At 64.6% G+C, this 56,287-nt stretch carries 54 protein-coding genes; 24 read left to right on the top strand and 30 right to left on the bottom strand.

Annotated features, from left to right (window positions below; translation table 11 throughout):
* The first annotated feature begins 48 nt into the window (after positions 1-48).
* Genes RAD10_RS05350 through RAD10_RS05335 form a run of 4 tightly spaced genes read left to right on the top strand, consistent with a single transcriptional unit; the run spans position 49 to position 3,019 of the window.
* Positions 49-435, top strand: coding sequence for a c-type cytochrome (locus RAD10_RS05350; protein ID WP_461616629.1), 387 nt, complete (start codon positions 49-51; stop codon positions 433-435).
* Complete coding sequence (locus RAD10_RS05345; RefSeq protein ID WP_018321946.1) at positions 436-831, top strand: VOC family protein; 396 nt, start codon at positions 436-438, stop codon at positions 829-831. It begins immediately after the preceding gene.
* A gap of 40 nt (positions 832-871) precedes the next feature.
* Entirely contained in the window at positions 872-1,420 is a 549-nt protein-coding gene (locus RAD10_RS05340) for a gluconate 2-dehydrogenase subunit 3 family protein (RefSeq protein WP_461616628.1), read from the top strand.
* Between the two features lie 30 nt (positions 1,421-1,450).
* Positions 1,451-3,019 carry a GMC family oxidoreductase gene (locus RAD10_RS05335; RefSeq protein WP_092255222.1) on the top strand — a complete coding sequence of 523 codons (1,569 nt, stop codon included), beginning with the start codon at positions 1,451-1,453 and terminating at the stop codon, positions 3,017-3,019.
* A gap of 226 nt (positions 3,020-3,245) precedes the next feature.
* Here the strand turns inward: RAD10_RS05335 and RAD10_RS05330 are convergent, their stop codons facing one another.
* Positions 3,246-3,563 carry a ribbon-helix-helix domain-containing protein gene (locus tag RAD10_RS05330; RefSeq protein ID WP_091958671.1) on the bottom strand — a complete coding sequence of 106 codons (318 nt, stop codon included), beginning with the start codon at positions 3,561-3,563 and terminating at the stop codon, positions 3,246-3,248.
* A gap of 256 nt (positions 3,564-3,819) precedes the next feature.
* Here RAD10_RS05330 and mutL point away from each other — a divergent pair, with 256 nt between their 5' ends.
* Positions 3,820-5,634: a DNA mismatch repair endonuclease MutL gene (mutL, locus tag RAD10_RS05325; RefSeq protein ID WP_461616627.1), complete on the top strand. Its 1,815-nt coding sequence runs from the start codon at positions 3,820-3,822 to the stop codon at positions 5,632-5,634.
* A gap of 120 nt (positions 5,635-5,754) precedes the next feature.
* Here the strand turns inward: mutL and rsmD are convergent, their stop codons facing one another.
* Both rsmD and RAD10_RS05315 read right to left on the bottom strand, forming a co-directional pair.
* The gene (gene rsmD / locus RAD10_RS05320) at positions 5,755-6,309 is read right to left on the bottom strand and encodes a 16S rRNA (guanine(966)-N(2))-methyltransferase RsmD (protein WP_461616626.1); all 555 of its coding nucleotides are present in this window, start codon (positions 6,307-6,309) and stop codon (positions 5,755-5,757) included.
* A gap of 1 nt (position 6,310) precedes the next feature.
* Positions 6,311-8,344, bottom strand: a complete 2,034-nt coding sequence (locus tag RAD10_RS05315; protein WP_461616625.1) for a pseudouridine synthase — start codon at positions 8,342-8,344, stop codon at positions 6,311-6,313.
* A gap of 120 nt (positions 8,345-8,464) precedes the next feature.
* On the opposite strand from RAD10_RS05315, the gene RAD10_RS05310 reads away from it, so the two are divergent.
* The gene (locus tag RAD10_RS05310) at positions 8,465-8,923 is read left to right on the top strand and encodes a nucleoside deaminase (protein ID WP_461616624.1); all 459 of its coding nucleotides are present in this window, start codon (positions 8,465-8,467) and stop codon (positions 8,921-8,923) included.
* Between the two features lie 155 nt (positions 8,924-9,078).
* Here RAD10_RS05310 and RAD10_RS05305 read toward each other — a convergent pair whose 3' ends face one another.
* Positions 9,079-9,981, bottom strand: coding sequence for an alpha/beta fold hydrolase (locus tag RAD10_RS05305; protein ID WP_461616623.1), 903 nt, complete (start codon positions 9,979-9,981; stop codon positions 9,079-9,081).
* Between the two features lie 189 nt (positions 9,982-10,170).
* Positions 10,171-11,454: a phosphoribosylamine--glycine ligase gene (gene purD / locus RAD10_RS05300; protein WP_461616622.1), complete on the bottom strand. Its 1,284-nt coding sequence runs from the start codon at positions 11,452-11,454 to the stop codon at positions 10,171-10,173.
* A 391-nt stretch (positions 11,455-11,845) separates the two neighbouring features.
* Here purD and RAD10_RS05295 point away from each other — a divergent pair, with 391 nt between their 5' ends.
* Positions 11,846-12,604, top strand: coding sequence for a hypothetical protein (locus tag RAD10_RS05295; protein WP_461616621.1), 759 nt, complete (start codon positions 11,846-11,848; stop codon positions 12,602-12,604).
* Positions 12,605-12,663: 59 nt separating this feature from the next.
* On the top strand, positions 12,664-13,878 hold the full coding sequence (locus RAD10_RS05290; RefSeq protein ID WP_461616620.1) for a hypothetical protein: 1,215 nt from the start codon (positions 12,664-12,666) through the stop codon (positions 13,876-13,878).
* 220 nt (positions 13,879-14,098) lie between these two features.
* Here RAD10_RS05290 and RAD10_RS05285 read toward each other — a convergent pair whose 3' ends face one another.
* The 4 genes from RAD10_RS05285 to RAD10_RS05270 form a co-directional block, all read right to left on the bottom strand.
* Entirely contained in the window at positions 14,099-14,398 is a 300-nt protein-coding gene (locus tag RAD10_RS05285) for a winged helix-turn-helix domain-containing protein (protein WP_461616619.1), read from the bottom strand.
* A 2-nt stretch (positions 14,399-14,400) separates the two neighbouring features.
* On the bottom strand, positions 14,401-14,991 hold the full coding sequence (locus tag RAD10_RS05280) for a hypothetical protein (RefSeq protein WP_461616618.1): 591 nt from the start codon (positions 14,989-14,991) through the stop codon (positions 14,401-14,403).
* A gap of 65 nt (positions 14,992-15,056) precedes the next feature.
* Positions 15,057-15,611 carry a hypothetical protein gene (locus RAD10_RS05275; RefSeq protein WP_461616617.1) on the bottom strand — a complete coding sequence of 185 codons (555 nt, stop codon included), beginning with the start codon at positions 15,609-15,611 and terminating at the stop codon, positions 15,057-15,059.
* Positions 15,608-16,699 (bottom strand): alpha/beta hydrolase, encoded by a 1,092-nt coding sequence (locus RAD10_RS05270; RefSeq protein ID WP_461616616.1) that lies wholly within the window; start codon positions 16,697-16,699, stop codon positions 15,608-15,610. The genes RAD10_RS05275 and RAD10_RS05270 overlap by 4 nt, the downstream gene beginning before the upstream one ends.
* A 138-nt stretch (positions 16,700-16,837) precedes the next feature.
* On the opposite strand from RAD10_RS05270, the gene xseA reads away from it, so the two are divergent.
* Entirely contained in the window at positions 16,838-18,460 is a 1,623-nt protein-coding gene (gene xseA / locus RAD10_RS05265; protein WP_461616615.1) for an exodeoxyribonuclease VII large subunit, read from the top strand.
* A 297-nt stretch (positions 18,461-18,757) separates the two neighbouring features.
* On the opposite strand, the gene RAD10_RS05260 is transcribed toward xseA, so the two are convergent.
* A complete protein-coding gene (locus tag RAD10_RS05260; RefSeq protein WP_461616614.1) occupies positions 18,758-18,922 on the bottom strand; it encodes a hypothetical protein in 165 nt (54 codons plus the stop codon).
* 248 nt (positions 18,923-19,170) lie between these two features.
* Positions 19,171-19,995, bottom strand: coding sequence for a dienelactone hydrolase family protein (locus RAD10_RS05255; RefSeq protein WP_461616613.1), 825 nt, complete (start codon positions 19,993-19,995; stop codon positions 19,171-19,173).
* A 190-nt stretch (positions 19,996-20,185) separates the two neighbouring features.
* Between RAD10_RS05255 and RAD10_RS05250 the strand changes: the two genes are divergently transcribed.
* Positions 20,186-20,413 carry a DUF2093 domain-containing protein gene (locus tag RAD10_RS05250; protein WP_212427698.1) on the top strand — a complete coding sequence of 76 codons (228 nt, stop codon included), beginning with the start codon at positions 20,186-20,188 and terminating at the stop codon, positions 20,411-20,413.
* 130 nt (positions 20,414-20,543) lie between these two features.
* Here RAD10_RS05250 and RAD10_RS05245 read toward each other — a convergent pair whose 3' ends face one another.
* Positions 20,544-20,858 carry a hypothetical protein gene (locus RAD10_RS05245; RefSeq protein ID WP_461616612.1) on the bottom strand — a complete coding sequence of 105 codons (315 nt, stop codon included), beginning with the start codon at positions 20,856-20,858 and terminating at the stop codon, positions 20,544-20,546.
* Between the two features lie 508 nt (positions 20,859-21,366).
* Between RAD10_RS05245 and RAD10_RS05240 the strand changes: the two genes are divergently transcribed.
* Positions 21,367-21,564 carry a hypothetical protein gene (locus tag RAD10_RS05240; protein ID WP_461616611.1) on the top strand — a complete coding sequence of 66 codons (198 nt, stop codon included), beginning with the start codon at positions 21,367-21,369 and terminating at the stop codon, positions 21,562-21,564.
* A gap of 270 nt (positions 21,565-21,834) precedes the next feature.
* Here RAD10_RS05240 and RAD10_RS05235 read toward each other — a convergent pair whose 3' ends face one another.
* The 7 genes from RAD10_RS05235 to RAD10_RS05205 all read right to left on the bottom strand — a co-directional run bounded on the left by RAD10_RS05235 (position 21,835) and on the right by RAD10_RS05205 (position 28,047).
* The gene (locus RAD10_RS05235) at positions 21,835-22,170 is read right to left on the bottom strand and encodes a GYD domain-containing protein (protein ID WP_461616610.1); all 336 of its coding nucleotides are present in this window, start codon (positions 22,168-22,170) and stop codon (positions 21,835-21,837) included.
* A gap of 313 nt (positions 22,171-22,483) precedes the next feature.
* On the bottom strand, positions 22,484-23,500 hold the full coding sequence (lpxK, locus tag RAD10_RS05230) for a tetraacyldisaccharide 4'-kinase (protein WP_461616609.1): 1,017 nt from the start codon (positions 23,498-23,500) through the stop codon (positions 22,484-22,486).
* Positions 23,493-24,839 (bottom strand): 3-deoxy-D-manno-octulosonic acid transferase, encoded by a 1,347-nt coding sequence (locus RAD10_RS05225; protein WP_461616608.1) that lies wholly within the window; start codon positions 24,837-24,839, stop codon positions 23,493-23,495. Before RAD10_RS05225 ends, lpxK begins: the two co-directional genes overlap by 8 nt.
* Entirely contained in the window at positions 24,802-25,521 is a 720-nt protein-coding gene (locus RAD10_RS05220; RefSeq protein WP_461616607.1) for a lysophospholipid acyltransferase family protein, read from the bottom strand. The genes RAD10_RS05225 and RAD10_RS05220 overlap by 38 nt, the downstream gene beginning before the upstream one ends.
* Positions 25,518-25,760: a DUF4170 domain-containing protein gene (locus RAD10_RS05215; RefSeq protein WP_091958722.1), complete on the bottom strand. Its 243-nt coding sequence runs from the start codon at positions 25,758-25,760 to the stop codon at positions 25,518-25,520. Before RAD10_RS05215 ends, RAD10_RS05220 begins: the two co-directional genes overlap by 4 nt.
* Positions 25,761-25,823: 63 nt before the next feature.
* Positions 25,824-26,642, bottom strand: coding sequence for a 3'(2'),5'-bisphosphate nucleotidase CysQ (locus RAD10_RS05210; protein WP_461616606.1), 819 nt, complete (start codon positions 26,640-26,642; stop codon positions 25,824-25,826).
* Positions 26,629-28,047 carry a TldD/PmbA family protein gene (locus RAD10_RS05205; RefSeq protein WP_461616605.1) on the bottom strand — a complete coding sequence of 473 codons (1,419 nt, stop codon included), beginning with the start codon at positions 28,045-28,047 and terminating at the stop codon, positions 26,629-26,631. The genes RAD10_RS05210 and RAD10_RS05205 overlap by 14 nt, the downstream gene beginning before the upstream one ends.
* Before the next feature lie 265 nt (positions 28,048-28,312).
* On the opposite strand from RAD10_RS05205, the gene RAD10_RS05200 reads away from it, so the two are divergent.
* Complete coding sequence (locus RAD10_RS05200; protein WP_091958731.1) at positions 28,313-28,831, top strand: DUF6101 family protein; 519 nt, start codon at positions 28,313-28,315, stop codon at positions 28,829-28,831.
* Positions 28,832-28,943: 112 nt separating this feature from the next.
* Here the strand turns inward: RAD10_RS05200 and ubiA are convergent, their stop codons facing one another.
* Positions 28,944-29,900 (bottom strand): 4-hydroxybenzoate octaprenyltransferase, encoded by a 957-nt coding sequence (ubiA, locus tag RAD10_RS05195; protein WP_461616604.1) that lies wholly within the window; start codon positions 29,898-29,900, stop codon positions 28,944-28,946.
* Positions 29,901-30,041: 141 nt separating this feature from the next.
* The gene (locus RAD10_RS05190) at positions 30,042-30,704 is read right to left on the bottom strand and encodes a hypothetical protein (RefSeq protein WP_028140105.1); all 663 of its coding nucleotides are present in this window, start codon (positions 30,702-30,704) and stop codon (positions 30,042-30,044) included.
* 209 nt (positions 30,705-30,913) lie between these two features.
* Here RAD10_RS05190 and RAD10_RS05185 point away from each other — a divergent pair, with 209 nt between their 5' ends.
* The 6 genes from RAD10_RS05185 to RAD10_RS05160 all read left to right on the top strand — a co-directional run bounded on the left by RAD10_RS05185 (position 30,914) and on the right by RAD10_RS05160 (position 37,133).
* Positions 30,914-31,678, top strand: a complete 765-nt coding sequence (locus RAD10_RS05185) for a 16S rRNA (uracil(1498)-N(3))-methyltransferase (RefSeq protein WP_461616603.1) — start codon at positions 30,914-30,916, stop codon at positions 31,676-31,678.
* A 359-nt stretch (positions 31,679-32,037) separates the two neighbouring features.
* Positions 32,038-33,189 (top strand): ATP phosphoribosyltransferase regulatory subunit, encoded by a 1,152-nt coding sequence (locus tag RAD10_RS05180; protein ID WP_461616602.1) that lies wholly within the window; start codon positions 32,038-32,040, stop codon positions 33,187-33,189.
* Between the two features lie 3 nt (positions 33,190-33,192).
* Positions 33,193-34,170 carry an ATP phosphoribosyltransferase gene (hisG, locus tag RAD10_RS05175; protein WP_461616601.1) on the top strand — a complete coding sequence of 326 codons (978 nt, stop codon included), beginning with the start codon at positions 33,193-33,195 and terminating at the stop codon, positions 34,168-34,170.
* Positions 34,171-34,270: 100 nt separating this feature from the next.
* Positions 34,271-35,317, top strand: a complete 1,047-nt coding sequence (locus RAD10_RS05170; protein WP_461616600.1) for a glycosyltransferase family 2 protein — start codon at positions 34,271-34,273, stop codon at positions 35,315-35,317.
* Complete coding sequence (locus tag RAD10_RS05165; RefSeq protein ID WP_461616599.1) at positions 35,314-36,159, top strand: ChbG/HpnK family deacetylase; 846 nt, start codon at positions 35,314-35,316, stop codon at positions 36,157-36,159. The genes RAD10_RS05170 and RAD10_RS05165 overlap by 4 nt, the downstream gene beginning before the upstream one ends.
* A gap of 125 nt (positions 36,160-36,284) precedes the next feature.
* Entirely contained in the window at positions 36,285-37,133 is an 849-nt protein-coding gene (locus tag RAD10_RS05160; protein WP_461616598.1) for a DUF2076 domain-containing protein, read from the top strand.
* Positions 37,134-37,778: 645 nt separating this feature from the next.
* On the opposite strand, the gene RAD10_RS05155 is transcribed toward RAD10_RS05160, so the two are convergent.
* The gene (locus RAD10_RS05155) at positions 37,779-38,591 is read right to left on the bottom strand and encodes a L,D-transpeptidase (RefSeq protein WP_461616597.1); all 813 of its coding nucleotides are present in this window, start codon (positions 38,589-38,591) and stop codon (positions 37,779-37,781) included.
* A 315-nt stretch (positions 38,592-38,906) separates the two neighbouring features.
* Here RAD10_RS05155 and RAD10_RS05150 point away from each other — a divergent pair, with 315 nt between their 5' ends.
* On the top strand, positions 38,907-39,692 hold the full coding sequence (locus RAD10_RS05150) for a protein phosphatase CheZ (protein ID WP_461616596.1): 786 nt from the start codon (positions 38,907-38,909) through the stop codon (positions 39,690-39,692).
* 227 nt (positions 39,693-39,919) lie between these two features.
* On the opposite strand, the gene RAD10_RS05145 is transcribed toward RAD10_RS05150, so the two are convergent.
* Positions 39,920-40,441, bottom strand: a complete 522-nt coding sequence (locus RAD10_RS05145; RefSeq protein WP_026202636.1) for a hypothetical protein — start codon at positions 40,439-40,441, stop codon at positions 39,920-39,922.
* Positions 40,442-40,757: 316 nt separating this feature from the next.
* Here RAD10_RS05145 and RAD10_RS05140 point away from each other — a divergent pair, with 316 nt between their 5' ends.
* The 3 genes from RAD10_RS05140 (at position 40,758) to RAD10_RS05130 (ending at position 44,325) form a co-directional block, all read left to right on the top strand.
* Positions 40,758-41,054, top strand: coding sequence for a co-chaperone GroES (locus RAD10_RS05140; RefSeq protein WP_018321905.1), 297 nt, complete (start codon positions 40,758-40,760; stop codon positions 41,052-41,054).
* A 227-nt stretch (positions 41,055-41,281) separates the two neighbouring features.
* The gene (groL, locus tag RAD10_RS05135; protein ID WP_091958762.1) at positions 41,282-42,913 is read left to right on the top strand and encodes a chaperonin GroEL; all 1,632 of its coding nucleotides are present in this window, start codon (positions 41,282-41,284) and stop codon (positions 42,911-42,913) included.
* Positions 42,914-43,113: 200 nt separating this feature from the next.
* Positions 43,114-44,325: a hypothetical protein gene (locus RAD10_RS05130; protein WP_461616595.1), complete on the top strand. Its 1,212-nt coding sequence runs from the start codon at positions 43,114-43,116 to the stop codon at positions 44,323-44,325.
* Positions 44,326-44,476: 151 nt separating this feature from the next.
* On the opposite strand, the gene RAD10_RS05125 is transcribed toward RAD10_RS05130, so the two are convergent.
* Positions 44,477-44,875 carry an META domain-containing protein gene (locus RAD10_RS05125; protein ID WP_038971171.1) on the bottom strand — a complete coding sequence of 133 codons (399 nt, stop codon included), beginning with the start codon at positions 44,873-44,875 and terminating at the stop codon, positions 44,477-44,479.
* 159 nt (positions 44,876-45,034) lie between these two features.
* Positions 45,035-46,699: an L-lactate permease gene (locus RAD10_RS05120; RefSeq protein ID WP_461616594.1), complete on the bottom strand. Its 1,665-nt coding sequence runs from the start codon at positions 46,697-46,699 to the stop codon at positions 45,035-45,037.
* A 315-nt stretch (positions 46,700-47,014) separates the two neighbouring features.
* Between RAD10_RS05120 and RAD10_RS05115 the strand changes: the two genes are divergently transcribed.
* On the top strand, positions 47,015-48,775 hold the full coding sequence (locus RAD10_RS05115) for an ABC transporter ATP-binding protein/permease (RefSeq protein ID WP_461616593.1): 1,761 nt from the start codon (positions 47,015-47,017) through the stop codon (positions 48,773-48,775).
* A 101-nt stretch (positions 48,776-48,876) separates the two neighbouring features.
* On the opposite strand, the gene RAD10_RS05110 is transcribed toward RAD10_RS05115, so the two are convergent.
* The 5 genes from RAD10_RS05110 to RAD10_RS05090 form a co-directional block, all read right to left on the bottom strand.
* Positions 48,877-49,893, bottom strand: coding sequence for a TorF family putative porin (locus tag RAD10_RS05110; RefSeq protein ID WP_461616592.1), 1,017 nt, complete (start codon positions 49,891-49,893; stop codon positions 48,877-48,879).
* Positions 49,894-50,282: 389 nt separating this feature from the next.
* Complete coding sequence (locus RAD10_RS05105) at positions 50,283-50,663, bottom strand: histone (protein WP_461616591.1); 381 nt, start codon at positions 50,661-50,663, stop codon at positions 50,283-50,285.
* A gap of 84 nt (positions 50,664-50,747) precedes the next feature.
* Complete coding sequence (gene glcF / locus RAD10_RS05100) at positions 50,748-52,070, bottom strand: glycolate oxidase subunit GlcF (protein WP_461616590.1); 1,323 nt, start codon at positions 52,068-52,070, stop codon at positions 50,748-50,750.
* Positions 52,067-53,305: an FAD-binding protein gene (locus RAD10_RS05095; protein WP_461616589.1), complete on the bottom strand. Its 1,239-nt coding sequence runs from the start codon at positions 53,303-53,305 to the stop codon at positions 52,067-52,069. Before RAD10_RS05095 ends, glcF begins: the two co-directional genes overlap by 4 nt.
* A 71-nt stretch (positions 53,306-53,376) precedes the next feature.
* A complete protein-coding gene (locus RAD10_RS05090) occupies positions 53,377-54,870 on the bottom strand; it encodes an FAD-linked oxidase C-terminal domain-containing protein (RefSeq protein WP_028140084.1) in 1,494 nt (497 codons plus the stop codon).
* Between the two features lie 280 nt (positions 54,871-55,150).
* Here RAD10_RS05090 and cycA point away from each other — a divergent pair, with 280 nt between their 5' ends.
* Positions 55,151-55,546 carry a cytochrome c-550 CycA gene (gene cycA / locus RAD10_RS05085; protein WP_091958783.1) on the top strand — a complete coding sequence of 132 codons (396 nt, stop codon included), beginning with the start codon at positions 55,151-55,153 and terminating at the stop codon, positions 55,544-55,546.
* The last annotated feature ends 741 nt before the right edge of the window (positions 55,547-56,287 follow it).

Raw genomic sequence — 56,287 nt, 5'->3', positions numbered from 1 at the left:
CGCCGCCTACAGTTTGCGCAGGTCGATGTGGATGGGCGGCTCTAGACGATGCGGGCGTTCGTGCTGGGATTGTGCACCGCGATGGTGCTGGTGGTGCGGGTTGCCGACGCGCAAATGCCTTTGCCGGCCGCAAAGCCGCCGGATGGCGCGACACTCTTCAAGCAACAATGCGCGGCGTGCCACACCACGAACCTGTCGGAGCCGGCGCGGCAGGGGCCGCCGCTGCTCAAGGTCGTGGGCCGTCCCGCCGGCAAGGTCGAAGGCTTTCGGTATTCGCAAGGCCTCGCCAACGCAGATTTCACCTGGGACGAAGTCCGGCTCGACGCGTGGCTGAGCAATCCGCAGGCCGTCATTCCCGGTGTCGTCATGGCCTACCGGCAAGGCAAGCCGGAGACGCGCGCCGCCATCATCGCTTACCTGAAGGAGCAGCACTGAATGGCAAAGCCGGTGCATTCCATGATCCGCGTGCTTGATGAAGCGCGCTCGCTCGACTTCTACCGGCGTGCCTTCGGCCTCGAGGTTGCCGACCATCTGAAATTCGCGGACTTTGCCCTGATTTATCTGCGTCACCCCTCCTCACCTTTCGAGGTCGAGCTGACGGTGAATTTCGATCGCAAGGAGCCGTACCAGCTCGGCGACGGCTACGGCCATCTTGCCGTGGTGGTCGAGGATCTCGAGGCCGAGCATGCCCGCTTCGAGCGCGAGAAGCTCGCACCGGGGCCGCTACGCGATTTCAAGCACGACGGCAGGACGCTGGCGCGCTTCTTCTTCGTCAGCGATCCCGATGGCTACAAGATCGAGGTGATCCAGCGGGGCGGACGGTTCGGCTGACAACAAAGGTCCAATCATAAAAATCCACGGAGGAAATGCCATGAGAGAAGTCGATCGTCGAAGCAAGCATAGCCGCCGCGTCTTTCTCAAGGGCGCAGCGACCGCCGTGCCGGTCGTAGCCGTCGCGACAAGCGTCGCCGTGAGCATCGAGGATGCGTGGGCCGATGATTCCAGCGCACTCTCGCCCGCGACGATGAAGACACTACTGAAGGTCGCGCGCGACATCTATCCGCACGACGTACTCGGCGACAGCTACTACATCACCGCGGTCAAGCCGTGGGACGGCAAGGCGGCGAAGGATCCCGCCGTCAAGTCGCTGATCAGCGACGGCATCACGCGGCTCGATCAGAATGCGCGGGATCGCCACAAGGTGCCCTATGTCGAAGTGCCATGGGAAGCCGACCGTGTGGTGCTCTTGAAGGAGATCGAGGGAAGCGACTTCTTCCAGAAGGTGCGCGGCGACCTCATCGTGTCGCTCTACAACCAGAAGGAGGTTTGGCCGCGGTTCGGCTACGAGGGCTCCTCCGCGGAGCACGGCGGCTACATCAACCGTGGCTTCGCCGACATCGACTGGCTGCCGAAGGCTTGAGACCCACCCCAACGGTTCAGGAGAACGCATATGGCAAAATTCGATCTGAACGACTCCAGCGTTGTGGTGATCGTCGGCTCCGGTGCCGGCGGCGGCACGCTGGGCAACGAGCTCGCGCAAAAGGGCGTCAAGGTGGTCATTCTCGAAGCGGGTCCCCGCATCGAGAACCACGACTTCGTCAACGACGAGTGGGAGAGCTTTTCGCAGCTCGCCTGGACCGATGCGCGCACCACGTCGGGGACGTGGCGCGTCGCCAAGGATTTTTCCGGCCTTCCCGCCTGGATCGTCAAGGCGGTCGGCGGCTCGACGACCCATTGGGCCGGCGCCTCGCTGCGCTTCGACGAGCACGAGTTCAGGGTGAAGAGCACCTACGGCAACCTTCCCGGCGCCAACCTCCTGGACTGGCCGGTCACGCTCGCCGAGATGGAGCCGTGGTACGCCAAGGCCGAGAACAAGATGGGCGTGACCCGCACCAACGGCATTCCCGGCCTTCCTGGCAACAATAATTTCAAGGTGCTGGAAGCAGGCGCCAAGAAGCTCGGCTACAAGACGGTGCACACTGGCAACATGGCGATCAACAGCCAGCCCCGCGACGGCCGCGGCGCCTGCCAGCAGATCGGCTTCTGCTTCCAGGGCTGCAAATCCGGCGCGAAATGGTCGACGCTCTACACCGAGATCCCAAAGGGCGAGGCGACCGGCAATCTCGAAGTGCGACCGAGCAGCATGGCGATCAAGATCGAGCATGACGCTGGCGGCAAGGTCACCGGCGTCGTCTACGCCGACGAGAGCGGCGCGATGCAACGGCAGAAGGCGCGCATCGTCGCGGTCGCCGGCAATTCGATCGAGAGCCCGCGGCTGCTGCTCAACAGCGCCTCGACCATGTTCCCCGACGGCCTTGGCAATTCATCGGGCCAGGTCGGCCGCAACTACATGCGGCACATGACCGGCAGCGTCTACGCCGTGTTCGAGAAATCCGTGCACATGTATCGCGGCACCACCATGGCCGGCATCATCCGCGATGAGGCCGCCAACAATCCGAAGCGCGGCTTCGTCGGCGGCTACGAGATGGAGACGCTCTCGATCGGTCTGCCGTTCATGGCGGCGTTCCTCAATCCCGGCGCCTGGGGCCGTCCATTCACCGCAGCGCTCGACGGTTATCCCAGGATGGCCGGCATGTGGCTGGTCGGCGAGGACATGCCGCAGGAGACCAACCGCATCACGCTCGACCCTCGCGTGAAGGACAAGTTCGGGCAGCCGGTCGCGAGCGTACATTTCGACGATCATCCCAACGATCTCGCGATGCGCGCGCACGCCTACAAGCAGGGCGCTGCGGTCTACGACGCCGTCGGCGCCACCGTGACCTATCCGACGCCGCCCTATCCGAGCACCCACAATCTCGGCACCAACCGGATGAGCGAGAAGCCGCGCGACGGCGTGGTCAACAAGTTCGGACAGAGCCACGACGTCAAGAACCTGTTCGTCTCGGACGGCAGCCAGTTCACCAGCGGCGCGGCCTGCAACCCGACGCTGACCATCGTCGCGCTGGCGATCCGGCAGGCGGACTACATCGCGGGTGCGATGCAGAAGAAGGAGATTTGATCTTAAGCTGCCATCGCGATCGCCGGGACGGCATTGAGGCGGGATTGCATATCCACACTCAGGGTGTCGTCCCCGCGAAAGCGGGACCCATAACCACAGGGAGTAGTTTGGCGGAGATTGGTCGTTCGGTACTCCGAACTTCCGTCATCGATAGATCACGCGGTATGGATCCCGGCGCCCGTGCCCAATTGCGCACTAGGCCGGGACGACATCGAGGGTGGAGCAGCTACTCCGCCGCATCGAGAATCGGCGTCACCGTCGCCTTGAACTCCGGCACCGTCGCCATGCTCTTCGAGCGATAGATCAAACACGAACACCGCAGCAGCGAGGCGAAATTGTTGACCTCGCCATGATGGTCGAGCACCTCGTTGTAGAGCGTCGTCAGGAACTTGCCGAGGCTCATGGCCTCCCTGGCCGCGATCTCCTCCAGCGTGTCCCAGAACGCCATTTCCAGCCGGATTGAGGTGCAATGGCCATCGATCCGCAAGGAGCGGGTCTGGGATTCGTAATCGCCCTGGGGCTGATGCGCGAAGAGATGGCACATGGCGTCCTCCCGTCCTGTTGCCGTTTTTTCACGATGCTACACCGCTGCCCGGCGCCTCACAATCCGGACCGTCGTCGGATGTCGGCAGGTCCCGGCCTGCGCATTTTTCTCGAACGCTCAATGTCTTCAATGTGATAGGCAGCCCTCTTCCCCAGGCGGCCACACGGCTGTTGCCCAACACATGCTTTTGACGCAACACGGCCTAGAATAGCGCTGTCCGCGAATCCAGATTCGTAAGCCTAAAACTCAGAACCTCATGCCCGTCCGCCAGCTTCCAGAGCAAGTCGTCAACCGCATCGCCGCCGGCGAGGTGGTCGAAAGACCGGCAAGCGTGGTCAAGGAGCTGGTCGAAAACGCCATCGATGCCGGCGCGAGCCGGATCGACGTCTTCACCGATGGCGGCGGCCGGCGGCGGATCGGCATCACCGACGACGGCGGCGGCATGACCGCGAAAGACCTCGCGCTCGCGGTCGAGCGCCACGCCACGTCGAAGCTCGACGACGAGGATTTGCTCCAGATTCGTACGCTCGGGTTCCGCGGCGAGGCGCTGCCCTCGATCGGCTCGGTGGCACGACTGTCCATCACCACCCGGCATGCCGGTGAGCCGCACGCCTGGGCGCTCACGGTCGAGGGCGGCGAGAAGTCCGAGATCATGCCGGCGGCGCTGGCACATGGCACCCGCGTCGAGGTTGGCGACCTCTTCTACGCGACGCCGGCCCGGCTGAAATTTTTGAAGACCGACCGCACCGAGGCCGAGGCGATCCGCGAGGTGGTGCGACGGCTGGCCATGGCGCGGCCCGATATCGCCTTCACGCTGGCGGGCGAGGAGCGCGCACCGGTGACCTGGGCTGCCGCCCTGCCCGGCGCCGCCGGCCGCCTGACGCGGCTTGGCGACATCCTGGGCGCTGAGTTTCGCAGCCATGCCTTCGAGGTCCATGCCGAGCGCGAGGGCGTCGTCGTCGCCGGCTATGCCGCGGCACCTGCGCTGACCAAAGCCAATGCGCTCGGGCAATATCTCTTCGTCAACGGCCGCCCGGTCCGCGACAAGCTGATCCTGGGGGCGGTGCGCGGAGCCTATGCCGATTATCTGCCACGCGACCGGCATCCCGTGCTGGCGCTGTTCGTCACGCTGGATCCGCGCGAGGTCGACGCCAACGTGCATCCGGCCAAGACCGAAGTGCGCTTCCGCAACGCCGGCCTCGTCCGCGCGCTGATCGTACACGGATTGAAAGAGGGGCTCGCGCGGGAGGGCCGACGCACGGCCGCCAACAGCGGTGAGAGCGCGTTGTCCTCGTTCCGGCCGGCCTTCACGCCGCCGCGTCCCGCAAGCTGGGACTGGCGGGCTTCGCCGTCCGCGCCCGTTGCGCCGATGCCGTCATTTGAAGGTGCCGCCGCACCCGCTTTCGCAGAGCGCACGCAGGCCGCCTTCGACGTCGGCGCGCCCAGTGCGGACGTGCGGATCGAGTCCCAGCCCGCCAGCGATCTCGTCGACCGCCCGCTCGGTGCCGCGCGTACGCAGATCCACGAGACCTATATCGTCTCGCAGACCCGCGACGGATTGATCATCGTCGACCAGCATGCCGCGCATGAACGCATCGTTTATGAGCGGCTGAAGGCCTCGCTGGCTGCGAACGGCGTGCAGCGGCAGATCCTCCTCATCCCTGAGATCGTCGAGATGGACGAGGCGACGGTCGAGCGTCTCCTGGAGCGCAGCGAGGAGCTCGCATCGTTCGGCCTCGCCATCGAATCCTTCGGCCCCGGCGCGGTCGCGGTGCGCGAGACGCCCTCGCTGCTCGGCAAGACCAATGCGGGCGGCCTCTTGCGCGATCTCTCCGAGCACATGGCCGAGTGGGACGAGGCGCTGCCGCTCGAGCGCCGCCTGATGCATGTCGCCGCCACCATGGCCTGCCACGGCTCGGTGCGCGCCGGCCGAAGGTTGCGGCCGGAAGAGATGAACGCCCTGCTCCGCGAGATGGAGGACACCCCGAACTCCGGCCAGTGCAACCACGGCCGGCCGACCTATGTCGAGCTGAAGCTCAGCGATGTGGAGAAGCTGTTCGGGCGAAGGTGACGGTGCCGTGGTGAAGGTGCCGTAGGGTGGGCAAAGCGAAGCGTGCCCACCACCTATCGCGATTGTGCAAAGTGCGTGGGCACGGCGCGTCGCGCCTTTGCCCACCCTACGGCAGCGCAGCTACGGCTTCCTCAGAAACACGAACTCCGTATCGTCATACGCCCGCCGCTCCAACTCCTCGAAACCTTCCGGCGTCACGAACTGCGCGGCCTTCGCCTCCTCGACCACGATCAGCGCGCCCGGAGTGAGCCAGCCGCCGTCGCGCAAGCTCGCCAGCGCCTTCTCGGCAAACCCCTTGCCATAGGGCGGATCGAGGAACGCCAGCGAGAACGGCTCGACGGGATGCGCGGGGCCCAGATCGGTCGCGTCGCGGCGATAGACTTTCGTCACGCCGCCGAGGCCAAGCGACTCGACGTTGTTGCGCAGCAGCGCCCGCGCCTCCGCGCCGTTGTCGACGAACAACGTGAACTTCGCCCCGCGCGACGAGGCCTCGATGCCGAGCGCGCCAGTGCCGGCGAAGAGATCGAGCACGCGCGCGTCTTCGATCGGATCGTCATAGGCGTGCACGAGGATGTTGAAGACGGACTCGCGCAGGCGGTCCGCGGTGGGGCGGATGTCGCGCGAGGACGGTGAGGCGAGATTGCGCCCCTTCAACCTGCCGCCGACGACGCGCAAGCTAGTCCTCCCGCGGCGTCAGGTCGCGCTTGCCGTGATAGCCGCGCTTGGGACGGCGCGGCGGACCATAGCCGTTGGCCTCTTCCTCGTTGCGCTCGCGCGCCTCCTCGCTGCCGGTGCGCTGCACCAGCACGCGGCGGCCCTTGCGGTCGTTGATCACCGCGCGCTTGCTGGCAGGCTTCGTCTCGCGCGGCGCATCGTCGACGCGCGAGGATTTCGAGGGCACGTCGAACTGCGCCCCCGACTTTTCGATCACCTTGTCGCCGAGCTGGTCGCGCAGCACGCGCGACTTGATCTCCTCGACCTGACCTTCGGGCACCTCGCCGAGCTGGAACGGACCGTAGGAGACCCGGATCAGCCGGTTCACCTCGAGCCCGAGATGGGCGCAGACATTGCGCACCTCGCGGTTCTTGCCTTCGCGGATCGCGAACACCAGCCAGACATTGGCGCCCTGATCGCGCTCCAGCGTCGCTTCGATCGGACCGTATTTGACGCCCTCGACCTCGATGCCGTTCTTGAGCTCGTCGAGCTGCGCCTGGGTGACGTCGCCATGAGCGCGAACCCGATAGCGGCGCAGCCAGCCGGTGTCCGGCAGTTCGAGCGTGCGCGCGAGGCCGCCGTCATTGGTGAGCAGCAAGAGGCCTTCGGTGTTGAAGTCGAGCCGGCCGATGGAGATCAGCCGCGGCAGGCCTTCGGGCAGATTGTCGAACACGGTCGGACGACCCTCGGGGTCGTCATGCGTGGTCATCAGTCCGCGCGGCTTGTGATAAAGGAACAGCCGCGTGCGCTCGCGCTCCGGCAACGGCTTGCCGTCGACCAGAACGACGTCGTTCTTGGTAATGTCGAGCGCGGGCGAGTTGATGACGCGGCCGTTGACGGTGACGCGGCCCTGCGTGACCATCTCCTCGGCATCGCGGCGCGAGGCAAGCCCCGCGCGGGCCAGCGCCTTGGCGATGCGCTCGCCGGCCTTCTTCGGCTTCGGCTCTTCCTCGCGGCGCGGCCGGCGGTCGAAATCGCGGTCGCGCTCGCGATAGGCGCCGCGGCCGCCGAAGGCCGGACGCTTCTCGAAAATCCTGCTGTCGTCCTCGTTTTCACGGCGCGGGCGATCGCCGAAACGGCCTTCGCTGCGCGGATGCTCGTGCCAATCGGAACGGCCTTCCGAGCGCTCGCGCGGACGATTGAATTTCGGCCGGTCGCCACCACGCCCGCCGCGGTCGCCATCGCCGTCGCGACGGGGGCGATCGAATTTCGGACGATCCTCGCGCGGCCGATCGAATTTGGGCCGCTCGCGGAACGGACGGTCACCGGATGCGCGATCGTCGCGTGAACGCGAGAAGCGCGGACGGTCATCGCCGCCTTCGCGCTTCTGCCAGGGCTTGTCCTCGCCGCGATCACGGCCGCCGAAATCCTTGCGCGGGCCTTTGCCAAAATCCTTGCGCGGCGGACGATCGCCACGCGGACGGTCGTCGCGCTTCTGCCACGGCTTTGAATCACCGCGCTCGCGATCAGGACCGCCCCGCGAAAACTTCCGTTCGCCGTCGAACTTGCGTTCCGGACGATCGCCACGCGGCGCGTAGGGCCGCTTGTCACCGAATTTCTTGTCGCCTGAACGGCCGGCGGGGCGGGAATCGTCGCGATCCCGGCTCCGCGGCGGACGGTCGTCGCGGCCATAGGAGGGGCGATCACCGCGCGGCTTGAACGGCCGCTTCTCGCCATCGCGCGAAGAACGATCGGAAAACGGCCGGTCGCCGCGCGGCTTGAAGCTGCGCTCGCCGCGATCCTCACCGCGGTCGTCGCGCTTGAAGCGGGGACGGTCGGAAAAATCGCGGCGCGGGGCATCGCCCTCCTCGCGGCGGCGGAACGGTTTGCCCTCGCGGGGCGGGCGGCTGTCGCGATCGCCCCTCCCCTCGCTCTTGCCCTCAAAACCGCGCTTGGCGAACTTCTTCTCGGGGCCGCGCGCCTTGCCGGAACGGCCGCCTTTGGGCGGGCCTCGCCGGCCGCGGGAATCGTTGTCTTTGTCGCTGTCGCGAGGCATGAATGATCTCACTCAAGGGGGTGGCCGTTGAGCATTGTGCGCGCTCGTTCGGAGCCGCATGCCCAGGCAAAACCGGTAAGCACTTCTGCTGAAGGCGCAGCTACTAGCAGGTTTCTTCGGATGATACGAGGCTTGAAAGCCCCCTCTTTCATGGATTTGGCGCTTCTGGCGGCCGAAAATGCCGGAAAAGCGGGCGAAGTTCCGATCGGGTGCGTGGTGGTCCGCAATTACGAGGTCATCGCCACCGCGGCGAACCGGACGCTGACCGACCATGACCCCACGGCCCATGCCGAACTTGTCGCGCTGCGCGAGGCGGCGAAAAAGATCGGCAGCGAGCGCCTCGTCGACTGCGACCTCTACGTGACGCTGGAGCCCTGCACCATGTGTGCGGGCGCGATCTCGTTTGCAAGGGTGAGGCGCCTCTATTACGGCGCCGCCGACCCCAAGGGCGGCGCGGTGGAATCAGGCGTGCGGTTCTTCACCTCGCCGACCTGCCATCACGCCCCGGACGTCTATTCCGGCGTCGGCGAGAGCGAGGCGGCGCGGCTGCTCAAGGAGTTCTTTCGGGAGCGGCGGTAGGAGCCGCATACTCCGCCGTCATTCCCCGCGAAAGCGGGGAATCCAGTATTCCAGAGACATCGAGATTCATCACGGCCGCCGCGGCGTACTGGATCGTCCGCCCCAGTGCGCAAGTGCGCACGATGACAGCTGAGTATTGGCACCCAGCGCGGCTCTCAAGCCACGAAGAACTCCCGCAGCGCCTCTGCTGTCACGTCGGGATTCTCCTCGGTGAGGAAGTGCCCGGAATCCACCGGCATGCCCGCAACGTTCGTCGCCCATTGCTGCCAGGTGTCGAGCGGCGTCGCCGCGGCCTGGGCCACGCCGGCATTGCCCCACAGCGCCAGCATCGGAATGGTGATCTTCTTGCCGGCTTCGAAATCGGCCTTGTCGAGGTCGTAGTCGAAATAGGCGCCGGCGCGGTAGTCCTCGCACATCGCATGCACGCGGGCGGGATCGCGGAACGGGGCGAGGTAATGCTCGAGCGCGCGCGGGTCGATGGCTTCCAATGTCCTCGACTTGGTCTGGCTCGCCATCTTGAAGCGCAGGAAGAACTCGCCATTGCCAGAGATCAGCGTCTCCGGCAGCGGATAGGGCTGCGCCAGGAAGGTCCAGTGATAGATCTTCAGCGCGTAGGCGCGGTTCATCCGCTCCCAGTAATTATAGGTCGGCAGGATATCGAGCACCGCGAGCTTCGACAGCCGGCCGGGATGGTCGAGCGCGAGGCGATAGGAGACGCGGCCGCCGCGGTCGTGGCCGGCCAGCGCGAAGTGCACGTGGCCGAGCCGCTCCATCACTTCCACCATCGCCTTGGCCATGGCGCGCTTGCTGTAGGGGATATGCAGCGCATCGCTCTCGGGCATGTCGGACCAGCCATAGCCCGGCAAGTCGGCGATGATCAGCGTGAAGTGCTTGGCCAGCTCAGGCGCGACCTGGTGCCACATCACATGGGTTTCGGAGAAGCCGTGCAGGAGCAGCAGCGGCGGCCCGCTGCCGCCGACGCGGGCGAAGATGCGGCCGAACGAGGTGTTGATCCATTCGGAGGCAAAACCCGGATAGAGGTCGGCGAGATCGGACATCTTGTTGCATCCTTTAAAGGGTCAGTCGGGGCCGGCCCCGACACCTAAAATTGCGAAAACAACCCCATGCACAGTACCGGTATCATCATCGGGGTCAGTAAGCCCCGCGACGGATTACACATTCTGGGGTGCACATGTGGCCATCCGGTGACGACGACCGCGCCAAGCTAGCTCTGGACGAGCCCTCGCTCAGCCCTTGGCCTTCTCCGCCTCCACCGCCTGCCAGCCAATGTCGCGGCGGCAGAAGCCCTCGGGCCAGCTGATGCGGTCGACGGCCTGATAGGCGCGGGCCTGCGCTTCCGTCACGGACTTGCCGAGCGCGCAGACATTGAGCACACGGCCGCCATTGGCGAGGATCGCACCGTCCTTCTCGACCGTGCCGGCGTGGAAGATCTCGACGGTGTCCACCTTCGCCGCGTCATCGAGCCCCTCGATCCGCGTGCCCTTCTGGTAGTCGCCGGGATAACCCTTCGCCGCCATCACCACCGTGAGCGCGGAGTCCGGATGCCAGCGCAGATCGAAATTCTTCAGCTGTCCGTCGCAGGCGGCGAGGAACGCCGGCACGATGTCCGACATCATGCGCAGCATCAGCACCTGGCACTCGGGATCGCCGAAGCGGACGTTGAACTCGAACAGTTTTGGGCCCTGCGTCGTCAGCATGATGCCGGCGTAGAGAATGCCGCGGAACGGCGTGCCGCGCTGCTTCATGCCGGCGACCGTCGGCAAAATGATCTTCGCCATGATGGCGTCGTGGATCGCGGGCGTGACCAAAGGCGTCGGCGAATAGGCGCCCATGCCGCCGGTGTTCGGGCCGACGTCGTGGTCGAACACGCGCTTGTGGTCCTGGGCGGAGGCCAGCGGAATGGCGGTCTCGCCGTCGCACAGCGCAAAGAAGCTGATCTCGCGGCCCGGCAGAAACTCCTCGATCACGACTTCAGTGCCGGCCTCACCGAAGGCGCCCTCGAACATCATGGCGATGGCGTCTTCGGCCTCGCGCACGGTCTTGGCGACGACGACACCCTTGCCGGCGGCGAGCCCGTCGGCCTTCACCACGATCGGCGCGCCCTGGCTGCCAACGTAGTCGCGCGCGTCCTTGGCATTGGTGAAGCGCTTATAGGCACCGGTCGGAATGCCGAATTCAGTGCACAGCGCCTTGGTGAAGCCCTTGGAGCTTTCGAGCTGGGCGGGGATCCTGCTCGGGCCGAATGCCTTGATGCCGGCAGCGGTGAGATCATCGACGATGCCGGCCGCCAGCGGCGTCTCCGGCCCGACCACCACGAGCTCGACCTTGTTCGTCTTGCAGAAGTCGATCACCGCGGCATGGTCGGCGATATCGAGCGCCACGCATTCCGCCTCCCGCGCGATGCCGGCATTGCCGGGCGCGCACCAGAACTTGGTCACCAGGGGGGAGGCCGCGATCTTCCACGCCAGGGCATGTTCGCGGCCACCGGAACCGAGCAGGAGAATGTGCATCGAAGGCTCGAAATGAGGGGTTTTGCTGGAGGCGGAGGTCGCACGAATCGGGGCGGGGCTCAAGGGGGGCGGCGCCCGACCTCCCCTCATTCGAAGTAGGCGACGCTTACAACGTCAACTTTTGGCAGGACAGCTGCAGTGGAACGCTTCGGTTTCTGGGAAAGGACCGCTCGCCTGATCCATCAAGCCGCTGCCAATCCGGTGACGACGGATATCGCGTTGTAGCGCCCCCTGTGAATAACCGGGACATGCACCCCAAGGGACGTATTGCTACCCTGCATTGTGCCATCGTGAGGGACACGCTGATTCGAGTGAAGCCTTCGGGCGCGCACGGCAATTGGGCCCGTCGATCGTAGCGCTCAGCGGTTAGCGTCGTTCTTCGGAGAGACACATGGATTTAGATGAGGCAATTGCCACACTGCTCGAGCTTCTGCGGAATGACCGCGCACGAAACTACGGATATGACCTGTACGCACGCACTGGAGCAGAGTTTGCAGCTCGACAGCGGCATCCTCACGAGCACTACTTGGACGGTCCGGTTCGCGAGCTGTCGCCGATATTCTACGAAGCAGCTTGGGAATTGTGCAGGCGCGGAATTGTTCGACCGGGCGTCCGACGGTCCGGCGAGCAAGCTGTCGAGGAAGGCGGTTATTCGCTCACCGTTGCTGGGCGTGCCGCTCTAACAAATCTTGACGCAGCAACCATTCTGATCGCGCAACCCGGCTCACTTGCGGCGACCTTCAACGGCTATCGAAAACTTTTCGGTGATGGATTTCACCAGCGCGCCATGGAAGCCATCAGGTGCCGAAACGCTGAAGCATGGCTGGCTTGCTGTGCAATGGTCGGCGCAGCCGCCGAGTCCGTTTTACTAGCAATTGCGATCACTAAAGAGCGGGACGAGGAAAGGGTATTGAAAGCGTACCGCGCCAATCGAGGACGCCAAGCGGTGTTAAACATGATCATTGGCCAAGCCGACGCGCAAAGGCGCAACACTCTAACAACTTTTGCAGGTATCGTTTCGCTGTGGCGAGATGATGCCGCGCACGGTCGGGCCAGCCTTATTGATACATCAAATGCGGATGAAGCCCTGCGTCAGTTCCTCCACATGTGCCAGTGGGTCGCTCGCGAGTGGGATAACCTCACCGCTTAGCTCAAAGGACGTCGGAATCGGCATAGCAGGAAGTCATCATCTCGTAATTGGATCCTAGAATGTTCGAATTGCCTCCGTTTCGAAAATGCCCGAAGTGCAAAAAAGAGAGATTCGGGACGCTTTCAGTTGACGACAACACCGTCACTAAGCGCTGCGCAGATTGCCGGTACTCTCACGACGAGATTCTTCCTCACGTTGATAAGCGTGTCGTCTACTTGGATCAGTTTGCGGTATCCGAGCTCTACAAGACAAAAGAGGGGAAGCGTCGGCTGGGCGCACCAAGCGCAACATTTTGGCAAAGATGTTACGAGCTTGCTGACCTCGCTTACAAGCGCCAGCAGGTCATATTCCCGGCCTCCAACCTGCATTCGGACGAGACGATTGTCTGGCACTCGCCAAGCGAGTTGAGGTTGGCGCATGAGATGTTCAGCGGCGAGACGTTTTTTGAGAGAACCGACGAAATTGCAACAAATCAAGAGTGGGAATTTGCTGAGGCATATATCAGGGGTTCCAGCCCTCCTACTCTGACCTTTAACGTCGATGATATTCTGTCCGGTGACCGCAACGATTGGCTCCCAGTTTACCACATCAGCGTCGATTCCGATTATTCGATTTTTGCTCCGGGCCTACGTAGGGATCGATCGGTCGCAGAGACGAGCTTAAAGAGCCTAGCCGAAGGTTGGGCAAAGAACCGACCGACGTTCGACCAAATCCTAAAGCACGAGCTATCCAGCTACGGGTCCGCCATGCGCGAGGCTCTACGTGATCAAGTTGCCAAAACACAGGCGGCAATGGCTTCGGACGATCCATCGAGTGTGTTGGAGTTGCGCTTTGGCTTGATGAATCGGTACCGTCAACTTGCCGCTATGTTCGTTCATCGAGGCGTACCACCTCAAGATGCCTTCAATGAAGTATCCAAGTTTCTTGACTGGCCGGGGAATCAGGAACAGCCAGCGCATAAAATCTTCGCTTACCTAATCGCCGCCATCGGCTGGAGAGTGTCGTCCGGGCAAAGCCCAAACATAGGTGCCGGCATCCTGAACGACTTCACGGCTATCGCCACGTATGGGCCCTTTGTGGATGCCATGTTTGTAGACAGACAGTGCGCGTCACTATTGCAGCAAGGTCGGCTTCGCTCCGAATTGTCATACAAAGCGCGCATATTCTCGATGAGCAACCAGCAAGAATTTTTGGATTATCTCAAGCAGATTGGCGACTCTGCCACCGACGAGGTCCGACAGCTTGCAAATGAGCTGTATGGTGCGGAGCGATAGGCGAGACGCAAGTCGCGGAAGGTCTCGTCGTTCATCGTTTTGTGATCTGGCTAAGGAGCCCGGCCTTCAGCATCTTCTGCAGGGCACGGCCTTGGAAACAACCATTGAAATCGGGATGCATCGGTGCGTTGCGCCGCTCAACCCCTCACCCGAGTGAGCCTGCATCTGCCAAATGCTCTCTCCCGCAAGGGGGAGAGTGCGCCATAATCGGCATCGCAGGCTACACCTGCCTCCCCGCAATAATCTCCTGCAACGTCGCCACATGCCGCGCAAACGCCCCGCGCCCCGCAGCGGTCGCCGTCACCGTGGTCTGCGGCTTCTTCCCCACGAACGCCTTCTCCACCGACACATAGCCCGCCTTGGCCAAAGTCTCGATATGCGCGCCGAGATTGCCGTCGGTGGCGCCGGTCAGCTTCTTCAGCCGCGAGAACTCCAGCCCCGCTGTCGTAGGCAGCGCGTTCAGCGCCGCCATGATCTTCAGCCGCAGCGGCTGGTGGATGATGTCGTCGAGCTCCGCCACGGCTAGCCTCGCCGCATCCAGAAGATACCCGCGATCAGCGCGCCGCCATTGACGGCTGCCATCCACGGCAATAGCGGTACACCCGGGATATAAAAATATCCGATCAGCGTCAGCGCGATGATGGTCGCGCCGAGCGGTGCAAAGGCGTAGCCGAACCGAAGGCCCGCCGTCAGGTAGACCAGTGTGATGTAGACCTGCCAGAACACCGTTTGCTGCCGCGGCGAGAACCTGCCGAAATAGCAGCAGACGAGGCCGAAGGCGGCGATCAGCAGCAACGCCAGCAGAGTGCGCCTGTCGAACAGGCGGATGCCGTTTCTCGAAAGATGCCAGGCGCCGAGAGCAACGAGGCCGAGGGCCGAGACGACGTAGAGTGCAAACCAGAAATACAGCCCGTCATTCGCCACGAACCAGCTGTTCCAATAATAGGCCCCGTAGCGCGGCCAGAACCAGATCAGGACATCGTCGGCAAACGGCAGCACGGCCCACAGCAGCAGGACGAGGCCAGAGACCAGGTAGATCTGCGACCGCCGCACAGGACGAATGGTCTTCTCACGCTCGTTCAGCGCATCGGAAGCCCGCTTGCTGTCGGTCACGGGAGCGCTCCTTCCTGGGTATTGGCTGCAGGCCGCTGGATGATGTCGTCGAGCCCGGGCATGCGCTAGATCCGCCGCATCCAGAGGCCGCCGAGGATCAGGCCGCCGCCATTGACGAAGGCCATCCAGAGCGGGAACGCCTCGCCGATGGTGAAGAAGCCGAACAGCGTCAGCGCCGTGATGCCGAGGCCGATCGCAACGAACGCGTAGCCGAACCAGAGCCCGGCGAGTGTGTAGAACAACATGAAATAGATCGGCCAGAACGTTCCCAGCTGGCGCGGACCAAAATGACCGACAACGCTGGTGACGAGATAGCCGAACGCGAAGAACAGGGCGAATACCAGGAACAGCCTGATGCCGACGCCGGCGCCAAAGGGGTGGCTCTTCGGATCGAACACGCGAACTGCAATCAGACCACCGACGCCCAGAACGTCGACAGCAACCCAGGCGTAGACGGCGTAGATCGGCCAAAGCCAGGTCACGAGATTGGCTGCGAACACCAGCACGCCCCACCACACCGCTGCGAGGCTCGCCAGCTCATAGAGCTGGGATTGCTTCACGCGCTGGACGATGTCGTCGATATCGGCCAGCGCTGCGGACGCTTCCCTGCTGTCGATCATGACTGCCCTGCCCCGCGCGTTGCCACATCATCGGCGATCACCGAGATCGCCTTCGGATGGGTGACGATGCCCATATGATTGACGCCGTCAATGACCTTGACATCGACCGACGGCTTCACCGCCTGCACGGCCTCGGCATATTTGTCCGAGATCATCATCTCGTCCTCGGCGCCGCCGAAGATCGTGACCGGACGCGTGGTTGCCGGGAGATCGAGGCGATAGCCGCGCGTCGCGAAATTGCGCGTCAGGCGATCGGAATAGGTGGAGACAAGGTACTTCGCCGAGCTCGGCGGCACCGCCAGGGCCAGCACCGGAAGCTGCGAACAGCAGTCGATGCCGAGCTTGCGCAGCGCCGTCAGACCGAAGAAGCGCGGGACATTGAAATTGGCCCAGCCGCCTGCGTTCGGCCTGTTGGTCGGTGCGTCATAGCCGAGATAGGGCGCGAGCAGCACGGTGCGCACGAACATGTCCTGCATGATCGGCGTCGCGGCGATCCGCAGCGAGAAACCGGCGCCGGCGGAATGGCCGATCAAAGTGAGCGGCAGATCCGGCGCGGTCTTGCGAACTTCGGCGACGAAATCGACGAGGTCGTCCTCGAGCTGGCCGACATAGCCGATATCGCCGCGCGTGCCGGAGCCGCCATGGCCGCGGATGTCGAGCGCCCAGGTCTCCACCCCGCGCGCGGCGATCGCGTGGGTCAGCGCATGGTTGACGGTGCCGCTGGAGCCGGACGAGCCATGGATGAAGATCGCGCCGCGGCCGGAGCCATTTCCGTTCCGATGGGATCGGGCTCCGGATTCTTGTTTTGACGCGTTTTCTTCACGCGAACCGGCTTCCACTTCGCTTGAAAACGCTTTGGCCGCGTAGTGGCGATAGCCGATCCAGGTGCCGTCGCGGGCCTGGAAGCGCTCCAGCGGCGGCAGCGTGGACCAGTCGATTCCCTTGGTCGAATCGGAGACCGAGCGCATCTCGGGCGGCCGCTCCAGCGGCGTAGCGATCATCGCAGTCAGGATCAGCGCGACGCCGCCGACCGCACACAGGGCCCATTTCAGGCCGCTCAAAACGCCGCGCAGCAACCGGATCGCCATGGTTTACTCCCTCAAAGGCATCAATCAATAGAGAACTCTATACTACAGAGTACTCTCCAGATCAATCCCCGGATTGGCGCCGCGCGGCGAAAATCCTTAACGTCGGGTCTGACCCCAAAATGCCGAATCGTTTGCTAGATGCCGCCTGCGGAACAACTGAACAACGCGTTTGAATTCACCGTCTCCGAGCTCTCCCAGTCCCTGAAGCGGACGGTGGAGGATACCTACGGCCACGTCCGGGTCCGCGGTGAGATCTCGGGGTTCCGCGGCGCCCACTCCTCCGGCCATTGCTATTTCGCGCTCAAGGACGAGAGCGCCAAGATCGAGGCGGTGATCTGGAAGGGCGTGCACGGCCGGATGCGCTTCAAGCCCCAGGAAGGGCTCGAGGTCATCGCCACCGGCAAGCTCACGACCTATCCGGGCTCCTCGAAGTACCAGATCGTGATCGAGGCGCTGGAGCCGGCCGGCATCGGCGCGCTGATGGCGCTGATGGAGGAGCGCAAGAAGAAGCTCGCCGCGGAAGGGTTGTTCGACGAAGCGCGCAAGCAGCTGCTGCCGTGGCTGCCCGAGGTGATCGGCGTCGTGACCTCGCCGACCGGCGCGGTGATCCGCGACATCCTGCACCGGCTGGAGGACCGCTTTCCCCGCCGCGTGCTGGTGTGGCCGGTCAAGGTGCAGGGCGACGGCTCGGCCGAGCAGGTCGCGGCCGCCATCCGCGGCTTCAACGCGCTGCCCGAGGGCGGCAAGATTCCGCGCCCCGATGTGCTGATCGTCGCGCGCGGCGGCGGCTCGCTGGAGGATCTCTGGTCGTTCAACGAGGAGATCGTGGTGCGGGCAGCAGCGGAGAGCATGATCCCGCTGATCTCCGCGGTGGGGCATGAGACCGACATCACGCTGATCGACTTCGTCGCCGACAAGCGCGCGCCGACGCCGACGGCGGCGGCCGAGATGGCGGTGCCGGTGCGCAGCGAATTGTTCGTCGAGGTCGCCGATCTCGGACGCCGCACCCGCGCCTATTGGCAACGCAGCCAGGAGAGCCGCCGCAGCGAGCTGCGCGCCGCCGCACGCGCGCTGCCGGCGGCGGGCGATCTGCTGGCGATCCCGCGGCAGCGGCTGGATTCGGCAGGAAGCGCCCTGCCCCGCTGTCTCAAGGCCAACACGCACGCGCATTTCCGCCGGTTCACTGCAGCAAGTTCAAAGCTGACGCTGCGGGTGCTGCACGGCCAGATCTCGCAGGCGGATCATCGCCTCACCGTGTGCGGCGAACGGCTTGGGCTGTCCGCACGCTCGCTGCTGCGGCGTCGGCGCGACCGCTTTGCCGGACTTGAAGTTCGCTTGCGTGCCTCAAAGCTCTCCAATGCGCAGGCCCAGCGCAACGCGATTCTCCGCCAGCGCGAGCGCACGCATCGCCTCAGCGAGCGCGCCGGCCGCGCGCTTGTCACGTTGCTGCAGCGGCTAGAGGCCCGCGTCGAGAACAGCGGCAAGCTGCTGTCGGCACTGTCCTACCGCAGCGTGCTCGCGCGCGGCTTCGCGCTGGTGCGGGACGAGGCGGGACATCCGCTGCATGCGGCGGACAGCATCGGACCGAATGCGCGGCTCGAGATCGAGTTCGCCGATGGACGCGTGGGCGCAACGGCGGACGCGGATCGCCCGGCGCCAACGGCCAAGCGCGCGCCAGCGCAAGCAAAGCCGGTTGCGCAGGAGACAAAACCCGCACCGAAACGCGTCGGCAAGCCGGTGGATCAGGGCAGTTTGTTCTGAAGCGCGACGGCGGCGCTCCACTCTCACTGTCATTCCCCGCGAAAGCGGGGAATCCAGTACGCCGTGGCTTCTCAGTGAATCACAGCCGTCTCGGCGTACTGGATCGCCCGGTCAAGCCGGGCGATGACAGCGAGGGTGTGGAGGCCTGTGTATCCACAAACTCGTCATTGCGAGGAGCTCTTGCGACGAAGCAATCCAGAAGCTTTCCGCGGAGGGACTCTGGATTGCTTCCGCCTTCGCCAAGGCTTCGGCGGACAAGTCGCTGCGCTCGCAATGACGATGTGGAGACAGCGTGCCCTACCTACACGACAATCCCGCGTCGATCGTGGTCCAGAAGCCGCAATGCTCCGGCGCGCGCTGTGGGGCGCCGGCTTGGGCTTCGTACAGGAAGATCGCGACGGTGAAGACGACCAGTGCGGAGGCGAAGAGGACGTTGCGCATGAGGATGCGTTTAATCGACATCGTGGTCGAACTAAGGCGCCGTCACGTGCTGAAACCGGCGCCGCGTGCGATCCGTAGATTCCGGGTCGGCCATCACAGTCCGTGCAGGGCGGTGGTCGATGCGGGGCTGTCCGCCTGAATTTGTTCCTCGGGCGGCCCCGCTTTGGAAGACCCGTAGCCCGGATGGAGTGAAAGCGTAATCCGGGTTGGTGCCACGCACTGCGCTGTCCCGGATTGCGCTGCGCTCCATCCGGGCTACGGCACTCCCATTACCGCGCCAACCACTGCGCGACGTCCTTCTGCGACTCCGCGCGCGCCTCGGCATCCGTGCCGAGATGGCCGCGCTCGGGCACGGCGGCATCGTTGCTGCCGCCAGCTGCGTGCAGCGGCGTGTTGGCGCGGTCGAAATCGTGATAGGCGTCGGGATAGACCACGATGCGTGCGAGCGCGCTGCGGCCATGCGCGCCCTCGACCATCTGGCGACAGGCCGGCGGCGAGGAGACATCGTCATTGGCGCCGATCAGCACCAGGGTCGGTACCCGCGTGCTCCAGCCGAGACCGGCGGAGATCCGGCAGTCCGGATAGAACGCGATCGCGGCGCGGAAATCCGGCCCCGGATCACGCGCCGCGCTCTGCGGCCGCACGGCCCAGAGCAGCGCGCTCGCGCCGTTGGCCCAGCCCATCAGGCTGACGCGATCGCGCGCCACCCAGGACTGCTTCATCAGCCAGGCGCGCGATGCTGCGACATCCGTGACGCGCTCACGCCGCGCCTTGACGTGCATCTCCTTGACGCGGCATTGCGGCCCGAGCTCGCGCGAGCCGTAGCTGTCCGGCAATAGCACGGCATTGCCCGCCCTGAGCAGGCGCTCGGCCCAATCGCGATAGTGCGGCAGCACGGGATCGGAATGGCTGCTGAGGCCGCCGCAGCCGTGCAGCGCGATCACGGCCGGAAACGGCCCCGCACCTTCAGGCTTGTAGAGCTGCGCATGCAGTACGCCGGACGCCAGCGGAATGTCGACCGGCTGCGGCGCCGGCGCGGCACGCGCGGCCGACATCAGCAGCATCAGGAACAGGGTGGTCAGTCGAAGGCGCATCGGACTCTGCCATAGGAGATGCCGGAACCAGCGATCCTTCGCCCAAGCACTATCACGCGGAAACGGCGGCAAAACATCACAAACCGGTGGGTTTACCGGGCGGACAAGCCACCCTATCTATGCTACATCCCGTCCAACACATCGTGCCCTCCAGTTTCCACGGAGCGGCCTTCCACGGAGACTTTCGACCGTGCTGAACAAGTTCGGCCCCTCGGGCCATGGCGAAGCGCAAGTGCAATATCTCGACGGCGACTTCCGCGTGATCTCGCCGGGCACCTTCGTGCGCTGTGCCATCACCGATACGCGGATTCCGCTCGACGAGCTGAAGTACTGGAGCGTGGATTTGCAGGAGGCCTACGCCACACCCGCCGCCGTGCTGCAACGGCATTTCCCCGGCGCGCCGAAACCGCAGTCGTGATCGTTCGGCTCTCGTAGGGTGGGCAAAGGCGCAAGGCGCCGTGCCCACCATCTCTCCAGGAGCGCGATGGACAAGGTGGGCACGCGTTGCTTTGCCCAGCCTACGAGATCGAACTCTTGGCATGGTTCGGCTATTGGGGCTCGGGAGCATCGCCGCCCACGCAAGCCTTGATGAAACTCTTCCTGGCTTCGCCGACGACCTTCTGGTCGATCGCCTGCTTCAGGCAATCGAGCCGCGCCTGCGCCATGCAGAGCTGCAGCTGGTCGCGCTTGTCCTGCCCCTTCAGGCTCGCCGTCGTGGCAAGGCACGTCACGCGCTTGGTCGCGGGAACCGGCACGGTGCTGCTTGGCGCAGCGGGAGAAGCCGCAGGCGGCGTTTGCGCGAATGCGGGCGCAACGATCAGACACACAAGGCTGGCGGCAACGGTCGCAGACGGCAGTTTCATCGAATTCTCCTGATCGTCGGGAACCGATAGGCGTTTTGCGATGAATGTCGCCTGAATGGCAGGCTGCTGCGGGGTTGGGCAAAGCGCAGCAGTGCGGCGTGGCACGAGCGGTGCAGCTTTTTTCGCGTCATGGGGATGGAGACGATGTTCGCATGCAACTGAACTGCGAGTCTCAGAGAGGAAAAGATCTTCGCCGTGTCGATACGCGTTGCATCGATGAGTGCTTGCACTCCGTAGTTAGTCATTTCGCGCTGTGGTTGGATTCTTTATTGCGATCCGGCGCCCTTAAGTTGTTTGACGAAGTCTTGTTGAAACAGAGAGCTGCTACAGTGTTCGTTAGGTAATTAGCCCTGTTCTTTTTATCGCACAGACAATCAAGTCAACCAAACGGCCATCGAGCTTTGGAATTGGCGAAGTCTGTGAACGGGCTCATAGCGAAGAGCCATCCGACGGGCTACGATCACCTCGAAAATTTGCGGTGGAATATCTGTAAATCGAGAGTCAAACGATGGGGGTGATCATGCCCACCATATTGGACTTGCTCTATCGTGAATATTGTCGCGCCCGTCTCGCTGAAATGCGCAAACAGCTTCTGATCGCAGCTGAACGCTCCGAAGCTCTCGAAGCGCTTCATCATCCTGCGGATCAGCTTGACGATGAGGGGACCGACGCGCATCGCAAGACCGGTCTCGGCCTGCCGCATTGAAGTGGCCCGCGACCGGCGATCTCTCCCGCGTAGCAGTGACCAAGCAATTGGCAACAGTTTGGGAGTGAGCAATGAATACGCCCGAATGCTATACGGTCGTGGTGGCCTGCGTCTCGTGCCTGACCATCATTGGATTGATGGCCGCTGGGGCGTGGTGAGCACGACTGATTGCTGAACTGCGATACCGGTGCGCGTGAAGAAGACGCGTCAAAACGGGAATCCAGAGCTCCGGTTCTGATTCAATCAGAACCAGAGCTTCAGGTCCGGATGTCAGCTTCCGGGCGGGGAATACGAAGAACGCAGCTTCGCCGCGTTCTGGCGGACCTGCTTGATCTCGTCCTGCGTGAACAACCTGGTCAGTTTCACATTCTGCAGGGTGCCGGCGGTGACGGTCAGGCCGGAAATGGCCGGCGCCGCACCCGGATCAGGCACATCGAAAATCACCAAAACGCCTGGGCCGTCGGCCGCAACGCTGTACATCGAAAGCAGCTTTCCGCCGGCCGCTTCGATGAGCTTTCGTGCCGCCTCCTGGCGATCGGTCGTGGGATTCTCCAAAATGGCATTGAGAGCGCGTGGTGTGTATTGTCCGGTGAGGCAAAAATGCATGGCATGTTCTCCTCTGGTTTTTTGGCAATGATTCTCCCCGCCGTTCCGAACTGATCGTTACGGCCGCTGCATCTGAAGTGATGAAGGTACAGCCCGCCGTGGGCATAAACGCCGCCGATGATTTCCGGGAGATCGGCACGTCCCGGTGACGGCTCTCATGGAAGGCTACATCAACTCCCGAACGTGCGGAAGAGAATTCATCCGCCGCGACATGTCGCCCGATCAGTTGTCGAATACCGCATGGCGATGGATGAATTGTTTTTCCATCCTTTGCTCTTTGGCTACGGCGGACGAGCTTGCCCACCCAACGAGATCATCGCCTGCTGAACCGCCGCTCGCGCGCCTTGTAGAGATGATCGTGGATCAATTGCCGGAGCGCTGTCGGATCATCGAATTCGAGCTGCACAGCGAACGGCACGATGCTAGCAGGCAGGCCCTTGCGGCCGCGGAGGCGCGCGAGATCCTTTTCCGTCGTCACCAATGTGTACTGCTCGCGCTGCGCCTCCGCTGCGAGAGCTGCGATCTCGTCGTTTGAAAACATGTGATGATCGGCGAAGGCACGCGTGCGCGCGACCTCGATGCCGCAGGCGCGCAAGCTGCGGAAGAATCGTTCGGGATCGCCAATGCCCGCGAATGCGAACACCGGCTTGCCCAACAGTCTTGCGACCGACTCTGCGTCCGGCCTCAGGCGCGCACGCAGCTCGGGCTTGTCGCGCTTGGCAAGCTCGGCCGCGACATCGTTGGCGGCGCGGCCGTCCCCGATCAGCACCAGCGCGTCGGTGCGCGCAAGCTGCGCCTTTAGCGGCGCGCGCAGCGGGCCGGCGGGAAATACCTTGCCGTTGCCGAGGCCGCGTTCGCTATCGATCACGATCAGCGAGGTGTCCTTGACCAGGCGCGGGTTCTGAAAGCCATCGTCCATCAGGACCACGGTGGCGCCTTGCGATTTGGCGAGCGCGACACCCTCGAGACGGTCACGCGCCACCGCGACCGGGACATCGCGCGCCATCATCAAGGGCTCGTCGCCGATGTCCACTGCGGTGTGGCGTGCGCGGTCGACCATGACCGGGCCCTGCAGGCGTCCGCCATAGCCGCGGCTGAGCACCACCGGGGTCTCGCCGAGCTCGCGCAAAAGCTTCGTCAGCGCCAGCACGGTCGGTGTCTTGCCGGCACCGCCGACGTGATAATTGCCGACGCAGATCACGGGGATGCCGGCATCCACGCCTTTGCGCAGCATGCGTCGTTCGGTGATCGCGCCGTAGAGCGCTCCGAGCGGCCATAACGCGTACGACTGGAGAGAACGTGGCCGGTACCAGAAGGCCGGCTCACGCATTGGCGGCTCCCATCTCGATCCGCAGTTGCAGCAGATATGGCTCGAGCGCGATCATGGTCCGATCGAGCGCGCCGCCGAGATCCTCGACCACGCCAGTGCCTGCGCGCTGCATCTTGTCGCGCAGGGTGGGATCGGCCAGCAGCTGGCCGAGCTGCTTGACCAGCGCCTCCGGCGTGTCGGCCTGGCGCGCACCGCCGCTGCCGTCGAGCGCCTCATAGACATCGGCGAAGTTGAAGACGTGCGGACCATGCACGATCGCGGCACCGAGCTTGATCGCCTCGATCGGGTTCTGGCCGCCATGGCGGATCAGCGATCCGCCCATGAACACGATCGGCGACAGCCGGTAAAACAGGCCGAGCTCGCCCATGGTGTCGGCGACATAGATGTCGGTGGTCGCGGTCGGCAGCTCCTCGCGCGAGCGCAACGCCGGCTTCAGGCCTGAGGCCGTGATCAGGCCAGCGATCGAGGAGCCGCGATCGGGATGGCGCGGCACGATCACGGTGAGGAGCTGCGGGAAGAAGCCGGAGAGGCTGCGATGCGCCGCGACCAGCATCTCGTCCTCGCCCGGGTGGGTCGAGGCCGCGACGATGATGGGGCGCCCGCGCGTCATCGCCATCAGCCGCTCGAGCTTGGCGGGATCGGCCGGCGGCGCCGGCACGTCGAGCTTGAGGTTGCCCGTGGTGACGACGTCGCGGCCGCCGAGCGTGGAGAAGCGTTCGGCATCGGTCTTCGACTGTGCGAGGCAGATGTCGAAACGCGACAGCAGCGCCGAGATGGTGCCCTGCATGCGGCGCCAGCGCGGGAAGGAGCGCGGCGACATCCGCCCGTTGATCAGCACCATCGGCACCCGGCGCGTCGCGCCCGCCAGGATCAGGTTCGGCCACAGATCGGATTCGATGAACAGCGCCAGCGACGGCTTCCAATGATCGAGGAAGCGCGCGACATAGCGCGGCGAGTCGTACGGCACGTATTGATGAATGACGTCGGGCGGAAACCGCTTTGCGACCACGGCGGCCGAGGTGACGGTGCCCGAGGTGAGCAGGATGCGCAGATTGAGATCGCGCAGGCGCTCGATCAGCCCCGCTGCGGCCAGCACCTCGCCGACACTGGCGCCGTGGATCCAGACCAGCGGACCATGCGGCCGCACGTCCCGGGACAGGCCGCGCCGCTCGCCGACGCGCGCGGGATCCTCCTTGCCCTGCTTCAGCCGCCGCTTGATCAGCGCCGGCGCAAGCGGCACCAGGCCGGAGGCCAGGCGCTGATACATCCGCAGCGTCATCGGCAACGAATTGGGCAGCGAATTAGGCATCTTCCGGTCCCGGGCGGCCGAGTTGCGCATAGGCGCGGCGGGTCGCCTCGTTCAACGTCTCTTCCAGCTCCAGCCGCAGCGCTTCCATCATGGCAGCATCGGCATCTGCGGGAACGTGGATTTCCTTGATGCCGACCAATGCGCCCCGCCCGAATGGCAAATTGATGGTGGTGCGGTCCCAGTTTTTCAGCCGGACGAAGCGGCTGGTCGCCATTGCGAAAGGCATGATCGGCCGCCCCGATTCCCGTGCCAGCATGATAATGCCGAGCCCGGCCACGCGCGAGCGCTTGGGGACATCGGCGGTCAGCGCGACATTACAACCGGTCTGGAGCGTGCGCACCATTTCCTTGAAGGCGCCGACCCCGCCCTTGCGGTGAAAGGCACCGCCGTGATCGCCGGAACCGCGGATGGTGCCGATGCCGAGCCGCTCGGCGGCGATCGCATTGAACTCGCCGTCGCGGTGGCGGGAGATCAGGACCTTGGCGCGATAGGAAGCCTTGTTCTGGTTCTTGATGAAGGGCGTGAGGAAATGCTGGCCGTGCCAGAACGCGAAGATCGCCGGGAGCTGCGGCTCAACCTGCGCATAGACGTCGGGCGGATCCAACGTGAATTTGTTGGTCCGCCAGACCAGACGCAGATATTCGGCCGCCAGGACCCCGACGGCACGCTGAACGAAGCTGCTTCGCAGCGTATTGCGAAGCAGTTTTTTCAACGCGCCGGTTCTTGATTCGGGTCGAGCAACCGGTGGAGGTGGACGATGAAATAGCGCATCTGCGCATTGTCGACCGTGCTCTGCGCCTTGGCCCGCCAGGCGGCATGGGCGGTCGCATAATTCGGATAGAGGCCGACGACCTCGACATCGTCGAGGTTCTTGAAGGTGTTGTGCTCGAGATCGACGAGCTCACCGCCGATGACGAGGTGAAGCAGTTGTTGCGGGGCGCTATCTGGCATGAGTTCTGTTCCTAACGGGCTGCCCGGCAAAAGCAGTGTTCGACGAGCACGACGAAAAGCGCTTTAGGCCAAGGGACGGTTTCGAAAATGCGCGACAATGCCCGCATGACGATCGCGTCCCGCTGCCACCAGCACCCCGTGCGCCACTTCCCGGCGGTTATAGAGGATGGGTTCTCCGGAGAGGTCGCTCATCCTACCATCGGCTTCCTGCACGATCAAATCGGCCGCCGCAAGGTCCCAATCATGGCTGTTGCCCCCCGCAAAAGCCGCATCCAGCGCGCCATGGGCGACCCGGCACAGGCGCAGCGCGAGCGAGCCGATTCGCGGATGCAGCTTGATCTCGCCGCCCGAGCTGTTGAGCCGCTCGACCATCGGTTTCGGGCCGGCGACACGGGAGAAGTCGAGCGCGGATCCGGGCGAAGCCTGCACGGCTACGCCGTTGAGCGTGGTGCCCTGGCCGCGTGCGGCGAAGAAGAACTCACCGCTAACAGGCGCGAACACCGCGGCCAGTACGGGCGCGGCATCCTCGACCAGCGCGACGCTGACGCACCAATCGTCGTGGCCATTGAGGTAGTTGCGCGTGCCGTCGATGGGATCGACGATCCAGGTCAGCCGCCGCGACAGCCGGGCCACATCGTCGGCGCTTTCCTCAGAGAGCCAGCCATAATCCGGCGTCGCACTGCGCAGGCGCGCTTCGAGCAGGTCGTTGACGGCGATGTCGGCTTCCGACACCGGCGAGGACGCGCCTTTGGTCCACTTCTTCAACTCGGTACGAAACATCGACTGCGCCAGCGCGCCCGCCTCGCGCACCGTGTCTTGCAGCAGCGCCGCATCGCGCGTCAGGATGGTTTCGCCCGGGGCATTCGCCTCAACGTCCGCCAAGCGTCAATCCCTCGATGCGCACCGTGGGCGCATTGATGCCGTAGCGGAACTCGAGATTATTCGCGGGCTGCATCGACTTGAAGATCTCGAACAGGTGCCCTGCGATCGTCACCTCGCTGACGGGATAGGTGATCTCGCCGTTCTCGATCCAGAAGCCGGAGGCGCCGCGGCTGTAATCGCCGGTGACGCCGTTCACGCCGGAGCCGATCAGATCGGTGACGTAGAAGCCCTGCTTGATGTCGGCGATCAGCTCGGCGGGCGTCGGCGTGCCGGGCTCGAGATGCAGATTGTACGGCCCGGGCGAAGGCGATGAGGAGACGCCGCGATGAGCGTGGCCGGTAGTGGCAAGGCCGAGCTCGCGCGCGGTGGCGCAGTCGAGCAGCCAGGTCGTCAGCACGCCCTCGTCGATCAGCGCGATCTTCTTCACGGCAACGCCTTCTGCGTCAAACGTCTGCGAGCGCAGGCCGCGCTTGCGCAGGGGATCGTCGATGATGCGGATGTTCTTCGCAAACAGCTGCTGGCCGAGCTTGTCCTTGAGGAAGCTGGTCTTGCGCGCGATCGAGGCGCCGTTGATGGCGCCGACGACATGGCCGACCAGCGAGCCGGCGACGCGCGGATCGAACACGACAGGCACCTTGCAGGTCTCGACCTTGCGCGGATTGGAGCGCGCCACGGTGCGCTCGCCGGCGGAACGGCCGACGATCTCCGGCGACAACAGGTCGGCGCCATGCGGCGCCGAGGTGAAGTCGTAATCGCGCTCCATGCCGGTGCCTTCGCCCGAGATGGCGGTGGCCGAGATGCCCTGGCTGGAGCGCAAATAGGAGCCGTGGAAGCCGGTCGAGGTGACCAGCACCATGCCGCCCATGCCCGCGGACGCCGAGGCGCCGCCGGATTTGGTGACGCCCTTCACGGCGAGCGCGGCAGCTTCGGCCGCGAGTGCGCGGCGCTCGAGCTCGCTGGTGGCGGGCACATCGGGGTCGAGCAGATCGAGGTCGGGGAAGTCGCGCGCGAGCAGCGCGGGATCGGCGAGCCCGACATATTTGTCGTCGGGCGCAACGCGCGCCATCGCGACCGCGCGTTCGGCAAGCTGGGTCACGGCATCGCCGCTGACGTCGTTGGTCGAGACCACCGCCTGGCGCTGGCCGACCAGCACGCGCAGGCCGACGTCGTCACCCTCGGAGCGCTCGGATTCCTCGACGCGTCCGTCGCGCACCTCGACGCCTTGCGAGACGCCGCGCACCGCGACCGCGTCGGCCGCATCCGCGCCGGCGCGCTTGGCCGCCTCCACCAGCCGCTGCGCCAGATCCGACAAAGCGGACTGGTCGAACAGGTCGCGGCTGGCCTTTGACCCCTTGGCGGAATCCTTGGACGAAAGCGTCGAGCTTGCGGATGGTGAAGAGTTCACGAACGAAATCCTGTTGGGGCGGGGGTTCGGGACCGGAACCCACAGATGTGCCCTGATCGCGCGGACTTCAAGCATTTTCAGCCCGCCAAAAGCTCAGATTCGCACCTTTGACGCAACGTCTCGTCAATCATGCGCGCCAAGGTCTTGTCAATCATGAGCAGCAGTGACGGTGGGTTAACCAGCCTTTTTAAGCGGTTTCGGAAAGCCGCGCGCTAAGGTCCTCGCATCGACCGGGAACATAATCCCGGCGGGGAGAACTAAAGCCGTGAGGCGTCAAACAGCAACATGCGGGGTCGCTCCCGCCGGGTCGAGCCGCTCTCTGCGGCTCGACCCCCTTTCCCTTCCGGTCCGCTTCGATGCGCACGATCCGCGCGCCGACGGACATGTCAGGCAGATCGAGCTTCATCGCGAACGCGTCGTGCTTCGCCGCGCCGTTCGCGGCATGCAGATGGCGATCAACGTCCGCGTCAGCGACTTCACAGGCGTCGCACTGCGCGGCAATGACGAAGCGCAGGCCATCGTCCTGGTGCATCGCGATCCCTCGCTCTCCGTTCCGCTGCTCGTCGGCGCCGACGGCGACGAGCTCGTCGAAGCCTTGGCGATCTGGAGCGAGCTGTTCGCGCTTCCGCAGCTCGACGAAGGTGCACGCAAGCCCGCAGCCCGCCGCCGCCGCGCCAATGCCATCCGCGCCCGCCGTCCGAAATTCCTGATGCGCCGCCGTGTTGCGATGGCACGCGAGCTGTCGGTTCATCGCGAAGAACGCGAGATCATCGCGAGGAATTAAACGGCATTCACAGGTGCCGTAGGGTGGGCAAAGCGAAGCGTGCCCACCTTTTTGTCAATCATTGAGAGAACGTGGGCACGGCGCAAGGGCGCCTTTGCCCACCCTACGGCAGCTACGCCGCCCGCATCACCGCGTCCACCAGCAATCCCGCAAACAGCAGCGCTCCCGCATATTTGTTCGAATAGAACAGGCGCTTGCACAGCTCGGGATCGTCGATCCGCAAGCGCACGATCTGCGATGCCAGGTGCACGGCGAAGGCGATCAGTCCGAGCCAGGCCGGCCAGCGCGCATCGCCTGAGGCCAGCGCGACTCCGATCAGCATCACCGAAAGCCCGTAGAACAGGATCAGCGCCTGGTGCGTGTGCGCGCCGAACAGGCGCGCGGTGGACTTGATGCCGATCAGCGCGTCGTCCTCGGCGTCCTGATGCGCGTAGATCGTGTCATAGCCGATCACCCACGAAATCGCGCCGGCATAGAGCACCATCGCGGTAACGTCGATGCGGCCGAAGGTGACGGCAAATCCCATCAGGGCGCCCCAGGAGAAGGCAAGCCCGAGCACGATCTGCGGCCACCAGGTGATGCGCTTCATGAAGGGGTAGATCGCGACGATCAGGAGCGAAGCGATGCCGGTCGCAATCGCGAAGCGGTTGAACTGCAGCAGCACGATAAGGCCGATCAGCGCCTGCACGACCATCCAGGCCAGCGCCTGCTTCGTGCTCACCTGCCCCGACGGCAGCGGCCGCGAGCGGGTGCGCTCGACCTTGTCATCGAGGTCGCGGTCGGTGATGTCGTTCCAGGTGCAGCCCGCCCCGCGCATCACGAAGGCGCCGATGAAGAACAGCAGGATGGTGAGCGGCAGTCCGCGGACGTCATGCGCCATGCCGCTCGCGAGCGCGGCCGACCACCAGCACGGCATCAACAGCAGCCATGAGCCGATCGGACGATCGAAGCGGGACAATCGCAAATAAGGCCGCGCCCATGGCGGCGCGAGCGTATCGACCCAGTTGCCGGTGGAATCGGCAACGCGGGCGGATGTGCTAGTGCCCAGTTTTCGAAGTTCGTATTCCATCGCGGCGTATTCCGGTACGAACTTCGAAAACTACAAGGGCACTAGCAAGAAATTATAATTCACGTGCCGCTTATCGATTTGAAGTTCCTATGAGGATCTCGCGGCAAGGACCGTAGGAACTTCAAATCGGCGGCACGTGCATCATCGAGTCAGGACGTTGCCGTTGAGCGTGTCGAAGGTGCTGCCGCCCTTCTTGCCGGCATTGGCCTCAGGCGCCGAGCCTGAACCGAGCACCTCGCTCAGCGACGGGCCGGCCGGACCGCGCGGCTGGTTCTGCATCTGCTGCGCGACGTTGCAGACCTTCGTCGCCATGGCCTCGGTATTCTTGTGACCGTCCTTCATCTGCGCGCCGATCTGCGCCGGGATTCCGCATTTGGCGGCGTGGGACTCGATGTACTTGATCATCTTGGTCTCAGCCTGGCTGAAATTGCGGATCAGCTTGCAGGCTTCGTCCGGCGGCGCATGACGGTCGCTCGCGGCCTTGATCAGCTTGCCGCGCTTCTCGGCTTCCTCGCGCAGAGGAATGAAAGCCTTCATGCAGTCCTCGCCGGGGCCGCCCTGGGTCGGCGGGGCCGCGCTGAAGGCGCCAGCGCCGCCGACGGGCGCGGCGCCGTTCACGGGAAAGGACGATTGCGGTGCCGTGCCGACCGAAGCGGTCGGCGCCGAGCCGTTCACCGGGGGAAACGCGGAACTGGTGGCGGCCTGGTTCGGCAGCGGCGCCGGGAAGGCGCTTTGCGCATAGGCGCCCGCGGTGCTCAAGGTGACCATGGCGGCAGTGATCGGAACCATCAAATGACGGATCATCAGGATAGTCTCTCCGGCAGGAGGTACGGGTTCAGCGTCTTCCCAATTGAAGCGCAACCAGCGTGTTCGCGTTTTTACGATTCCCGCCGGCGCTTAACAACCCGTTGAATAGGGCAAGAGCGCGGCGCGGGGACGCACCATTTCGGCAATATTTACCCCCGGAATAGCTGCTTTCGGTTAAGAACGGCCCCAAATCGGACCTCTGAACGATGCCCTCCCACGATTTTCGCGCTCCCCGCCTGTTCGTCGACGCTCCTCTTGCCCAGGACGCCAGGATCCCGCTCGACCGCGACCAGAGCAATTATCTCGGAAATGTGCTGCGGCTTGCCGCCGGGGCCGAGGTTTTGGCCTTCAACGGCCGGGACGGCGAGTGGCAGGCCGCCATCGAAGGTCGCAAGCGGCCGGACGGCCTCGTGATCCTGCAGCAGACCCGGCCCCAGGACGGGCTGCCTGACGTCGCCTACGTTTTCGCCCCGCTCAAGCATGCCCGGCTGGATTACATGGTCCAGAAGGCCATCGAGATGGGCGCCGCCGCGCTTCATCCGGTCCTGACCCGGTTCACCCAGGCCTCCCGGGTCAACACCGAGCGGATGCGCGCCAATGTCGTCGAGGCGGCCGAGCAATGCGGCATCCTGAGCATCGCAACGGTCGCCGAGCCGGTGCCGCTGGAGCGGTATCTCAGTCAGCGCCCTGCTGGCCGCCTGCTGATCTTCTGCGACGAGGCGGCGGAGGTGCAAAACCCCGTTCAAAGCCTGCAGAACGCCCGCGAGGCCGGACAGGGGATCGACGTGCTGATCGGCCCCGAGGGCGGCTTTGCCGAAGAAGAGCGGGCCCTGCTGCTGCGGCAGCCCAAGATCCTCCGGCTGGCGCTCGGCCCGCGGATCATGCGGGCCGATACCGCCGCCGTGGCCGCCCTGGCCCTTGTGCAGGCGGTGCTGGGCGATTGGGCGGCAGGACCGTCGCCTAGTGATTGAGGCTCGATTGCCACCGCGCAGGAGATGCGCCCCCTCTCCCGATTGCGGGGGAGGGTTGGGGTGGGGGTGCCTCCGCGTCGGGATCATCTGAGGTTTTAGCGAGAAATTCCCCTAGCGGAGAGAGCCGCCACCCGGCGCTTCGCGCCGACCTCCCCCGCAAGCGGGAGAGGTTGAGCGAGCCCGCGGCGGCTCAGGTGGCTCCCTGGCACAGGACCTCGCGCGTCAAGAACGTCCATTTGCCCGCCTGTTAAGCGATTGATCCTTTGGAGGTCGAAACCGCTTTCGGGCCATGCTAAGGGCTGCGCAATTCCTGTCCTTCCCCTTGCCTGCCCGGTTCCACCGGCACGATGGACCCAGTTATGACCGCGACTGCCACCTCAAATGCTGCCGGCTCCGCCGCCTGGGCGGATACGCTGCTGTTGTCGTTCGCGCAGGCCGGTTACGTCAGGGCCGAGCCCGCCATCCTGCAGCCGGCCGAGCCGTTCCTGGACCTCTCCGGCGAGGACATCCGCAAGAGCCTGTACCTGACCACGGACCTCTCCGGCGAGGAGCTGTGCCTGCGCCCGGACCTGACCATTCCCGTGGCGCGCGATTACCTGAGCTCCGGTCGTGCCGGCCAGCCGGCCGGGTTCAGCTATCTCGGCCCGGTGTTCCGCTACCGCAGCGGCCAGGCCAGCGAATTCCTGCAGGCCGGCATCGAATCGTTCGGCCGCCAGGACCGCGCCGCGGCCGACGCCGAGACGTTGGCGCTCGGGCTCGAAGCGACCGCGGCCTTCGGTGTCCGCGACGTCGAGATCCGCACCGGCGACGTGGCGCTGTTCAATGCGTTGCTCGACGCGCTCGACCTCTATCCGGTCTGGCGCCGCCGCCTGGTCAAGGACTTCAACCGCAAGATCAGCCTGGAAAAGGATCTGGAACGGCTGGCGGCCGCGACCACGGCGACCCGCAGCGAATATGAGGGCGTGCTCGCCGCCCTCGCCGGCTCCGACCGCAAGGCGGCGCTCGCCTTCGTCACCGATCTGATGTCGATCGCCGGCACCACCAATGTCGGGGGACGCACCACGGCCGAGATCGCCGATCGCTTCCTCGAGCAATCGACGCTGAAGGGCGGCGCGCTGCCGCGCGAGGCGATCACCGTGCTCAAGCGCTTCCTGACGATCGCAGGCAATCCCGACGATGCCATCGCCGAGCTGCGCGCGCTTACGCTTGATGCGAAGCTCGACCTCACGGCTGCGATCGACCAGTTCGAGAGCCGGGTCGGCTTCATGGCAGCGCGCGGCATCGACGTGAAGCAGACGCGCTTCTCGACCGCGTTCGGGCGCGGCCTCGACTATTACACCGGCTTCGAATTCGAGCTGCATCACCGGGGCAACGGCGCCGAGCCGCTGGTCGCCGGCGGCCGCTATGACGGGCTGATGACCCAGCTGGGATCGACTGAACCGATCCCCGCGGTCGGCTTCTCGGTCTGGGTGGATGCGCTGACGAAGATCGGCCGCAAGGTGGGAGCTTAAGTCATGAGCGCGCCATTCGTTCTGGCCGTTCCCTCCAAGGGCCGCCTTCAGGAAAACACCGAGGCCTTCTTCGCCCGTGCCGGCCTCAAGCTGTCGAAGGCCGGCGGCGCCCGAGACTATCGCGGCACGCTTGCAGGCCTCGACCATGTCGAGGTCGCCTATCTCTCGGCGAGCGAGATCGCCTCGCAACTGTCGCGCGGCTTTGCGCATCTCGGCGTCACCGGGGAAGACCTGGTGCACGAGAACATTGCGGACGCCGACAAGCGCGTGTCGCTGATCGATGGGCTCGGCTTCGGCTATGCCGACGTCGTCGTCGCGGTGCCGCAGGCCTGGATTGACGTTCGCACCATGGCCGACCTCGACGACGTCACCACCGGCTTCCGCGAGCAGCATCACATGCGGATGCGGGTCGCGACCAAGTTCGTCAACCTCACCCGCGCCTTCTTCCAGAGCCACGGCATCACCGATTACCGCATCGTTGAAAGTAGTGGCGCGACCGAAGGCGCGCCGGCGGCCGGCAGTGCCGAGCTGATCGTCGACATCACCACGACGGGCGCGACGCTCGCCGCCAACGGCTTGCGGGTGCTCGACGACGGCGTGATCCTGCGCAGCCAGGCTAATCTGGTCGCCTCGAAAGAGGCCGACTGGACGCCGCAGGCGCGGGAGACCGCGCGCGTCATCCTCGATCACATCGCAGCAAGGTCGCGGGCCAACAAGTATCGCGAGGTCCGCACCCGCTTCCGGCAATGCGACGCCGCCCTGCTCGGCGAAGCCCATAGCCGGTACGGCGTCGAGGCCCCGTTCGGCGGACCGACGTCGTCGGGCATGTTGACGCTGCACTGCCCACCGGGGCAGCTCTATGCGCTGGCAAGCTTCCTGCGGGAGCATGGCGCCGAAACCGTCTCGGTGGTTTCGCTCGACTACGTGTTCGACCGGGAGAACCCGCTGTTCGCCAAGCTGGAGGCGTTCCTGCGGCAGTGAGCCTCAGGTCCGCTCAGCTTTTCCGTTCAGCTTTGCGACAGCAAACCGCAGCTACCATATGCTGTTGAGATGACTTTGAACGCCTCTGGAACCTTGATCGATGACGTTGGGCTCTGACGTTTCCGGCATGACGACGACCGCAAGCACCGCGGCCGCGAAGGGACTGTCGATCGTCGTCCCCGTCTACAACGAGGCGGCGGGCCTTGCCGCCCTGCACCAGCGCATCTGCGATCTCGCAAAAACCTTGCGGGAGCGCTATCGCCTGGCTTGCGAGGTCGTCTATGTCGACGACGGCAGCAAGGATGCGACGCTGGCGATCGCCCGCTCGCTGCCGGCCGACGCGATCGACGTCCAGGTGGTGTCGCTGTCGCGCAATTTCGGCAAGGAAGCGGCGCTGATGGCCGGCCTCGACCATGCCCGGCTCGGCGCCGTCATGTTCATGGACGGCGACGGCCAACATCCGCCGGCCCTGATCGAACAGCTGGTGCGGCACTGGATCGATGACGGCTATGACGTCGTCTACACCGCCAAGGCGCATCGCGACAACGAGACCTTCCTGCGCCGGGTCGCCGTGCACGGCTTCTACGCGCTGATCAATTGGGGGGCACGGCAGAAGATACCCGAGGACGCCGGCGACTTCCGCCTGCTGTCGCCGCGCGCGGTCACAGCGCTCAGGCAGCTGCCCGAGCGCAACCGGTTCTTCAAGGGCCTCGCCAGCTGGATCGGCTTCCGCCAGATCCGTGTCGACTATGAGCCGTCCGCGCGGGCCCATGGCGTCACCACCTTTAACGCCGCGAGCCTGCTCGGCCTGTCGATCGAGGGCCTGACCTCGTTTTCGGTCGCACCCCTGCGCTTCGCCAGCCTGCTCGGCGTCATTCTCGCCGGGGGCGCCTTCCTGTTCGGCCTTTCGATCCTCTGGGAGGTATTCACGACCGGCAAGCAGGTGCCCGGCTATCCCTCGCTCGTGATCGGCCTGATGACGATCGGCGGCGTGCAGCTCATCATGATCGGCATCGTCGGCGAATATATCGGCAAGATCCTCTCCGAGCTGAAGGCGCGCCCGATCTACTTCGTCGCCGAGCATAGTGAAAAGCACTTCGAGGCTGACAAAGCGGACGAGGCCGCGAAGAGGACGGCGGCCGAATGAGCGCGGCCGCGGGCCTGCGGCGGATCTGGCTCTGCGCCGACGATTACGGCATCAGCCCGGGCGTCAACCGCGCCATCCGCGACCTGATCGAACGCGGCCGCCTCAACGCCACCTCGGTGATGATGGTGGGGCCTGCAATCGCGCGCAGCGAGGTCGAAGCGCTTCAGGCCTCGGCAAAGACGAGCCCGCGCTGCGCGATCGGATTGCACGTGACGCTGTCGGCGCCGTTCCGCCCCCTCACCATGCATTTCCGTCCGCTCGACGGCGACATGTTCATGCCGTTTCCGAAGCTGCTGCGCGCGGGCATTTTGCGGCGGCTCGACCGCGAATTCTTCCGCAACGAGGTGAAGGCGCAGCTCGCCGCCTTCGCCGAAGCGTTCGGGCGCGCGCCTGACTTCGTCGACGGCCATCAGCATGTGCAGCTCTATCCGCAGGTGCGCGACGGCTTCGTCGATGCGGTCAGCGAAGGCGCGCCGAACGCCTGGGTGCGCCAGGGCGGCCGCGACCTGCCGCTCAAGCAGCGGCTGGCCTCACCCAAGGCCATCGTGCTCGACGTCCTCAGCGCGCAATTCCGCCGCCGTGCCGGCAGCGCGGGGCTCAGCTTCAACCCGGGCTTTGCCGGCGCCTATGACTTCACGCGGGCGGCCGATTTTGGCGAGCTGATGCGGCAATTCCTGGAAGGCTTGCCGGATGGCGGCCTCGTGATGTGCCATCCCGGCTTCGTCGACGATGTCCTCGCCGGCCTCGATCCGATGACGGATGTCCGCGAACGCGAGCACGCCTATCTGGCCGGCGACGCCTTCGCGCGTCTGCTGGCGGACAGCCGCGCCACGCTGGGATGACACCGGCGGACAGCAAGCCGCGGGGCAGCTTGTCGCATACCGAAATTTAATCCGGCCGGCACTGTTGGGGCCACAATGGAACCCTACATCTGCTTCGCGCTTGGTTTGCGCGAGGGAGACTGATCATGACGCCGCAGGAACGCCAGCTCGTCGACGAGCTTTTCGACCGGCTTTCGAAACTGGAAAACGCACCGCGCGATCCCGACGCGATCGCCGCGATCTCGGACGGGCTGCGCAAGGCACCCGGCGCGATCTATGCGCTGGTGCAGACCACGCTGCTGCAGGACGAAGCGCTGAAGCGCGCCCATAACCGCATCCAGGAGCTGGAAGCGGCCCATGCGCCCGAGCAGGCGCAGTCCGGCGGCTTCCTCGACACCATGCGCGATACCTTGTTCGGCGGAGGCCCCTCGCGCGGCTCGGTTCCGAACGTGCCGCCGCGTGACGCGCGGCCGGTCTGGAACAGCGGCGGAGCGATGCAGCAGACGCAGCCGGGCTACGGTCAGCCCCCTTACGGACAGGCTTACGGCCAAGGTCCAGGCCAAGCTCCAGGTCAGGGCCCGGGCCAGGGTTATGGCGCACCGCCGATGGGCGGTGGCGGCGGCTCGTTCCTCGGCACCGCGGCGGCTGCAGCCGCCGGCGTCGTCGGTGGCTCGCTACTGCTCTCCAGCATCCGCGGCATGATGGGCGGATCGCATCAGCAGGCCTTCGGCGACACCAATGCCCTCGGCGACCGCAGCGCTGGTGGAAGTCCTTGGGGCGGCAGCGACCAGTCCGGCGGCTCGCTCGCGCGCGATGCCGGCCTCAACGACATCGGCTCGAACCGCGAGTCCCGCCAGAGCTTCTCCGACCAGGCGAACAACGATCGCAACGACAACGATCAGAACTACGGCGACAACAACGACGACGGCAATATGGACGTGGCCGACGACAGCGATTTCGGCGGCGACGACGACGGCGGCAGCGATTACGCGTGAGCAATTCGCCCTGAAAGATGCGAACGGCCGCCTCTCGGCGGCCGTTTTCTTTAGAGCATGGCTCGAGCGCCTTTTGTGCCACGGCAAGCAGAGAGGACGTTCGATATAGTATGACTATTTTGCAGCGTCATTGGACTGAGCTGAACGTTACCCGGCGCGCCTGAATTCACCATGACAAATCAAATCGCCGTCTGACGCGCGCGACCGTAGACTCCCGGATTTCCAAATTCGGACATGGGTGTTCAACTGGAAGAACACGTTGCTCATGCCACACTACCGATGTGGTTGCCTCTTTTAGTTATAGTCGGGGTCTTAAAAATGAGTCCATTTCAGCAGCGCATCGCAACCCTGACCACCGTGACAACTCATCTCATCACCGAGTTGTACGAGTTGGAGGGACTGCACGAACTCGTCAAGAAGGCCGAGCTGTCGGCGCGGCGGTTGAACCGCTCCGCTCGCGCATCGCTTGCCCGTTCATCAACTCCTCGTCGCTGCTCTGTTGCCCCCCGTCTCGCTTCGACGCGGCATCGTCGGCCAGCCTAGACCCTGGCCGGAGAACGTACGCCGGCGGCACGCAACGCCTTCGATGCCGCGCGTCGCGAGCCGGCCGACACCGGGAGTTGACGGCTCGCAGCGAGCGCCGGGCTACATCACCACGACCTTGGTGCCGACATTGACGCGGCCGTAGAGGTCGATGACGTCTTCGTTGCGCATGCGGATGCAGCCGGAGGAGACGTTGGTGCCTATGGTCCAGGGCTCGTTGGAGCCGTGGATGCGGTACAGCGTCGAGCCCAGGTACATCGCGCGAGCGCCGAGCGGGTTCTCCGGACCACCTTCCATGTGCCGGGGCAAATCGGGGCGGCGCGCGATCATTTCGGCCGGCGGCGTCCAGTCCGGCCATTCGCGCTTGGCTGTGATCGCCTTCACGCCGGACCAGGTGAAGCCCGGACGCCCGACGCCAATGCCGTAGCGCATCGCCCTGCCATTGCCCTCGACGAGATAGAGGAACTTGTTCGGGGTATCGACCACGATGGTGCCGGGACTTTCCTTGCCGCTATAGTCAACAGATTGCTTCTCGAACCTTGGATCGAACTGACGCTGCCGCGGGTCGGCCGTCTCCTGCTGAACCGCGCCTTGCTGATATCCACCTTGCATCTGCGGCTCGCCCATCGGCGGCAGGCGGCGCTGATCGTAATAGCCGGGCTGCTGTTGATAGACCGGCTGCTCGGGCGCGTAGGCCGGACCGCGGCCGGGACCGTCGCCGAATAGGAACTCGATGAAGCCGCCGCCCATGTTCGCATTGGAGGCGACGCGCACCGGCGCCGGCGGCACCTGCGGCTGGTAGAGCACCGCGGGCGGATCGTTCGGCACCGAATTGTCGAAGGCGCTGGCACTGTTTGCGCCGGCAACGAAGGTGCAAGCGCTGCCGAGCAGCGCGACAGACATTTTCTTGAACATCGACGTACTCTGTACTGTTTCGTCTAGATCACACGCGCCGTGGGGAGCTGATGGCTGGTCCGCTCCCCCGACGTGGTCAATAAAAGGCAAAAGCCGTTTTGTTTGGTAAACAGAAACGCCGTTTGGATTCACCACGTCGCCAGCAGCGGGGCAATTTGGCGATCAGCGTTTATTTTCGATGAACGCCGCGCGCCCATGGTTAATCGCTTCTTTGCGCGCCGTCGCGCACAGCCGCACAACAGTTCCTGCCGTGAACTTCGTGTTAAATCGCTTCTGCCTACAAAGACGCGTGAGTGAGGTGGGGGGAGTATCCTGATGGCTGTTCACCGCAAACGTTTTCGCGTCGAGAATATCGCTGGTGGCGAGATGCCGATTTTGGACGTAACTGAAGAGGCAATCCCGATGCATAGCGAGATCATGGCCGAGCTACGTGCGATCCGTGCACAGATGGCGAAAGGCGCTGCGCCCTTGCCCTTGTCCGGCAGCGCAGCCATGGCGGCGATCGACGCCTCCACCGCCCACGAGCTCTCCGAGGCTCGTACCATGCTTGAAACCTATCGGGCCCAGATCGAGCAGTGCGAAAAGCTGAAGGTCGAACTCGACCTCATCCATGACGCCATCGACCGCACCAAGCGCGAAATCGCGACGCTGCACGGCAAGAGCTTTGACGGCGGCGAAATGGCCAAGGTCAATGGCGAGCTCGGCGCGGTGGTCGGCGGCACCGAGCAGGCGACCCAGCAGATCCTCGAAGCCGCGGAATCGATCGACCAGGCCGCCAGCGCGATGTCCAAGGTGGACTCGATCGATCAGCAGAAGCGGCTCGCCGACGACATCCAGGAACGCGTCATCTCGATCTTCGAAGCCTGCAACTTCCAGGACCTGACCGGCCAGCGCATCAGCAAGGTGATGGGCACGATGAAGTTCATCGAGCAGCACATCAATGCGATGATGGAGATCTGGGGCGGCGTCGACGCGATCAAATCCCACGTCGTGCCGCCGGTCGACAATCGCAGCGAGGACGACAAGCTTCTCAACGGCCCCAAGCTCGCCGGCGACGTCGGCCACGCCTCACAGGACGACATCGACGCGCTGTTCGACTGAGCGGACGCGAGATAGAGAAAAACAAAACGCCGGCGTGAGCCGGCGTTTTTTGTTTTTGGATCCACCATCTCCGCTGTCATCGTCCGCCTTGTGCGCACTTGCGCACTGAGGCGGACGATCCAGTATCCCAGAGACAGCAGTGATTGAGCCGAGAGGCCGCGGCGTACTGGATGCCCCGCCCCCGTGCGCAATTGCGCACTAGGCGGGGCATGACGTTGGAGGGAGTGCTACGCCCTCGGCGCGCAGCGGACGTAGACCATGTTGCCGTAGCGGGTGGCGGCGTCCTTGTCGATGAAGCGGGTGATCAGGACGCGGCCGTCGAAGGAGATGATTTCGCGGTCCTGCTCGCCGGGGGTCGGACCCGCCGGCCCGATGTAGTTCTTGCCGCTCGGCGAGCCCTTCAGCCGCAGCTCCTGCGGCGTTGCCTGGTCGGCCAGATGCATGATCACGCCGCCGGAGGAGCCGGCGGTGATCACATAGGGGTTCTTGCACTGGGCCCGGGCGGCAGCCTCGGTACGGGCGCGGTCGGCCGGGTTCTGGAACGAGGCGAGGCCCCAGCGGCCGACGATCTCGTCTGCGCGAATGGTCGCAGGCATTTCGGGTGCGACGCCCGGCTCGGCTTCGGGCGGCGGCGAGGACGACGAGAAGGACGGCAGGCTCATGCCGCCGCCGCAAGCGCCCAGCAGCAGCGCCAGACATGAGGCGGCGGCCAGATTGGCAACCGTGCGCGCGTGAGCTGAACTGATCATGGCATTCCCCCGAACAAGACCATGGCCGCACCCCTCCTGCAGCCAAGCGCAAAACCGCTGCCGGAGCAATGACGTCCTTTAATACGTCGGCGCCCCGAACAAGTTTCCAGTGCCACCATCCTATATCCGCCTCACCAATCGCTTAACCACCTTTGCTTGACAGGATCGCGGCCAAGCCATATTTCCGGGCCCACTATTAGCACTCGGAAAGCCCGATTGCTAAGCACGCCGTTCGATCCTCGGGATAGGGGATGGACGGAAGCGCCGCCCCACCCACTTCCACTACTTCCGAAGCGAGCCTCCAAAGGGAAACGTCATGGCTAAATCCAAATTTCGTCCGCTGCATGACCGTGTCGTGGTCAAACGTATCGACGCCGAGGAAAAGACCAAGGGCGGCATCATCATTCCGGACAGCGCCAAGGAAAAGCCGTCCCAGGGCGAGGTCGTCGCCGTCGGCCCCGGCGGCCGTGACGAGACCGGCAAGCTGACCCCGATCGACCTCAAGGTCGGCGACCGCGTGCTGTTCGGCAAATGGTCGGGCACCGAGGTCAAGATCGACAACGAAGAGCTCCTGATCATGAAGGAGTCGGACATCATGGGCGTACTGGCCTAAGGCCATCCGCCTGAACAGCCGCTGAATGTCTCATCGTCATGCCCGGGCAGAAGCGCGAAGCGCGTCTTCGCGCTAGGCGACCCGGGCATCCATCGTTTTTCGCAGGATGATGGATTGCCGGGCCTACGCCACGCCGAAGCGGCTTCGGCCGCGCAGGCGGGTCAGGCCCGGCAATGACGGAGAGAGAAGCGCCGCAGACACATCACCAAACACGAGGGATTGCTAAAATGGCTGCCAAAGACGTCAAGTTTTCCGGAGACGCGCGCGATCGCATGCTGCGCGGCGTCGACGTTCTCGCCAACGCCGTCAAGGTGACGCTCGGCCCGAAGGGCCGCAACGTCGTCATCGAGAAGAGCTTCGGCGCCCCCCGCATCACCAAGGACGGCGTCACCGTCGCCAAGGAGATCGAGCTCGAGGACAAGTTCGAGAACATGGGCGCCCAGATGGTGCGTGAGGTCGCCTCCAAGACCAACGACCTCGCCGGCGACGGCACCACCACCGCCACCGTGCTGGCCCAGGCCATCGTGCGCGAAGGCGCCAAGGCGGTTGCCGCCGGCATGAACCCGATGGACCTCAAGCGAGGCATCGACAGCGCGGTTGCGGCGGTCATCAAGGACATCGAGAAGCGCGCCAAGCCGGTCGCCGCCTCCTCCGAGGTCGCCCAGGTCGGCACCATCTCCGCCAACGGCGATGCCGCCATCGGCAAGATGATCGCCCAGGCGATGCAGAAGGTCGGCAACGAAGGCGTCATCACCGTCGAAGAGAACAAGTCGCTCGACACCGAAGTCGACATCGTCGAGGGCATGAAGTTCGACCGCGGCTATCTCAGCCCCTACTTCGTCACCAACCCCGAGAAGATGACCGCCGAGCTCGAGGATGCCTACATCCTCCTGCACGAGAAGAAGCTTTCGGGCCTGCAGGCCATGCTGCCGGTGCTGGAAGCCGTGGTGCAGTCGGGCAAGCCGCTCGTCATCATCGCCGAGGACGTCGAGGGCGAGGCGCTGGCCACCCTGGTCGTCAACCGCCTCCGCGGCGGCCTCAAGGTCGCCGCCGTCAAGGCGCCGGGCTTCGGCGATCGCCGCAAGGCCATGCTCGAGGACCTCGCCATCCTCACCGGCGGCCAGCTCATTTCCGAAGACCTCGGCATGAAGCTTGAGAACGTCACGGTGAAGATGCTGGGCCGCGCCGGCAAGGTCGTGATCGACAAGGAGAACACCACGATCGTCAAGGGCGCCGGCAAGAAGCCGGACATCGAGGCCCGTGTCGGCCAGATCAAGGCGCAGATCGAGGAGACCACCTCGGACTACGACCGTGAGAAGCTCCAGGAGCGTCTCGCCAAGCTGGCCGGCGGCGTCGCGGTGATCCGCGTCGGCGGCGCCACCGAGATCGAGGTCAAGGAGAAGAAGGACCGCGTCGAGGACGCCCTCAACGCCACCCGCGCCGCAGTGCAGGAAGGCATCGTCCCCGGCGGCGGCGTCGCGCTGCTCCGCGCCAAGAAGGCGGTGGGTCGTCTCACCAACGCCAATGCCGACGTCCAGGCCGGCATCAACATCGTGCTGAAGGCGCTGGAAGCTCCGATCCGCCAGATCTCCGAGAACGCGGGCGTGGAAGGCTCGATCGTGGTCGGCAAGATCCTTGAGAACAAGTCCGAGACCTTCGGCTTCGACGCCCAGAACGAGGACTATGTCGACATGGTCGAGAAGGGCATCATCGATCCCGCCAAGGTGGTGCGCACCGCGCTCCAGGACGCCTCCTCAGTGGCCGGCCTGCTGGTCACCACCGAGGCCATGGTCGCCGAAACGCCGAAGAAGGAAGCCTCGCCCGCGATGCCCGGCGGCGGCGGCATGGGCGGCTTCTAAGCCTCCGTTCCGTTACAATGTTGCGAAGGCCGCCTCCGGGCGGCCTTCTTTTTTGCCGACCCTGCCCCTCCGCTTTCCGATTCAACCGTCGGCCAAAACCCACTACGGTGACGCGCCGATTCGAATTGTTTGGGCATGATCCTCTCGGAAAACCGCTTCACACTTTTCCGGATCATGCCCGTTGCGCGAGGATTTCATCGATGCGTGCGCTTCTGGTTTGTTCGACAGCCCTTTTGGCAGCTCTGCTTGCAGCTTCTCCGCATCCCGCATCCGCCCAGATGAAGCTGTCGCCGAGGGCCACGACGCCCGGTGGTCCGGAGACACGCTATTTCACCTCGATCGACGGGCTGATGGACGGCAATGCCGACGTGATCCTGAAGGAGACGCGCCAGGGCAAGACGGTGACGGCGGCCGTGCTCGACGTCTGCTATCCCGTCGCAAAGAATTCCGACCGCAAGGACCGCTTCGTCGTCAACCTCCAGGTCGCGGGCCAGACCCTGACCGGCACCACGCAGAGCATCAGCGAGAAGTCGCCGGTCAGCGTCAAGCTGCTGCGCAAGCAGGCCGGCGACACCTTCGAATTCCGCGGCCAGATCAGCATTGGCCAGGTGGTGACCGAGGTGACCTCGCCCGACAATTCCGATCTCAGCGAGAAGGAATTTCAGGACAACCAGACCTCCGACGACGGCATCACGCCGCAGCCGAAGGATTTCACCGATGTCTCGCCGGAGGCGATCGCGGTCAAGGTCAAGCTCGATAGTGCAACCGACTTCCTGAAGAGCCTGAAGGGCCAGGCGGTCGAGGTGACGCTGGCGAGTCTCACGGTCGGCTGCGATGCGCTACGCGCAGGCGAGCAGACCATCAACATGTCGGTCGATCCCGAGCGCGCCGGCGCGCTGCTGGCGAAATTCAAGGCGACGCCGGGCGTCACCTCCGCGGGCTGGACCGCGGGCATGACCGAGATGGACCGCACCATACGCTTCGCCGCAGCCGACTGGCGCGAGGGCGACAAGATCAGCAAGGACAAGCTCGCGGCCGCCGTCTCGAACGTTTTGAGCCGGACGCTCGCGGCAAAGCCGGTCTCGCAGAGCTTCAACCCCGCCACAGGCAAGCTCAAGCTGGTCTTCAAGCGGCCGAACCCGGATTTCCCCGCGCTCGATCTCACCGACACGATCGAGGTCGCAGGGCTCGTCTCGCCCGACAAGCCGGGCACGACCGACAAGCTCATGCTGTGGATCGGCAGCCCCGCGACCACGACCGCCGACGAGAGCACCGGCGCCAAGCTCAATCTCTCCGACGACACGTCGGTCGACGAGGAAGGCGAGCAGCCCGACGACAACGGTTCGGTCGAGGCGCTCGCCAAGGAGCTCAGGGGCCAGCGCTGGGACGCCGACAAATCGGTTTGGAAGTAGGCTTCTCGTGCCCCGGACGCAGCGCAGCACGTCAGTGATGCGCTGCAGAGCCGGGGCCCAGAGGCTACGCGAAGTCGCCGATCGAGTCTGGGTCCCGGCTCTGCGCAGCAGCGTTGCACGCTGCAGCGCGTCCGGGACACGAGAGCGGGACCTAATTCCCCGTCGTGCGAAAACGCAGTGGCTTCGGGCCGATCAGCGTCAGCACGTCGCCCTGACGCTTCCAGGTCTCGACGCTGCTCAGTGCTGCGACCAGATCGTCGTCGGCCTGCGCCCTTGCCGGCGGGCAGGAGCGATCCTGGATCTGGCCGGGGACGAAGATCACGGTGTTGCCGGCGACCGAGAACTGGCCCTTGCCGCCCTTGCACCAGAGCTCGAGCACGACCTCGCCATGGTCGCCGATCTCGATGTTCGGAATTCGCTTCGAGCCTGCTTGCGGCAACGCTTCCAGCGTCATCTCGGTGCCGAACGGGAAACCATCCTCGGCACGCGCGACAATGGACATCGCGAGCATTGCAACCGCAGCACACACCAATCGCTTGAGCGAAACCATGAGACCTCTCGTCCGACCTGATTTGCCGCACCTTCTATAAGACGGCGGCGCCATTGAGAAGGTTCGCGCAACCTCAAGCGCGATGAGATTTGATTGGACGCAAAAATCCCCGCGGGGCGGAACCTCGCGGGGATTCGCGTTCGAGCCGGAGTTGGCCTGTTACTTCAGGACCATTGCCGTGAACGGCCAGACATAGGCCTGCAACGTCACGAGCACGCCGACAAGACAGGCCAGCACGATCGAGTGCCAGAACACGAAGCGCAGGATCGTGCCCTCGTGCCCGTACCAGTTGGTGGCAGTGGAGGCGACCACGATCGACTGCGCGTCGATCATCTTGCCCATCACGCCGCCGGACGAGTTCGCCGCGGCCATCAGCACCGGCGACAGGCCGAGCTGCTCGGAGGTGATCTTCTGCAGGTTTCCGAACAGCACGTTGGACGCCGTGTCCGATCCCGTCAGCGCCACGCCCAGCCAGCCGAGCAGCGTGCCGAAGAAGGGATAGAGCACGCCGGTTGCGGCGAAGGCGAGGCCGAGCGTCGCGTCGACGCCGGAGAGCCGCGTCAAGGTGCCGATCGCCAGCATCGCCGAGATCGTGATCAGCGAGATCGCACAGAGCCGGATGGTGCGGCCGTACTCGGTCACGAGCTTGCCGGGACCGACGCCCATCAGGACACCGGAGATGATCGCCGCGATCAGCATGCCGGTGCCGGTGAACGAGAGATAGGTGAAGCCGAACACCGCGCTCTCTTTCGTCGGCCCTGGCGCGACCGGCGGCATCTTGTTGATCATCTGGTGCAGCTCGGGCACGGGATAGTTCCAGACGAAGATCGAATTCGCCCAGGCCTTGAACGCCCCGTTGCCCCAGATCAGCATCACGATGCAAACGATGATCCACGGCAGCAGCGCGCCGAACAGTTCGCTCTGCGTCAGCGGCGTCTTGTCGAGCGGTTTGGCCGCCGCCATGGTGGCCGCCGATTCATCGCGGCCGCGCAGCGCCGGCGACAGCCAGAGCTGCCTGGGCTGCCAGACCTTCAGGAACAGGATCAGCGCACCCATCGAGATCAGCGACGCGCCGATGTCGACGATCCAGGGGTTGATGAAGTTCGAGATCACGAATTGCGGAACCGCGAACGACACGCCGGTGACCAGGATCGCCGGCCAGACATCCTTCATGCCCTTCCATCCCGCGAACGCCCACACCACCCAGAACGGCACGATCAGCGAGAAGACCGGCAATTGCCGGCCGACCATCGCGCCGAGGATGTAGGGATCGAGCCCGGTGACCGAGGCAAGGCCCTGGATCGGCGTGCCCAGCGCGCCGTAGGCGACCGGCGCGGTGTTGGCGATCAGCGACAGGCCGGACGCCGCCAGCGGCGAGAAGCCGAGGCCGATCAGCACGGCACCGGTGATGGCGACCGGCGTGCCGAAGCCCGAGGCGCCCTCGAAGAACGCGCCGAAGGAGAACGCGATCAGCAGCAATTGCAGCCGCCGGTCCTCGGTGACACCCCCGATGGCGCGCTTGAGCAATTCGAAGCGTCCCGTGCTCACCGTCACCTGGTAGAGGAAGATGACGTTGAGGACGATCCAGCCGATCGGGAAAAAGCCGGTGACGATGCCCAGCACCGAGGCGCGGATCGACATGTTCGCCGGCATGGTGAAGACGAAGATCGTGATCAGATTGGCCACGATCACGGCGATGATCGCCGCGATATGCGCCTGGACGCGGCCGCTCGCGATCAGGACCAGCAGCGTGACGACGGGCACCGCCGCCGCAATCGTCGACAGCACAGGGCTGTGCAGCGGATCATAGACTTGATTCCACATGGTCTTCCTCCCCCACGCATGTTTGCGGCAGACGGCCCGCGTGGAGAGCCGATCCTGCTTGACGCTGGAAGCGATAACCCCCGAGCTGGACGCGAATTCCTCGCGAATGCGGCGGTTCCCATCCCGCTCACAAGCTCGCGAAATCCCAGAGCACCCCACCCCGCGCCGTCGAACCCCATGCTAGGGTTGCAAGCTGCGACAAGCCAACGCAAATTGCAGCACTTGCGACTTTAGTCTAAGCGCGCCCATTTCCGCCATTGCCTCAAGCCTCTGGCTCCGGGCCGTTGTGCACATCCCCCTAGGAGACTCCGCTCTGTGAAGAACCTCAGCGCCACGCTCGCGATCGTCTGGCGAATCGCCGTCCCCTATTTCCGGTCGGAGGACAAATGGGCCGGCCGCGGCCTGCTCGCCGTCGTCGTCGCAATGGAGCTGGTGCTGGTCGCGATCAACGTGCTGCTCAATCAATGGCAGAACCGGTTCTACAGCGCATTGCAGGCCTACGATCTGCCCGAATTCGTCAAGGAGGTCTGGATCTTCCTTGGGCTTGCCTTCACCTTCGTCGCGCTGGCCGTCTACAAGCTCTACCTGAACCAGTGGCTCCAGATCCGCTGGCGGCAATGGCTGACGCAACACTATCTCGGCGAATGGCTCGAGGGCGCCACGCATTACCGCATGCAGCTCAAGGGCGATGCCGCCGACAATCCGGACCAGCGCATCACCGAGGACGTCAAGAATTTCGTCGAGCAAACGCTGACCATCGGCCTTGGCCTTTTGTCGTCGATCGTGACGCTGGCTTCGTTCGTCGTCATCCTCTGGGGTCTGTCCTACAAGGCACCCTTATACATTTACGGCACCGATATCCTCGTGCCCGGTTTTCTGGTCTGGTGCGCCCTGGCCTACGCGATCGTCGGTACCGCGCTGACCCACTGGATCGGCGCCCCGCTCATCAATCTCAATTTCGAGCAGCAGCGCTTTGAGGCCGACTTTCGCTTCAACCTGATCCGCGTGCGCGAAAATTCCGAGCAGATCGCCCTTCTGAAAGGCGAGAACGCGGAGCGAGGGCATCTCCTGCGGCGCTTCGGCTTCGTCATCGGCAATTGGTACGAGATCATGGGCCGGACCAAGCGCCTGACCGCCTTCACGGCAAGCTACGGACAGGCTGCGACGCTCTTTCCCTATGTGGTGGTGGCGCCTGCCTACTTCGCCAAGCGCATCCAGCTCGGCGACATGATGCAGACCGGCTCGGCGTTCGGCAGCGTGCAGGATGCGCTGTCGTTCTTCGTCACCGCCTATCGCTCGCTCGCAGAGTGGCGCGCGGTGATCGCCCGCCTCGATGGCTTCGAGATGTCGGTCAGCTCCGCCGCCCACGGCGCGGCGCTCGAACCGACCATCGACGTCGCACCATCGAACGGCAAGGCAATCGCGCTCGAGCAATTGCTCGTCAAACTGCCGAACGGCGCGCCTCTGGTCGCAGCCGATGCCTTCACGATCCAGCCGTCGGAGCGGGTGCTGGTGACCGGCCCCTCGGGCTCCGGCAAGTCGACACTGTTCCGGGCCATCGCCGGCGTCTGGCCGTTCGGCACCGGCACGATCGCTATTCCCGAGACGTCGAAGCTGATGATGCTGCCGCAGCGGCCGTATTTCCCGATCGGCGCGCTTGGCGACGCCGTCATCTACCCGACCGAGCACGGCTCCGTCCCGCCCGAGAAGATCCGCGACGCCTTGATTGCCGTCGGCCTGCCGCGGCTGGCGGACCGGCTCGACGAGCACGGCCACTGGAACCGGACATTGTCGCTCGGCGAACAGCAACGCCTTGGGCTTGCCCGTGCGCTGCTGCACATGCCGGACTATCTCTTCCTCGACGAGGCGACCGCCTCGCTGGACGAGCCGTCCGAGGACCGGCTTTATCGGCTGCTGACGGAGAAGCTGCCGCAGGCCACCATCGTCTCGATCGGCCACCGCTCGACGCTCGACGCCTTCCACACCCGGAAGGTGGCGTTGGTGGAGGACGGCGATATCCACGTCCTCGGTAAAGCCGGCGAGCCGGCCCGGGCGGAGCCGACCGCGGCGCGCTGAGCGGCCGGCCGGCGTCTCGGACGACCAAGGCTGGGCACCCGGCCCCAAAGCAAAAGGGCGGCAGATTGCTCTGCCGCCCTCAGATGGTCTCGGGAACAAACTTACTTCAGGTTGGTCATCGCCGTCAGGTCGAACGAGAGCTTGGCGATGCCGGTCGCGCCGCACCACTTGGAGCCGACGCCCGACGGATTGATGCTGCTGAAGCTGCTGCTGAAGGTGGCGGTGTTGTCGCTGGTGAAGGCGTTGCAGTTGGCCTTCGAGAGATCGGTGTCGGAGTAACGGAGATCCAGGGTCATCACCTTGTAGGTGAAGCCGACGCCGACGTTCCAGGTGTTGTAGTCAGCGTATTTGATGCCGTTCGGGAACGGGCCGCCGCCAAGCGGGCTGGCGATGCCGGTGCCGTAGAATGAGTCGGAGGTGCCGAACCACTGACGACCGAATTCGCCCGACACATACATGCCGACGCCGCTTGAGCCGAACGTCGTGCTCGGTGCCGTCCACTTGGCCGTGAGCGAGGTGTAGTTGCCCCAGGCGCCGGTGTTGAGGAAGTTCGGCGAATAGAACTCGTTGATGCCGAACGCCCAGTTGTCGTTCACCGTGTAGGTCATCTTGCCGTAGACTTCGAAGAAGCTGACGTCCTTCTTCATGACGTTTCCGTTCGCCAACGCGTTGGCGGCGCATTCTGCGCTGAGCGGATTGCCGGCGGTGTCGAAGCCGGCGCCGTAGTAGCAGGTCCCACCCGGATACAGGTAACCCCAGACGCCGATGTCGAAGGCGAAGGCACCGAAGGTCGGGCGGATACCGCCGTAGATGTCGATCTCAGCCGCGGCGCGGTTCGGGAAGGAAATGCTCTCACCGGCGACGCCGACATAGAGCTGCAGGTCCTTGGTGACGTTGTAGCGCGGCTCGAAATAAGCCGCGACCGACGGCTTGTTGTTCGACTGGGTGATACCGCGGAAGACGTAGTTGCTCATGATCGCGCCGCCGAAGGCGATATCCCAGGGGTCGAAGGCGGGTGGCGGCGGGGCCTTCAATGCCTTCACGCGCAAGTCTGCCGCGAAAGCCGAACCCGTCGTCACCATTGCCAGCGCCGTTGCCAACAAAGCCACTTTCTTCATTTCGATCCCCATCGCCAGTTCTTACCCAGTCGGATCCCGGAAGCCCCCCGGGCAAACGACTTGTCTGCAAAATTGCGTTACTGCGACAATCTGGATTGAGGGATGGGGACCGTGAAGCAAAAATCACGGGCATCTGCCGACTTTTTGGGCGTTTTGACGATTCCACGAAAGGTTGTCGCCCTGTGTGTCTTCTCGATCACATTATTTGCATTCCAAAGTGCACGGAGGGACCGTGCAAGTACGGGGAAGGCAGCTAGCGCGGCAACCGGGCTACGAATCAGCCGGACGCGGGAAAGGACGGCGTCCGGAGGGCCTTTTGGCGATGCAAAAAGGCCGCAGCGTCACCGCAGCGGCCTTCCCTGTTGGCGATCGCGGTCGCAGGACGGGAGCTAGCTTTGCCCCTCGGCCGGTGCCGCTTCCGCAGAAGACGAAGGCATCGCCCAGCTCGTCTCGGCGGCCGGCTCGGGAGCCGGAGCTGGCGCTGACGGCTTCGGCGCGGGAGCTGCCTTCGCCTTCTTCGGTGCCGCTTTCTTCGCGGCCTTCTTCGGCGCAGCCGGCTTGGCTGCTTTCTTGGCTGCCTTCTTCACAGCCTTCTTGGCGGCCTTCTTTGGGGCGGCCTTCTTCGAAGCTTTCTTGGCTGCTTTCTTGGTAGATTTTTTGGCAGACTTCTTCGCGGACTTCTTGGCTGCCTTCTTCGCGGATTTCTTCGCCGCTACAGCCTTCTTCGCCTTTTTGGCCTTCCTGCTTTTTTTCTTCTTCGCTTTCGCCATCGTGGTCCTCCTGTTGTCGACGAACAATGGTCGATCGGGCGTCGTTCTACCGCCGCCTCCGGAGGAAAGCTCAGGCTTGAAAGCTCAAACTTGCGCGTTCAATGCCGGCCGCGACCCGCCCGTAGCCCAATCGAGAAGCTCAATCGTGTGTACGACCGGAACTGACGTGCCACTGGCAATCTGCACCATGCAGCCGATATTGCCCGCGGCAATCATGTCCGGCTTGACGCTTGCGATGTTGGCGACCTTGCGATCGCGCAACCGGCCCGCAAGCTCGGGCTGGAGAATGTTGTAGGTCCCCGCCGAACCGCAACACAAATGGCTCTCCGGTACATCTTTCACCACGAATCCATTCTTGGAAAGCAATTCTTTCGGAAGGCCCGTGATTTTCTGCCCATGCTGCAACGAACACGCCGAGTGATAGGCGACGACGATGTTATCCTGTCGCGCAGTCGGCTCGAGTGCGAGGCCGGCGATGTATTCGGTGATGTCCTTGGCGAGCGCGGACACCTTCGCCGCATCGGCGGCGAACGCAGCATCCTCGCGCAGCAGATAGCCGTAGTCCTTGATCACTGTGCCGCAGCCGGACGCCGTCACCAGGATGGCGTCGAGCCCCTCGCCGGCCGCTTCCTTCCGCCACGCCACGACGTTGGCTCGCGCCCGCGCCAATGCATCCTGATCGTTGCCGAGGTGATGGGTCAGCGCGCCGCAGCACTGCTCGTCCCGGACCAGGACAACCTCGACGCCGTGGCGGGTGAGAAGACTGATGGCCGCCTGGTTGATGCGCGGCGCCAGGACCTGCTGGGCGCAGCCCTGGAGCAGCGCGACCCGGCCGCGCTTCTTGCCGAGCGCCGCGAACACGCTGCCGGCGGCGGGGCCCGGCGGCGGCAGCCGGTGCGGGGCCAGCGCCAGCATCGCCTTGATGCGCTGGATCAGGCCGGGCGTCGCCGAGGGCCGCGGCGTCGGCAGGAAAACGGCAAGCGGACGGGCCAGCCGCGCCAGCACCATGCTCGCGCGGAAACGCTGCGGATCCGGCAGGACGAAGGCCAGCACCTGTCGCAGCAGCCGCTCGGCCAGGGGCCGCTCATAGCGCTGCTCGATCCTGACCCGGGCCTGGTCGACGAGATGCATGTAGTTCACCCCTGAGGGGCAGGTCGTCATGCAGGCCAGGCACGACAGGCAGCGGTCGACATGCTTGACCACCTCCGCCGTCGGCGCCTGGTCCTTCTCCAGCATCTCCTTGATCAGGTAGATGCGGCCGCGCGGGCTATCGAGCTCGTCGCCGAGCAGCACATAGGTCGGACAGGTTGCGGTGCAGAAGCCGCAATGGACGCAGGCGCGCAGGATCTTGTCGGCTTCCGCGATGTCGGGATCGGCAAGCTGGGCAAGTGAGAATTCGGTCTTCATGCCACAGCGCCTCGGCTCAAGCGCCCCCGGTTGAGAACAGTCTTTGGATCGAAACTGGCGCGCACCCGCTCGCTCAGGGCGGCAATGCCTGATGCCTGCGGATGAAAGACATCGACATCGCGCCTGACGTCCTCGGCTGCCCGGATCAGCGTGGCGTGGCCGCCGACGGCGTTGGCACGCATCCGCACCGCCGGGGCATGCGCGTCGCCCTTCGGTGGCAGCGCCGCCCAGATCAGCCCGCCGCCCCAATCATAGATCACGTCGCCGCCGGTCTCGCGCGCCAATTGCGTGCCGAGCGCAGCGCCCGACGCCGGCGGGCAGACGATCCGCCAGACCGGCCAGGCGCCGAGCGCGCCGCCGGCCGCGAACGGCAGCACGTCACGGAGGGTGGCCCACAGCGCCGCGGACGCCGCGTCCTCGATCAAAGTCGCGGTTCCGAACGGCGCCAGCAATTCGCGCAGCGAGTTGGCGCGGTGGGCGGCCGAGGCCGTGATGCCCTCGAGCCGCAGCACGGTCAGCGCCTCACCTTGGCCTGCGAGATCGCCAAGCCCGCCGGTCTTGGCCCGGAACGCCGATTTCGGCAGGTGCGCCGCACCGGAGACGTCGAAGGGCGAGCCGAGCGCCGCGGTCATCGCCTTGTTGGCGGCGGCATCGTCGAGGCCGCTTAGCAGCAGCGTCCGCTCGGCCTCGGGCTTGGGCATCACCTTCAGCGTGACCTCAGTCATGACAGACAGCGTGCCCCAGGACCCCGCGAGCAACTTGCAGAGGTCGTAGCCGGTGACGTTCTTCACCACCTTGCCGCCGGTCTTGAAGCTGTCCCCGAAGCCGGAGACGGCGTGCGCCCCGAGCAAATGGTCGCGCGCCCCGCCCGCCCTGATCCGCCGCGGACCGGCGAGCCCGGCCGCGATCATGCCGCCGATGGTCCCGAGCGCGGGCGTGCCGAGCAGCGGCGCCGTGTTCATCGGCTCGAAGGCGAATTGCTGGTTCTTGGCGTCGATCAGCGACAGCACGTCGCCCAGCGGCGCACCGGCCTGGAGCGTGATGATCAGCTCGTTCGGCTCGTAGGAGGTGACGGCGTTCAGCGCAGAGAGGTCGAGCACGGCGTTGGTCGCCATGGCATGGCCGATGCCGCGCTTAGAGCCATGACCGATGATCTCGAGCGGCTGCTCATTGGCAATCGCCGCGCGCACCACCTCTTCGACGTCTTTGGCGTCTCTGACCTTAAGCGTATCCACGACTGAGCCGGTATCCAAGTTTAGAACGGAAAGCAAATTTGGCGCGTTGCAGCGAGGCGCAGCGACCGGCGCTAGAACCGCGGCAAATCAGGAAACGCCAGCTTGCCGGCATGCACATGCATGCGGCCGAGCTCGGCGCAGCGGTGCAGGGTCGGAAATACCTTTCCGGGATTGAGCAGGCCTTGCGAATCGAAGGCGCATTTCAGCCGCTGCTGCTGGTTGAGGTCGATCTCGCTGAACATGTCAGGCATCAGGTCGCGCTTCTCGATGCCGACGCCGTGCTCGCCGGTGAGCACGCCTCCGAACTCGACGCAGGCGCGCAGGATGTCGGCGCCGAAGGCTTCGGCGCGCTCGATCTCGCCGGGCTTGTTGGCATCGTAGAGGATCAGCGGGTGCAGATTGCCGTCGCCGGCGTGGAACACGTTGGCGCAGCCGAGCTGATATTTTTCGCCGAGCTCGCGGATGCGCGCCAGCGCCTTCGGCAGCGCGCCGCGCGGGATGGTGCCGTCCATGCAGAGATAATCGGGCGAGATCCGGCCCACGGCGGGGAACGCGGCCTTGCGGCCTGCCCAGAACAGATTGCGCTCGGCCTCCGAATTGGAGATCTGCAGCGTTACCGAGCCGCAGCCTCGTGCAATGGTCTCGACCCGCGTGATCAGCTCGTCGACCTCGATCTTGGGGCCGTCGAGCTCGATGATGAGCAGCGCTTCGACATCGAGCGGATAGCCGGCATGGACGAAGGCCTCGGCGGCGTGGATCGCCGGCTTGTCCATCATCTCCATGCCGCCAGGGATGATGCCGGCGCCGATGATGCGGGCCACGCATTCGCCGGCGGCCTCGACCTCGGCGAAGCCGACCATCAAGGCGCGCGCCGTCTCCGGCTTCTGCAGGATGCGCACCGTGACCTCGGTGATGACGCCGAGCAGCCCTTCCGAGCCGGTGATGACGCCCATCAAATCGTAGCCCGGGTTCTCGCACCCCTTGCCGCCGATGCGCAGGATCTCGCCGCTCATCAGCACGATCTCGCAACCGAGCACGTTGTTGGTGGTCATGCCGTATTTGAGGCAGTGCACGCCGCCGGAATTCTCCGCGACATTGCCGCCGATCGAGCAGGCGATCTGCGAGGACGGGTCGGGCGCGTAATAGAAGCCGGCATGAGCGACCGCCTGGCTGATGGCGAGGTTGGTGACGCCGGGCTCGGTGACGACGACGCGATTGTCGAAATCGATCTCGCGGATGCGCTTGAACTTGCCGAGCCCCAGCAGCACGCCGTCTTCGAGCGGCAGCGCCCCGCCTGATAGCGATGTGCCGGAGCCGCGCGGCACCACCTTGATACCTTGCCCTGCACAATATTTCAGGATCAGCGAGACCTGCTCGGTCGTATCGGGCAGCACCACGACCATCGGCGGCTGCCGATAGGCCGTCAGCCCGTCGGATTCATAGGCCCGCATCTCCGCAGGCGTATCGATCACGCCCTCGCCGGGCACGATCGCGCGCAATGCAGCAACGATCTCGGCACGGCGCGCGAGCACGGCCTGGTCGCTCGCAGGCATCATGATGGCCATAATCTATCCTTCATGACTTATCCTTCCGGCTTCCGCCGCATGATCAATTTGTCTCGGCAAATCAATCACGTCCGCGCCTGTTTGGGTAGGCCATCCGAAAGTCGGATCGACGATCCTTCGCCAGTTCGCTCTGGGACAAGTCGGAAATCATGAAACCTGTCATGGTTTGGTGGCTTGTCCAGGCCGAGCAGGCCTGCCAAAACCGCCCGGTCGGGCGATTGCCGATCCGGCGAGCGACCGACCAGGCCAGACCCACCAGGGAAGAGACGAAGAGCATCCGATGACAAAACTGACTTTTGGCGCACTGACGATCCTCACCATGATTGCCACCGCACCCGCCGCGATGGCGCAGGATGTCGCGGCCGGCAAGACATCGTTCAACAAATGCCTGGCCTGCCACGCGATCGGCGAAGGCGCCAAGAACAAGGTCGGCCCCGAGCTCAACGGTCTCAACGGCCGCAAGTCGGGCACGGCCGAGGGCTACAGCTACTCGGACGCGAACAAGAATTCCGGCATCACCTGGGACGAGGCCGTGTTCAAGGAATACATCAAGGACCCCAAGGCCAAGATCCCCGGCACCAAGATGGCGTTCGCCGGCATCAAGAACGAGACCGAGATCAACAATCTCTGGTCTTATGTCTCCCAGTTCGACAAGGACGGGAAGATCAAGCAGTAAGCACGGATCCGTCGACAGCTTCGGCTTCGGTTCTGACCGAGTCAGAACCGAAGCTGCGGTTTTTGTTTGACGCGTTTCTTCGCGCCGTCATTGCAAGCGCAGCGACTTGTCCGCCGAAGCCTTGCCCGCCGAAGCCTTGTCCGCCGAAGCCTTGGCGAAGGCGGAAGCAATCCAGAACCCCTCCTCCGAAAGATTCTGGATTGCTTCGTCGCAAGAGCTCCTCGAAATGACGAGGATGAGGCGGCATCGCGATGCTCCAATGCACATCCCAGCTGCAGTGCCGTAGGGTGGGCAAAGGCGCATAGCGCCGTGCCCACGATCTCCCTCCATGAGCGACAAGGCGTGGGCACGCTGCGCTTTGCCCACCCTACGAGATCGAGGTTGTGGCACGCAGCTCAGCTCGCGGACATGCCTTCGCGTTCTCGCGGCGCGTTCGCCCGAGCTTTGCTTGGTCTCGCTACCCTCTAAAGCCAAGAGGGCGCAGGGAAGGCCGGGTGCTGGCTCGCACCCGCGGTCTGCTGCGCAATAGGCACACGCAGAAGAACCGCACAGCAGCATACAGGTGGTGCCGATCACTCGGCCTTCCCTGCGCAGTGGCTGGACGGCTTATGCCGTGATCTCCCGGGAGCCGACCATTCCTTCTGGCCTCCCTCGCCCCGCGAATTTGGATGATGCAGTCTGCCCGGTTGGGCTCGCTCGCACCTTCGCAGGACTTGACCGTAGCAACGACGGCCAGGACCA

The organism is Bradyrhizobium sp. 23AC, assembly GCF_054863025.1.
Note: the sequence above shows the minus strand (reverse complement) of the source record. Positions and strands in the feature narration are given on the sequence as shown.

Coding starts and splice junctions, on each gene's coding strand:
- RAD10_RS05190 (WP_028140105.1), bottom strand. CDS start 30,704: ATGATCCGTCATTTGATGGTTCCGATCACTGCCGCCATGGTCACCTTG.
- lpxK (WP_461616609.1), bottom strand. CDS start 23,500: ATGCGTGAGCCGGCCTTCTGGTACCGGCCACGTTCTCTCCAGTCGTAC.
- RAD10_RS05215 (WP_091958722.1), bottom strand. CDS start 25,760: ATGCCAGATAGCGCCCCGCAACAACTGCTTCACCTCGTCATCGGCGGT.
- RAD10_RS05240 (WP_461616611.1), top strand. CDS start 21,367: ATGGGGGTGATCATGCCCACCATATTGGACTTGCTCTATCGTGAATAT.
- RAD10_RS05090 (WP_028140084.1), bottom strand. CDS start 54,870: ATGGCCATCATGATGCCTGCGAGCGACCAGGCCGTGCTCGCGCGCCGT.
- RAD10_RS05150 (WP_461616596.1), top strand. CDS start 38,907: ATGGCTGTTCACCGCAAACGTTTTCGCGTCGAGAATATCGCTGGTGGC.
- RAD10_RS05120 (WP_461616594.1), bottom strand. CDS start 46,699: ATGTGGAATCAAGTCTATGATCCGCTGCACAGCCCTGTGCTGTCGACG.
- RAD10_RS05185 (WP_461616603.1), top strand. CDS start 30,914: ATGCCCTCCCACGATTTTCGCGCTCCCCGCCTGTTCGTCGACGCTCCT.
- RAD10_RS05165 (WP_461616599.1), top strand. CDS start 35,314: ATGAGCGCGGCCGCGGGCCTGCGGCGGATCTGGCTCTGCGCCGACGAT.
- ubiA (WP_461616604.1), bottom strand. CDS start 29,900: ATGGAATACGAACTTCGAAAACTGGGCACTAGCACATCCGCCCGCGTT.
- RAD10_RS05170 (WP_461616600.1), top strand. CDS start 34,271: ATGACGTTGGGCTCTGACGTTTCCGGCATGACGACGACCGCAAGCACC.
- purD (WP_461616622.1), bottom strand. CDS start 11,454: ATGCACATTCTCCTGCTCGGTTCCGGTGGCCGCGAACATGCCCTGGCG.
- RAD10_RS05180 (WP_461616602.1), top strand. CDS start 32,038: ATGACCGCGACTGCCACCTCAAATGCTGCCGGCTCCGCCGCCTGGGCG.
- groL (WP_091958762.1), top strand. CDS start 41,282: ATGGCTGCCAAAGACGTCAAGTTTTCCGGAGACGCGCGCGATCGCATG.
- mutL (WP_461616627.1), top strand. CDS start 3,820: ATGCCCGTCCGCCAGCTTCCAGAGCAAGTCGTCAACCGCATCGCCGCC.
- RAD10_RS05340 (WP_461616628.1), top strand. CDS start 872: ATGAGAGAAGTCGATCGTCGAAGCAAGCATAGCCGCCGCGTCTTTCTC.
- RAD10_RS05330 (WP_091958671.1), bottom strand. CDS start 3,563: ATGTGCCATCTCTTCGCGCATCAGCCCCAGGGCGATTACGAATCCCAG.
- RAD10_RS05315 (WP_461616625.1), bottom strand. CDS start 8,344: ATGCCTCGCGACAGCGACAAAGACAACGATTCCCGCGGCCGGCGAGGC.
- cycA (WP_091958783.1), top strand. CDS start 55,151: ATGACAAAACTGACTTTTGGCGCACTGACGATCCTCACCATGATTGCC.
- RAD10_RS05345 (WP_018321946.1), top strand. CDS start 436: ATGGCAAAGCCGGTGCATTCCATGATCCGCGTGCTTGATGAAGCGCGC.
- RAD10_RS05130 (WP_461616595.1), top strand. CDS start 43,114: ATGCGTGCGCTTCTGGTTTGTTCGACAGCCCTTTTGGCAGCTCTGCTT.
- RAD10_RS05160 (WP_461616598.1), top strand. CDS start 36,285: ATGACGCCGCAGGAACGCCAGCTCGTCGACGAGCTTTTCGACCGGCTT.
- RAD10_RS05140 (WP_018321905.1), top strand. CDS start 40,758: ATGGCTAAATCCAAATTTCGTCCGCTGCATGACCGTGTCGTGGTCAAA.
- RAD10_RS05145 (WP_026202636.1), bottom strand. CDS start 40,441: ATGATCAGTTCAGCTCACGCGCGCACGGTTGCCAATCTGGCCGCCGCC.
- RAD10_RS05155 (WP_461616597.1), bottom strand. CDS start 38,591: ATGTTCAAGAAAATGTCTGTCGCGCTGCTCGGCAGCGCTTGCACCTTC.
- xseA (WP_461616615.1), top strand. CDS start 16,838: ATGCCGCCTGCGGAACAACTGAACAACGCGTTTGAATTCACCGTCTCC.
- RAD10_RS05260 (WP_461616614.1), bottom strand. CDS start 18,922: ATGTCGATTAAACGCATCCTCATGCGCAACGTCCTCTTCGCCTCCGCA.
- RAD10_RS05245 (WP_461616612.1), bottom strand. CDS start 20,858: ATGAAACTGCCGTCTGCGACCGTTGCCGCCAGCCTTGTGTGTCTGATC.
- glcF (WP_461616590.1), bottom strand. CDS start 52,070: ATGAAGACCGAATTCTCACTTGCCCAGCTTGCCGATCCCGACATCGCG.
- RAD10_RS05310 (WP_461616624.1), top strand. CDS start 8,465: ATGATACGAGGCTTGAAAGCCCCCTCTTTCATGGATTTGGCGCTTCTG.
- RAD10_RS05305 (WP_461616623.1), bottom strand. CDS start 9,981: ATGTCCGATCTCGCCGACCTCTATCCGGGTTTTGCCTCCGAATGGATC.
- hisG (WP_461616601.1), top strand. CDS start 33,193: ATGAGCGCGCCATTCGTTCTGGCCGTTCCCTCCAAGGGCCGCCTTCAG.
- RAD10_RS05275 (WP_461616617.1), bottom strand. CDS start 15,611: ATGATCGACAGCAGGGAAGCGTCCGCAGCGCTGGCCGATATCGACGAC.
- RAD10_RS05290 (WP_461616620.1), top strand. CDS start 12,664: ATGTTCGAATTGCCTCCGTTTCGAAAATGCCCGAAGTGCAAAAAAGAG.
- RAD10_RS05255 (WP_461616613.1), bottom strand. CDS start 19,995: ATGCGCCTTCGACTGACCACCCTGTTCCTGATGCTGCTGATGTCGGCC.
- RAD10_RS05225 (WP_461616608.1), bottom strand. CDS start 24,839: ATGCGCAACTCGGCCGCCCGGGACCGGAAGATGCCTAATTCGCTGCCC.
- RAD10_RS05350 (WP_461616629.1), top strand. CDS start 49: ATGCGGGCGTTCGTGCTGGGATTGTGCACCGCGATGGTGCTGGTGGTG.
- RAD10_RS05335 (WP_092255222.1), top strand. CDS start 1,451: ATGGCAAAATTCGATCTGAACGACTCCAGCGTTGTGGTGATCGTCGGC.
- RAD10_RS05235 (WP_461616610.1), bottom strand. CDS start 22,170: ATGCATTTTTGCCTCACCGGACAATACACACCACGCGCTCTCAATGCC.
- RAD10_RS05110 (WP_461616592.1), bottom strand. CDS start 49,893: ATGAAGAAAGTGGCTTTGTTGGCAACGGCGCTGGCAATGGTGACGACG.
- RAD10_RS05125 (WP_038971171.1), bottom strand. CDS start 44,875: ATGGTTTCGCTCAAGCGATTGGTGTGTGCTGCGGTTGCAATGCTCGCG.
- RAD10_RS05105 (WP_461616591.1), bottom strand. CDS start 50,663: ATGGCGAAAGCGAAGAAGAAAAAAAGCAGGAAGGCCAAAAAGGCGAAG.
- RAD10_RS05295 (WP_461616621.1), top strand. CDS start 11,846: ATGGATTTAGATGAGGCAATTGCCACACTGCTCGAGCTTCTGCGGAAT.
- RAD10_RS05270 (WP_461616616.1), bottom strand. CDS start 16,699: ATGGCGATCCGGTTGCTGCGCGGCGTTTTGAGCGGCCTGAAATGGGCC.